The sequence below is a fragment of the Streptomyces erythrochromogenes genome, assembly GCF_036170895.1.
GTDB lineage: Bacteria > Actinomycetota > Actinomycetes > Streptomycetales > Streptomycetaceae > Streptomyces > Streptomyces erythrochromogenes.
This window is the reverse complement of record NZ_CP108036.1, coordinates 1810873-1868543: the sequence shown is the minus strand read 5'-3', so window position 1 is coordinate 1868543 and position 57671 is coordinate 1810873. Positions and strand designations below refer to the sequence as shown.

The 57671-nt window shown below is 70.8% G+C and carries 47 protein-coding genes and 1 pseudogene (2 of these 48 only partly in view); 28 read left to right on the top strand and 20 right to left on the bottom strand.

What is annotated here, in order from left to right; translation table 11 throughout:
• The 5 genes in view from hypB to hypE are tightly spaced (each overlapping or abutting the next) and all read left to right on the top strand, a layout consistent with a single transcriptional unit that may run on beyond the window.
• Positions 1–829 carry the 3' portion of a hydrogenase nickel incorporation protein HypB gene (hypB, locus tag OHA91_RS08690; RefSeq protein WP_328738972.1) on the top strand. Its footprint begins 80 nt before the window's first position, so 829 of the gene's 909 nt are visible here — the last part of the coding sequence; its start codon lies beyond the left edge, outside the window; its stop codon occupies positions 827–829.
• A complete protein-coding gene (gene hypF / locus OHA91_RS08685; protein WP_328738971.1) occupies positions 829–3240 on the top strand; it encodes a carbamoyltransferase HypF in 2412 nt (803 codons plus the stop codon). Before hypB ends, hypF begins: the two co-directional genes overlap by 1 nt.
• Positions 3209–3568, top strand: a complete 360-nt coding sequence (locus tag OHA91_RS08680; protein WP_051893244.1) for a HypC/HybG/HupF family hydrogenase formation chaperone — start codon at positions 3209–3211, stop codon at positions 3566–3568. The genes hypF and OHA91_RS08680 overlap by 32 nt, the downstream gene beginning before the upstream one ends.
• Positions 3565–4707 (top strand): hydrogenase formation protein HypD, encoded by a 1143-nt coding sequence (gene hypD / locus OHA91_RS08675; RefSeq protein ID WP_031152170.1) that lies wholly within the window; start codon positions 3565–3567, stop codon positions 4705–4707. Before OHA91_RS08680 ends, hypD begins: the two co-directional genes overlap by 4 nt.
• Entirely contained in the window at positions 4700–5767 is a 1068-nt protein-coding gene (gene hypE, locus OHA91_RS08670; protein ID WP_408059158.1) for a hydrogenase expression/formation protein HypE, read from the top strand. The genes hypD and hypE overlap by 8 nt, the downstream gene beginning before the upstream one ends.
• Before the next feature lie 72 nt (positions 5768–5839).
• Here hypE and OHA91_RS08665 read toward each other — a convergent pair whose 3' ends face one another.
• The 3 genes from OHA91_RS08665 to OHA91_RS08655 all read right to left on the bottom strand — a co-directional run bounded on the left by OHA91_RS08665 (position 5840) and on the right by OHA91_RS08655 (position 8457).
• Positions 5840–6034, bottom strand: a complete 195-nt coding sequence (locus OHA91_RS08665; RefSeq protein ID WP_031152174.1) for a hypothetical protein — start codon at positions 6032–6034, stop codon at positions 5840–5842.
• A gap of 188 nt (positions 6035–6222) precedes the next feature.
• Entirely contained in the window at positions 6223–6606 is a 384-nt protein-coding gene (locus OHA91_RS08660; protein ID WP_051893245.1) for a hypothetical protein, read from the bottom strand.
• 150 nt (positions 6607–6756) lie between these two features.
• Entirely contained in the window at positions 6757–8457 is a 1701-nt protein-coding gene (locus OHA91_RS08655) for a M4 family metallopeptidase (RefSeq protein WP_031152178.1), read from the bottom strand.
• Between the two features lie 347 nt (positions 8458–8804).
• Between OHA91_RS08655 and OHA91_RS08650 the strand changes: the two genes are divergently transcribed.
• Positions 8805–10754, top strand: a complete 1950-nt coding sequence (locus OHA91_RS08650) for a M20/M25/M40 family metallo-hydrolase (protein ID WP_266493201.1) — start codon at positions 8805–8807, stop codon at positions 10752–10754.
• A 104-nt stretch (positions 10755–10858) separates the two neighbouring features.
• Here OHA91_RS08650 and OHA91_RS08645 read toward each other — a convergent pair.
• Both OHA91_RS08645 and OHA91_RS08640 read right to left on the bottom strand, forming a co-directional pair.
• Positions 10859–11047: pseudogene (locus OHA91_RS08645) on the bottom strand (CorA family divalent cation transporter); the annotation flags it as partial.
• Positions 11048–11188: 141 nt separating this feature from the next.
• Positions 11189–13786 carry an AMP-binding protein gene (locus tag OHA91_RS08640; protein WP_328738970.1) on the bottom strand — a complete coding sequence of 866 codons (2598 nt, stop codon included), beginning with the start codon at positions 13784–13786 and terminating at the stop codon, positions 11189–11191.
• A 216-nt stretch (positions 13787–14002) separates the two neighbouring features.
• Between OHA91_RS08640 and OHA91_RS08635 the strand changes: the two genes are divergently transcribed.
• Genes OHA91_RS08635 through OHA91_RS08625 form a run of 3 tightly spaced genes read left to right on the top strand, consistent with a single transcriptional unit; the run spans position 14003 to position 17669 of the window.
• Positions 14003–15022, top strand: coding sequence for an iron ABC transporter substrate-binding protein (locus OHA91_RS08635; RefSeq protein WP_031152189.1), 1020 nt, complete (start codon positions 14003–14005; stop codon positions 15020–15022).
• Between the two features lie 5 nt (positions 15023–15027).
• On the top strand, positions 15028–16623 hold the full coding sequence (locus OHA91_RS08630) for an ABC transporter permease (RefSeq protein ID WP_031149165.1): 1596 nt from the start codon (positions 15028–15030) through the stop codon (positions 16621–16623).
• Positions 16620–17669 (top strand): ABC transporter ATP-binding protein, encoded by a 1050-nt coding sequence (locus OHA91_RS08625; protein WP_328738969.1) that lies wholly within the window; start codon positions 16620–16622, stop codon positions 17667–17669. Before OHA91_RS08630 ends, OHA91_RS08625 begins: the two co-directional genes overlap by 4 nt.
• Before the next feature lie 843 nt (positions 17670–18512).
• On the opposite strand, the gene OHA91_RS08620 is transcribed toward OHA91_RS08625, so the two are convergent.
• Positions 18513–18746 carry a CorA family divalent cation transporter gene (locus OHA91_RS08620; RefSeq protein ID WP_408059231.1) on the bottom strand — a complete coding sequence of 78 codons (234 nt, stop codon included), beginning with the start codon at positions 18744–18746 and terminating at the stop codon, positions 18513–18515.
• A 372-nt stretch (positions 18747–19118) separates the two neighbouring features.
• On the opposite strand from OHA91_RS08620, the gene OHA91_RS08615 reads away from it, so the two are divergent.
• A complete protein-coding gene (locus OHA91_RS08615; RefSeq protein ID WP_328738968.1) occupies positions 19119–22565 on the top strand; it encodes a CHAT domain-containing protein in 3447 nt (1148 codons plus the stop codon).
• A complete protein-coding gene (locus tag OHA91_RS08610) occupies positions 22562–23230 on the top strand; it encodes a hypothetical protein (protein WP_031152203.1) in 669 nt (222 codons plus the stop codon). The genes OHA91_RS08615 and OHA91_RS08610 overlap by 4 nt, the downstream gene beginning before the upstream one ends.
• A 114-nt stretch (positions 23231–23344) precedes the next feature.
• Here the strand turns inward: OHA91_RS08610 and OHA91_RS08605 are convergent, their stop codons facing one another.
• The gene (locus OHA91_RS08605) at positions 23345–24061 is read right to left on the bottom strand and encodes a hypothetical protein (protein ID WP_328738967.1); all 717 of its coding nucleotides are present in this window, start codon (positions 24059–24061) and stop codon (positions 23345–23347) included.
• Positions 24062–24175: 114 nt separating this feature from the next.
• Here OHA91_RS08605 and OHA91_RS08600 point away from each other — a divergent pair, with 114 nt between their 5' ends.
• Positions 24176–24862 (top strand): site-specific integrase, encoded by a 687-nt coding sequence (locus tag OHA91_RS08600; protein WP_328738966.1) that lies wholly within the window; start codon positions 24176–24178, stop codon positions 24860–24862.
• On the opposite strand, the gene OHA91_RS08595 is transcribed toward OHA91_RS08600, so the two are convergent.
• The gene (locus tag OHA91_RS08595) at positions 24847–25431 is read right to left on the bottom strand and encodes a hypothetical protein (RefSeq protein ID WP_051893247.1); all 585 of its coding nucleotides are present in this window, start codon (positions 25429–25431) and stop codon (positions 24847–24849) included. The genes OHA91_RS08600 and OHA91_RS08595 overlap by 16 nt on opposite strands.
• 344 nt (positions 25432–25775) lie before the next feature.
• Here OHA91_RS08595 and OHA91_RS08590 point away from each other — a divergent pair, with 344 nt between their 5' ends.
• Positions 25776–26921, top strand: a complete 1146-nt coding sequence (locus OHA91_RS08590) for an SMI1/KNR4 family protein (protein ID WP_328738965.1) — start codon at positions 25776–25778, stop codon at positions 26919–26921.
• Between the two features lie 73 nt (positions 26922–26994).
• Here OHA91_RS08590 and OHA91_RS08585 read toward each other — a convergent pair whose 3' ends face one another.
• The 3 genes from OHA91_RS08585 to OHA91_RS08575 form a co-directional block, all read right to left on the bottom strand.
• On the bottom strand, positions 26995–27741 hold the full coding sequence (locus OHA91_RS08585; protein WP_328741103.1) for a transposase family protein: 747 nt from the start codon (positions 27739–27741) through the stop codon (positions 26995–26997).
• A 151-nt stretch (positions 27742–27892) separates the two neighbouring features.
• Entirely contained in the window at positions 27893–28423 is a 531-nt protein-coding gene (locus OHA91_RS08580) for a hypothetical protein (RefSeq protein WP_031152215.1), read from the bottom strand.
• 329 nt (positions 28424–28752) lie between these two features.
• The gene (locus OHA91_RS08575) at positions 28753–29922 is read right to left on the bottom strand and encodes a magnesium and cobalt transport protein CorA (protein WP_031152217.1); all 1170 of its coding nucleotides are present in this window, start codon (positions 29920–29922) and stop codon (positions 28753–28755) included.
• A 153-nt stretch (positions 29923–30075) separates the two neighbouring features.
• Between OHA91_RS08575 and OHA91_RS08570 the strand changes: the two genes are divergently transcribed.
• Together OHA91_RS08570 and OHA91_RS08565 are read left to right on the top strand one after the other, a co-directional pair.
• Positions 30076–31194, top strand: a complete 1119-nt coding sequence (locus OHA91_RS08570) for a winged helix DNA-binding domain-containing protein (protein WP_051893248.1) — start codon at positions 30076–30078, stop codon at positions 31192–31194.
• Between the two features lie 86 nt (positions 31195–31280).
• Positions 31281–33002 (top strand): AMP-binding protein, encoded by a 1722-nt coding sequence (locus OHA91_RS08565; protein WP_328738963.1) that lies wholly within the window; start codon positions 31281–31283, stop codon positions 33000–33002.
• Between the two features lie 133 nt (positions 33003–33135).
• Here the strand turns inward: OHA91_RS08565 and OHA91_RS08560 are convergent, their stop codons facing one another.
• Together OHA91_RS08560 and OHA91_RS08555 are read right to left on the bottom strand one after the other, a co-directional pair.
• Positions 33136–33624, bottom strand: a complete 489-nt coding sequence (locus tag OHA91_RS08560) for a glutathione peroxidase (protein WP_031152224.1) — start codon at positions 33622–33624, stop codon at positions 33136–33138.
• Positions 33625–33678: 54 nt separating this feature from the next.
• Positions 33679–34581 (bottom strand): hypothetical protein, encoded by a 903-nt coding sequence (locus OHA91_RS08555; RefSeq protein ID WP_328738962.1) that lies wholly within the window; start codon positions 34579–34581, stop codon positions 33679–33681.
• 266 nt (positions 34582–34847) lie between these two features.
• Between OHA91_RS08555 and gcl the strand changes: the two genes are divergently transcribed.
• Positions 34848–36635: a glyoxylate carboligase gene (gcl, locus tag OHA91_RS08550; protein WP_031152229.1), complete on the top strand. Its 1788-nt coding sequence runs from the start codon at positions 34848–34850 to the stop codon at positions 36633–36635.
• A gap of 87 nt (positions 36636–36722) precedes the next feature.
• Positions 36723–37409 carry a hypothetical protein gene (locus OHA91_RS08545; RefSeq protein ID WP_328738961.1) on the top strand — a complete coding sequence of 229 codons (687 nt, stop codon included), beginning with the start codon at positions 36723–36725 and terminating at the stop codon, positions 37407–37409.
• A 401-nt stretch (positions 37410–37810) separates the two neighbouring features.
• On the opposite strand, the gene OHA91_RS08540 is transcribed toward OHA91_RS08545, so the two are convergent.
• The 3 genes from OHA91_RS08540 to OHA91_RS08530 form a co-directional block, all read right to left on the bottom strand.
• A complete protein-coding gene (locus OHA91_RS08540) occupies positions 37811–39268 on the bottom strand; it encodes a catalase (RefSeq protein WP_031152233.1) in 1458 nt (485 codons plus the stop codon).
• 238 nt (positions 39269–39506) lie between these two features.
• Positions 39507–40397, bottom strand: coding sequence for a 2-hydroxy-3-oxopropionate reductase (locus OHA91_RS08535; protein ID WP_031152235.1), 891 nt, complete (start codon positions 40395–40397; stop codon positions 39507–39509).
• A gap of 75 nt (positions 40398–40472) precedes the next feature.
• Positions 40473–41306, bottom strand: a complete 834-nt coding sequence (locus OHA91_RS08530) for a TIM barrel protein (protein ID WP_031152238.1) — start codon at positions 41304–41306, stop codon at positions 40473–40475.
• 126 nt (positions 41307–41432) lie between these two features.
• Between OHA91_RS08530 and OHA91_RS08525 the strand changes: the two genes are divergently transcribed.
• The 7 genes from OHA91_RS08525 to OHA91_RS08495 all read left to right on the top strand — a co-directional run bounded on the left by OHA91_RS08525 (position 41433) and on the right by OHA91_RS08495 (position 47346).
• On the top strand, positions 41433–41684 hold the full coding sequence (locus tag OHA91_RS08525; RefSeq protein WP_078959365.1) for a hypothetical protein: 252 nt from the start codon (positions 41433–41435) through the stop codon (positions 41682–41684).
• Positions 41681–42064 carry a helix-turn-helix domain-containing protein gene (locus OHA91_RS08520; RefSeq protein ID WP_031152242.1) on the top strand — a complete coding sequence of 128 codons (384 nt, stop codon included), beginning with the start codon at positions 41681–41683 and terminating at the stop codon, positions 42062–42064. The genes OHA91_RS08525 and OHA91_RS08520 overlap by 4 nt, the downstream gene beginning before the upstream one ends.
• 154 nt (positions 42065–42218) lie before the next feature.
• A complete protein-coding gene (gene uraD, locus OHA91_RS08515; RefSeq protein ID WP_031152244.1) occupies positions 42219–42725 on the top strand; it encodes a 2-oxo-4-hydroxy-4-carboxy-5-ureidoimidazoline decarboxylase in 507 nt (168 codons plus the stop codon).
• A gap of 8 nt (positions 42726–42733) precedes the next feature.
• Positions 42734–43123 (top strand): hydroxyisourate hydrolase, encoded by a 390-nt coding sequence (gene uraH, locus OHA91_RS08510; RefSeq protein ID WP_031152247.1) that lies wholly within the window; start codon positions 42734–42736, stop codon positions 43121–43123.
• 1 nt (position 43124) lies between these two features.
• A complete protein-coding gene (pucL, locus tag OHA91_RS08505; RefSeq protein WP_031152249.1) occupies positions 43125–44048 on the top strand; it encodes a factor-independent urate hydroxylase in 924 nt (307 codons plus the stop codon).
• 191 nt (positions 44049–44239) lie between these two features.
• The gene (locus OHA91_RS08500) at positions 44240–45640 is read left to right on the top strand and encodes an 8-oxoguanine deaminase (protein ID WP_328738960.1); all 1401 of its coding nucleotides are present in this window, start codon (positions 44240–44242) and stop codon (positions 45638–45640) included.
• Positions 45641–45954: 314 nt separating this feature from the next.
• Positions 45955–47346, top strand: coding sequence for a nucleobase:cation symporter-2 family protein (locus tag OHA91_RS08495; RefSeq protein ID WP_078959366.1), 1392 nt, complete (start codon positions 45955–45957; stop codon positions 47344–47346).
• A 116-nt stretch (positions 47347–47462) separates the two neighbouring features.
• Here the strand turns inward: OHA91_RS08495 and OHA91_RS08490 are convergent, their stop codons facing one another.
• Both OHA91_RS08490 and OHA91_RS08485 read right to left on the bottom strand, forming a co-directional pair.
• The gene (locus OHA91_RS08490) at positions 47463–48050 is read right to left on the bottom strand and encodes a 3'-5' exonuclease (protein ID WP_037632704.1); all 588 of its coding nucleotides are present in this window, start codon (positions 48048–48050) and stop codon (positions 47463–47465) included.
• A gap of 50 nt (positions 48051–48100) precedes the next feature.
• Positions 48101–49291, bottom strand: a complete 1191-nt coding sequence (locus tag OHA91_RS08485) for a GDSL-type esterase/lipase family protein (protein ID WP_245240138.1) — start codon at positions 49289–49291, stop codon at positions 48101–48103.
• 313 nt (positions 49292–49604) lie between these two features.
• Between OHA91_RS08485 and OHA91_RS08480 the strand changes: the two genes are divergently transcribed.
• From OHA91_RS08480 to OHA91_RS08470, 3 genes are all read left to right on the top strand, one after another.
• A complete protein-coding gene (locus tag OHA91_RS08480) occupies positions 49605–51341 on the top strand; it encodes an Hsp70 family protein (protein WP_328738959.1) in 1737 nt (578 codons plus the stop codon).
• Between the two features lie 117 nt (positions 51342–51458).
• Complete coding sequence (locus OHA91_RS08475) at positions 51459–52145, top strand: hypothetical protein (protein ID WP_031152260.1); 687 nt, start codon at positions 51459–51461, stop codon at positions 52143–52145.
• Positions 52146–52147: 2 nt separating this feature from the next.
• Positions 52148–53737 (top strand): serine/threonine-protein kinase, encoded by a 1590-nt coding sequence (locus tag OHA91_RS08470; protein ID WP_266496811.1) that lies wholly within the window; start codon positions 52148–52150, stop codon positions 53735–53737.
• Between the two features lie 95 nt (positions 53738–53832).
• On the opposite strand, the gene aceB is transcribed toward OHA91_RS08470, so the two are convergent.
• Together aceB and OHA91_RS08460 are read right to left on the bottom strand one after the other, a co-directional pair.
• The gene (aceB, locus tag OHA91_RS08465) at positions 53833–55452 is read right to left on the bottom strand and encodes a malate synthase A (RefSeq protein WP_031152265.1); all 1620 of its coding nucleotides are present in this window, start codon (positions 55450–55452) and stop codon (positions 53833–53835) included.
• 251 nt (positions 55453–55703) lie between these two features.
• The gene (locus OHA91_RS08460) at positions 55704–56315 is read right to left on the bottom strand and encodes a nucleotidyltransferase family protein (protein ID WP_328738958.1); all 612 of its coding nucleotides are present in this window, start codon (positions 56313–56315) and stop codon (positions 55704–55706) included.
• A gap of 237 nt (positions 56316–56552) precedes the next feature.
• Between OHA91_RS08460 and yczR the strand changes: the two genes are divergently transcribed.
• Positions 56553–57671 carry the 5' portion of a MocR-like transcription factor YczR gene (gene yczR, locus OHA91_RS08455; RefSeq protein ID WP_031152269.1) on the top strand. Its footprint extends 369 nt past the window's final position, so the window shows 1119 of its 1488 coding nt (coding positions 1–1119); its start codon is at positions 56553–56555; the stop codon falls past the right edge of the window.

The following is a 57671-nucleotide window of genomic DNA, read 5'->3' as shown; positions in this document are numbered from 1 at the left end:
CGCCCGCGGTACGACGGTGGTCAACCTGCTCTCCAGCCCCGGCAGCGGCAAGACGGCGCTCCTGGAGCGCGAACTGCTCCTGGCGCGTGAACGATCGGTGCCGGTCGCCGCACTCACCGCGGACCTGGCCACCGAGAACGACGCGCTGCGGCTGGCCCGTTCGGGCGTACCGGTCAAGCAGGTCCTCACGGACGGGCTGTGCCACCTGGAGGCCGGGATGCTCGGCCGGCACCTGGACGGCTGGCTGCCCGAGGACACTCGGATCCTCTTCGTGGAGAACGTGGGGAACCTGGTCTGCCCGGCGAGTTACGACCTGGGGGAGTCGCTGCGGGTGGTGCTCGCCTCGGTGACCGAGGGCGAGGACAAGCCGCTGAAGTACCCGACCGCCTTCGGGCTGGCGCAGCTGGTGGTCGTCACCAAGACCGACATCGCGCACGCCGTCGAATTCGACGAGGCCGCCTTCCGCGCCAACGTCGAACGCGTCAACCCCGGTGTGGAGATCATCATGACCTCGGCCCGCAGGGGCGAGGGCCTCGGGCTCCTGCTCGACCGGGCGCTGGCGGCCGGGGACGGGACCGGGACGCACACCCCGGTGATGGCCGGCCGACAGCAGGCGCAGGGCCACGACCACGGCCACCTGCACGGGCACGACCACGGACACCTGCACGGGCACGGGCACGGTCATGACCACGGGGCCGACGACCATCACCACCACCACGGCCCCGGCCACTCCCACGGCCCGGACCACCTTCCCGGCCCCGATCACGACCACGACCACGATCACGCGCACCCGCACCCGCACGTCCGGCCCGCCGCGCAGCCCCGCTGATGGAGGCGGTCCAGCGCCGCCGCGTCACCGTCCGCGGCGTGGTCCAGGGCGTCGGCTTCCGCCCCTACCTCTACACGCGCGCGACCGGGCTCGGCCTCGCCGGGCACGTCACCAACACCCCCGAGGGCGTCGTCGCCGAGGTCGAGGGCGCCCCGGCCGCCGTCTCGCGGTTCTGCGAGCACCTCGCGGCGGACGCGCCCCCGCTGGCGGTCGTGGACGCCGTCGACCACCACGAGGTCCCCGTCGCGGGCGGCGCCGGATTCACCATCATCGCCTCCCGCACCGGTGGCCCCGCGCGCACGCTCGTCTCCCCGGACGTCGCCACCTGCGCCGACTGCCTCGCCGAGCTCGCCGACCCGGCCGACCGGCGCCACCGGCACCCCTTCATCACCTGCACCCACTGCGGGCCGCGGTTCACCATCGTCACCGGGCTGCCCTACGACCGCGCCCACACCACCATGGCCCGCTTCCCCATGTGCCCCGACTGCGCCCGCGAGTACGGCGATCCCGCCGACCGCCGGTTCCACGCCCAGCCGGTCGCCTGCCCGGCCTGCGGCCCCCGGCTGACCCTGCTCACCGGGCGGACCGGGCGGCCCCCCTGCGAGACCCCGGACGAGGACCCGATCGCCGGGGCCCGCCGACTCCTGGCGGCCGGGGCGATCCTCGCCGTCAAGGGCCTCGGCGGCTACCACCTCGCCTGCGACGCCACCCACCCGGGAGCCGTGGCCGAGCTGCGCCGCCGCAAGGCCCGCGGCGACAAGCCCTTCGCCCTCATGGCCCGGGACATCCGCGACGCCGAACGGTACGCCTACATCGGCCCCGAGGAGCGCGCCCTGCTGGAGGGCGGCGTACGGCCCGTCGTGCTGCTGCGCCGCCGCGCCGGCGCGGACCCCGGGGGCCCGGCGGGCGCACTCGCCGAAGGGGTCGCCCCGCGCTGTCCCGACCTCGGCGTGATGCTCCCGTACACCCCGGTCCACCACCTGCTGCTCGGCCTGCCCGGTGACCCGCCCGGCCCCCGCCTGCTCGTCATGACCAGCGGGAACCTCGCCGGGGAGCCCATCGTCACCGACGACGACGAGGCCCTGGAACGGCTCGCCGGCCTCGCCGACGCCTGGCTCACCCACGACCGCCCCATCCACGTGCCGTGCGACGACTCCGTGGTGCGGGTCTGCGACGGCGAGACGCTGACCGTACGGCGCGCCCGCGGCTACGCCCCGCTCCCGATGACACTGCCGCTGCCGGTCCCCGCGACCCTCGCCGCCGGCGGCGACCTGAAGAACACCTTCTGCCTCGGCGAGGGACGCCGCGCCTGGCTGTCCGCCCACATCGGCGACATGGACGACCTCGCCACCCAGTACGCCCTCGAACGCGCCGAGCGGCAGCTGGAGTCCATCACCGGCGTCCGCCCCGTACTCCTCGCGGCGGACCGGCACCCGGGCTACCGCTCCGCCCAGTGGGCGCGGCGCACCACGGGATCCCGCCCGCTCGTCCGCGTGCAGCACCACCACGCGCACATCGCCTCCGCCCTCGCGGAACACGGCCTCGACGGCGAACACCCGGTGATCGGCGTCGCCTTCGACGGCACCGGCTACGGCGACGACGGCGCCGTGTGGGGCGGCGAGGTCCTCCTCGCCGACTACGCCGGCTACACCCGCTTCGCCCACCTCGGCTACGTGCCGCTGCCCGGCGGTGACGCGGCGGTGCACCGCCCGTACCGGATGGCCCTGGCCCATCTGCGGGCCGCAGGCCTGGCCCGCACCCCGGACCTCCCCTGCGTCGCCGCCTGCCCGCCCGACGAACTGCACGTACTGGAACGCCAGTTGGAGCGCGGCCTGAACTGCGTCCCGACCTCCAGCATGGGGCGGCTCTTCGACGCCGTCTCCTCGCTGGCCGGCGTTTGCCACCACGCCGGCTACGAGGCACAGGCCGCGATCGAGCTGGAGGCCGCGGCCCTGGAGGCCTCTGCCGCCGGCCCCGGCTACGCCTTCGGGCTGCGCGTCCCGGAGCGCCCCGGCGCCGGCCCGGTGGTCGCCGACCCGGCGCCGCTGCTGACGGCCGTGGTGGCCGACGTACGCGCGGGCCGGGAACCGGGGCTGATCGCCGCCGGCTTCCACGCCGGCGTCACCGCCCTCGTCGCCGAGCTCTGCGCACTCGCGCGCGAGCGGCACGGCCTGGACACCGTCGCGCTGACCGGCGGCGTCTTCGCCAACACCCTGCTGTCCTCCGCGTGCGCCCGCACCCTGCGGGCCTCCGGGTTCACCGTCCTGCGCCACGGCCGGGTCCCCCCGAACGACGGCGGGCTGTCCCTCGGCCAGCTCATGGTGGCGGCGGCCGCCGCCCCGGAGCAGTACCCGCACCACCCACAGCAAGGAGAAGCCCATGTGCCTGGCGGTACCCGGCAGAGTGCTTGACATCGGGGAGAAGGACGGCACCCGCATGGCTACCGTCGACTTCGGCGGCGTGCAGAAGGAGGTGTGCCTGGAGTACCTGCCGGACCTTCAGGTGGGCGAGTACGCCATCGTCCACGTCGGCTTCGCCCTCCAGCGCCTCGACGAGGAGTCGGCCCGGCAGACCCTCGCGCTCTTCGAGGAACTCGGCATGCTCCAGGAGGAGTTCGGCGACCCGTGGGAGCAGGCGGCCGCCCAGGCCGGCGCCGACTCCCCCTGGCCCTTCGCCGACGGCCCGTTCGGGGGAGAGGCCACCGCACCCCAGCACGTCCAGGAAGAAGGCCGGCCGTGAAGTACATCGAAGAGTTCCAGGACCCCGCCCTCGCGCGCCGGCTGCTCGACGACATCCACGCCACCGTGACCCGCCCCTGGGCCCTCATGGAGGTCTGCGGCGGCCAGACCCACACCATCATCCGGCACGGCATCGACCAACTCCTGCCCGAGCAGGTCGAGTTGATCCACGGCCCGGGCTGTCCGGTGTGCGTCACCCCGCTCGAGGTCATCGACAAGGCACTGGAGATCGCCTCCCGCCCCGACGTGATCTTCTGTTCCTTCGGGGACATGCTCCGGGTGCCCGGCACCGGCCGCGACCTGTTCCAGGTGCGCAGCGAGGGCGGCGACGTACGCGTCGTCTACTCTCCGCTCGACGCCCTGCGCGTCGCCCAGGAGAACCCGCAGCGCCAGGTGGTGTTCTTCGGCATCGGCTTCGAGACCACCGCCCCGCCCAACGCCATGACCGTCCACCAGGCGAAGAAGCTCGGCATCCACAACTTCAGCCTGCTGGTGTCCCACGTCCGGGTGCCCCCGGCGATCGAGGCGATCATGCAGTCGCCGAGCTGCCGCGTCCAGGGCTTCCTGGCCGCCGGGCACGTGTGCAGCGTGATGGGTGTGAGCGAGTACCCCGAGCTGGCCGCGCGCCACCGCGTACCCATCGTGGTGACGGGCTTCGAGCCGCTGGACATCCTGGAGGGCGTGCGCCGGGCCGTGCGGCAGCTGGAACGCGGCGAGCACACCGTCGACAACGCCTACGCGCGCGCCGTCCGCCCGGAGGGCAACCCGGCGGCCCTCGCCATGCTGGAGGACGTCTTCGAGGTCACCGACCGGGCCTGGCGCGGCATCGGCGTGATCCCGGACAGCGGGTGGCGGCTGTCCGCCCGCTACCGCGACTTCGACGCCGAACACCGCTTCTCGGTCAGCGGCATCAACACCCGGGAGCCGGCCGAGTGCCGCAGCGGCGAGGTGCTCCAGGGGCTGCTGAAACCGCACGAGTGCGAGGCGTTCGGCACCCTGTGCACCCCGCGCAGCCCGCTCGGCGCCACGATGGTCTCCAGCGAGGGCGCCTGCGCCGCGTACTACCTCTACCGGCGGCTCGAACTGGGGACCGTTCCCGCCGCCGCGACCACCCCGCAGGAGGCGAGCCCCGTTGTCTGACGCCGGTACCACCCTCGACATCACGGGCTGGACCTGCCCGGCCCCGCTGCGCGACCGTCCGCGCGTGGTGATGGGCCACGGCGGCGGTGGCGCACTCTCCGCCGAGCTGGTCGAGCACCTCTTCGCCCCCGCCTTCGGCGGTGACGTGCTGGCCCAGCTGGGAGACTCGGCGGCCGTCTCCCTCGGGGGCGTCCGGCTGGCGTTCTCGACCGACTCCTACGTGGTGCGGCCGCTGTTCTTCCCGGGCGGCGGCATCGGCGACCTCGCGGTCAACGGCACGGTGAACGACCTGGCCATGAGCGGAGCGCGCGCGGCGTACCTGTCCTGCGGGTTCATCCTGGAGGAGGGCATCGAGATGTCGGTGGTGGCGCGCGTGGCCGAGGCCATGGGCGCCGCCGCACGGACGGCGGGCGTGGAGATCGCCACCGGCGACACCAAGGTCGTCGAGGCGGGCCACGGCGACGGCGTCTACATCAACACCGCGGGCATCGGGATCATCCCCGACGGGGTGGACCTGCGTCCGCAGCGTGTCGTACCGGGCGACGTCGTGATCGTCAGCGGAGAGATCGGCCTCCACGGGGTGGCGATCATGAGTGTCCGGGAGGGCCTGGAGTTCGGCGTGGACGTCGAGAGCGACTGCGCCGCCCTCGGCGGTCTCGTCCAGAGCATGCTCGCCGTCACCCCCGACCTGCACGTCCTGCGCGACCCCACCCGGGGCGGCCTCGCCGCCTCCCTGAACGAGATCGCGGCCGCCTCGGGCACCGGGGTCGTGATCCGGGAGCGCAGCGTCCCGGTCCCCGCGGCCGTCGCCAACGCGTGCGCGATCCTCGGCCTCGACCCGCTGTACGTGGCGAACGAGGGCAAGCTGGTGGCCTTCGTGCCGCGCGAGCACGCCGAGGCCGTAATGGACGCGATGCGCGCCCATCCGCTCGGGCGGGCGGCGACGGTCATCGGCGAGGCCGTGGACGCCCACCCGGGCCTGGTCGTGGCCCGTACCGCCCTCGGCGGCACGCGTGTGGTCGACCTCCCGATCGGTGAGCAGCTGCCGCGCATCTGCTGACGCCCGGCCCGGGGCCGCTCCGTCCGGGCGGCGGCGAGCGGGGCGGGTCGGGTGGGCGGCGGGCGGGTCCGGTCAGCGGTCGTCCCGCATGTCGTCCAGGTCCCGCTCGCCCAGGTCCCGCATCACGTCCCGCATCGTCGCGTCCTCCCGGCCCCGCTCGTGCGCGACCTCGTCCGGGGTGCGCGGCCGGCCGCCCGTCTTCATCCGGTCCGGATCCGGCGACCGCCCGCGGATCCGCTCCTCCTTCTTGCCCGTCTCGCCACCCATGACCGTTCACACTCCTTCCGTGCGTACCGGTCCCTGCCCTGCGGCTACCCGTCCGGCGCTGCCCAAACCAGGGGCCCAGCCGGTCGGGTCGTGTCCCTCGGCGGCCGGCGCAGCAGGGCCTGACGGCAATTCCAGGTGACCGGGAAAGGGCCGGGCACACCCTCTGACCTGCCATGATGGATGTGACATCACTCTCCGCGCGAGCGGCCGCCGGCATCCCCGGACGCCATGGCCGCGCGCACCTCTCGTTCGGCCCGCTCCGGATCGTCGACGGAGACGGCGACCCGGCTGAAGGGCGCCCCTTCGGCCAGCTCCAGACAGAGGACGGTGCTCTCGGCCTTCACCGCGACGAAGTCCTCCCCGGCCGGCCTGTCCCGGACCCCGCTGCACCGCCCCGGGGACCACCTCCCCGAACCGGGCCGGCCGCGCAGTACGCGCCACCAGCTCCTCTCGACGCGCACCTCGCGCAGCGCCGACACGGGTACGCGCACCTGCCGCCGCCGCGCCGCCAGGCCCTCGCGCACCCCCAGCCGCACCACGACCTCGCCCCCCTCCACCTCCACCCGCGCCATGACCGCTCACCGCCTTCCCGCGGTGCGCCTCCCCAGGAACGCCCCACCCACACCTGTCAGCGCACGGCGGCCGGGTCGGCGCGCCCAGGACACCGTCATCATCGGATGAGCGGACGTGCCGACCCGGCCCAGGGGCTCAGGCGGGGAGGCTCAGGCGGGGAGGCCCACCTTCTCGTACGCCTCGTCGATCGCAGCCCGGGCGGCGGACTGCAGCGCGGTGTTGCCGAAGAGGTACGTGCCGGTGACGTCCCGCAGGGCGCGTCGCATGTCCGAGAAGTCAGACGTGCTCAGCAGCCGCACCAGGGCGAGGTAGATCAGCAGCGCCCACTCCTCGACCTTGAGGACCGGCCGGCCCGCCGCGTCCACCGAGGTGAGCAGGTTGAACATCGCCTTGTTGTGGATGTTGCTGTTGGTGTGCACCCCGCCGCTGTCGTGCGTCGTGTTCAGATAGTCGTCCATGTGGTCGGGATCGCCGGTCCGGGTGGGATCGCTCAGGTCGCGCAGGGGTTTCCCGTTGCCGCCCATCCCGGCCCCGAGCTCCCAGCTCCAGGTGCCGACGTCGTGGCGGTCCGGGGCCTGGTACCAGTTGGAGATGATGATGCCCATCGTGTCCGACAGCGACTCGTTCAGGGCGCCGGACTGGTCCTGGTAGATCAGGTTGCTGGAGGTCTCGATCACCCCGTGGGTCATCTCGTGCGCGATGATGTCGAGATGCCGGGCCAGGCTGACCAGCCGGCCTCCCTCGGACACCTGGCCGTACCACATCCGCCCCTTGAACCAGACGGCGTTGAACCACTCGGGTCCCGGTCCGTCCTCGTGGTAGGTGCAGTTGACCAGGGAGACCAGGTCCATGTCGGCGTCGTCGATGCCGTTGCGGAAGAGCTGGTCGCGGTAGTACTTCTCCACCCGCTCGGCATTGACGTGCGCGGAGACCCCGGCCCGGTGGCCGACACCGAAGTCGGCCTGCGGCGAGCCGATCGCCGCGGTCGGCGGCGGGGCGGTGTCGATGTCCGCGAAGCCCATGTCGTAGGTGGCGATCTGCCGCCACTGGTCGTGCAGGAGGAAGGAGCCGTTCTGCCGGCTGCCGTGGAACCGCTGCCGGGCGCTGACCTCGTCCTCGCCCTCCAGCCTGATCGGTACGGTGATCGTGGGGGACATCCCGTACGACTTGAGGATCTCGCCGGAGTGCGCGTCGACGAGGTATCCGGTGAGCGGGAATGCCTCGCGCGGCGACGCGCCGAGGCCGTGGCCGCGCCGGCCTGCCTCACGGCGGTTCTCGGGCAGTTGGGCCGGCACCTCGCGCAGGTGCCAGGCCAGGTGCCACTGATCGTTGCGGCTGATGTACGTCAAGGTGGGCGGTGGCAGCTCCGCGGCGTCGACCGTGCTCCCGGTCGCCGACTTGACCCGCTCCAGGGCCTCCGTACCCGACAGCTCCGGCACGGGGGTGACGCCCGCCACCTCGCCGAGCCTGCCGTCCATCGACACCAGCCGCTGGTCCTCGTCGATCTCGACCAGCACCTCGGCGCCGAAGACGGGGATCTCCTGCTGGGTCTGCTCGAAGCGGACCAGAGTGGTGCCCGTACCGGCCTGACGGCGCTCCATGCTCAGGACGAGATCGGGCACCCGCTCGGGCCGGTCCTCGCGGACGGCCTCCCGCAGCGCCGGTGACTCCTCCACGGCGAGCTTCTCCGCCAGGTAGAACCGTGCGGCCGATTCGGCCGAGTTGAAACCGCGGGACCCTTCGACGCCCTCCGGGGCGCCCACCCCGCGCACCGACTCGGGCCCTGGAGGCCCGCCGTCCGCCTGCGGGTCGTCGGTGAAGTGATAGCGGAAGCTTTCGAGCTGTGACATGACTGATGACACGACCCTTCGTGACGCTCCTGGTGGGGTCCCCCGCTCCTGCTTCCCCTCCCCTTCGCGCGCGTCCCCTTCGCGGCCTCCCCTTCAAACGTCACATCAGGTGACACCGGCGGCAACCGGGCAGCCCGTAGGGATGCACTGTGCTCCTGCTCCCACAGCCGTGTCCCGTTCAACTGTGCCCCGTTCAACGGCATCCGCCGTGGATGCGGGGATGCGGGGGTGCCACCGCAAGACGACGATGGAGGGGTCGGGAGCCTGTTCTCGGAGCAGCGTGCCCGGCCGTTGGCCGGGCACGTGGCCGTCGGCCCCCCGGGCTCCCGGGTCACGGAGGACTTCAGATGCCTGTGTTCTTCTTCGACATAGGGGGCACCCTGGCCGATGCCCTGCTGGCGGCCGACGACTCGCTGACCCTCCGGCCCCGGCCGCGTGTCATGGCCGTCCTCGACTCCCTCGGCGAGGCTCCGAAGGGCATCCTCTCCGACCCCGGAACGCTTCCACCGGCCACCGTGGCGGCGGCCCTGCACGAGGCGTTCCCCGGCCGCTTCACGGACGACGCCCTCGTGCGCTGGGGGCCGAAGGGCAGCCGGAGCCCCTTCGACGAGGCGGTCGCGAGCGTCCAGCCGCCCGGCTCGGCTCCCGTCGCGTGCGTCTTCGTCGGCGAGGACCCCCAGGAGCGCGCGTTCGCCCGGGAAGCGGGGATGCGCACCGCGGCCCACCCCGTGTTCGCCCGCGCGGCCATGGAGAACCGTCCCGTCCTCTGGACGCGGATCGAGCTGCCGGAGGGGCGGGAGCTGTCCGACCTGGCGGTGATCGCGAACGCCGCGGAGGTCGTTCCGGTGCATGTCGCCTCCGCGCGGCTCGTGCTCGCCATGGCGAGCACGAGCGGTGTCACCGCGCTCCAACAGGCCGGATTCACAACCGACTTGCGCGGGAGCGTGGAGGACACGGTGGCCTTCCTCCTCCGCGACAACCGCCCGCTCCCGGCCGTCGAAGCCTTCGAGGCGTTCGCCGGCGCCCCGCCCGGATCCCGGCCGGACGTCGAGGCGGCGCTGCGCGCCACGGCCGTCTTCGGCTACGTCGCCGACGAGCTGGCGGCGACCTCGGCCCCGCCGGTCGCCTCGCTGGGGCCCGCGCCCGGCGGCGTCTATCTCGCCGCGCCCGCCGGGGCCCCGGTGGAGGAGGTGCACCTGCCGGGTGCGAAGCCGGGACACACCGAACGGCTGCTACCGGACCCGGCGCTCCTCGACTTCCGCACCGAGGCCCCGCCCGGACGCCTCGCGGCGGCGTTCGGGGACGGCCTCCCCTCCCCGGAGACGATCGCCGCGGTCCGCGCGGCCGTGACGTCGGAGGTGCTCAGCAGGCACGTGGCGCGCATCTCCGGCATCGAGCCGCTGGTGGAGGGCGGACCGCTGAAGGTGCGCAGCCGGGACGCGTCGGCCGAGGACAACGCACGGGTCGTCGAGGCGCTGGCGCGCCGGTTCGAGGACCTCGGCCTGACCGTCCGGCTGCACCCGTTCCGGTGGCGCGAGCACCGGCTGCTGAACGTGGAGGCCGAGCACAGCGTCCCCGGCGCGGACTCGACCGTACTCATCACCGCCCACATGGACTCCACTGCGGCGAACGGCGACTTCGTCGACGCTGACGGCGATCCGCGCCCCTACGATCCGGCGGTCGACCCCGCGCCGGGAGCCGACGACGACGGCAGCGGGACAGCAGCCGTCATGGCCGCGGCGGAGTGTCTGAGAGGCTTGCTCGACGACGGCAGGGAGCCCACCCGGAACGTGCGCTTCGTACTGTTCAACGCCGAGGAACAGGGCCTGGTCGGGAGCAAGTTCTACGCACGGGCCGCCGCTGCGGCGGGTGACCGCATCGCCGGGGTCTTCCAGATGGACATGATCGCGGGCAGGCAGCAGGGGAGCAGCCCCGTCGTCGAGATCCACGCAGGGTCCCTGGTGGCGGGCCCGGTCGTGAGCGCGTCCGACGCGCTGGGCGAACGGGTCGCCCGTACCGTGCCGGTCATCGACTCCGCGGTGACGGTGCAGCAGCTCACCGGTCCCGCCGACCCGGCGGCGGGGCGCAGCGACCACGCGAGCTTCCACGAGCGGGGCTGGGCCGCCGTCGCCGTCTCCGAGGACCTGTTCTCCACGCCCGACGGAGACCCCGGCACCGGGACGCGGCAGTACCACACCCCGGGCGACACCCTCCTCGACCAGGACCACAACCCGGAGTTCGCGGCGACCGTGGCCCGCTCGGTCATCGCGACGGCCCTGACCTTCGCCGGCCTGTGACGGCGGTGAGGGCCCCTGACGGCCGGGCCGAGGGCTGCTGCGTCGTTCGGTACGAGGTGGCTCGGGTGCAACAGACGAGTAGATCAACGGAGTTGATGGCCCGATTACAGCCAGTCGCGCTTCTTGAAGATGACGTACAGGCTGACGCAGACGACCGCCATCAGCAGGATCGTGAAGGGGTAGCCGGCTGCCCACTTGAGTTCGGGCATGTCCTCGAAGTTCATGCCGCAGATGGTTCCCACCAGGGTGGGGGTGAAGAGGATGGCGGCCCAGGAGGAGATCTTCTTGAAGTCGGCACCCTTACACCGCTGACCTGCGTAAATCGGCTGCACGGGTGGTCTGACCTGGAGCGATCGACGTTTCCGAGTCTTTCATCCTGCTGCCCGTTTATGCAGCCGATTCTCCCCAGCCGCCCCGACCAGTCGCTCCGCGGGTCAGGAATCCGCCGAGGCGCGAGCCCCTCTGCGTGCCGACAGTCCTCGCATCAGGCGGGCGGCGCCGGCCGCGTAGGCGATGCCGAAGAGGAGCGAGGCCAAGAACGCCAGGTGCCGGGAGAACCCGTCGATGAGCGGGAAGATTTGCCAGTGGGTCAGGTAGATGTACAGGGAGCTGGTCGCGAGGAGGCCGGCCAGTTGGTTCAGGCGCTCCCAGCTGGGGAGGCTGGGCACCCACACCAGGAGCACGAATCCGGCGACGATAATCGCCTCGCGCCCGGGGTCGCCGGGGAAGAAGCCCGGCACGGTGGCCAGGGCCGCGAGGGTGACCAGGAGGCGCTGTCGCACGGTGGCGGCCTTGGCGGCGGCCCAGCCGAGGGCGAACAGCCAGAAGACGGTGACGGCGTCGGGGATGTGCTCGCGCTCCGGCAGGCCGACGAGGTCGTACCGGGTGAGGAGTCCCAGGCCGGCGAGGGCCAGGGGCAGGGCGTACGGGAACCGGCGCTCCGCCCGGTCGGCTGCGGGCAGGCCCAGGAGGCCGACGGCGGCGATCAGGATGTAGACGAGGGCCTCGATGAACCAGAAGTGCATACCGGTCTTGAGGTCGGCGGGGCCCATGACGCTGTCGAGCAGGAAGAGATTGGCGAGCGTGTAGTCGTCGTTGAGGAGCAGGATCAGGCCGATCCAGGCCATGCTCGGCAGCGCGACGCGGGCGAGGCTGGTCCAGCCCCGGCGTACGCGTACGCGCCGTTCGGCAGAAGTGAGCTGGAAGCGGGCGAAGTTGTATCCGGCGACCGCGAGCAGGATGTGCGCCCCGCCCTTGATGCCGAACACCTGGATGTGCGAGCCGACGATGCAGAAGATGGCCAGGGCGCGGAGCGCGACGCTCGTCTCCAGGGTCCGCCTGCGGGAGGTGTCCGCGTGCTCGGGCGGCCTGAGGTCCCGGATCGGTGTCGTGTGCCAGCCGGCCGGCAGGTGACCGAGCCGCTCTTCGAGCTGGATCGACATCTCCACGTACGAGAGCGAATCGCCGCCCAGGCTGACGAAGGAGCTGTCGTCCGTCACGTCCGAGCGGTCGAGGACCCGTGCGTAGAGCAGGTGTAGGGGTTCGGGGGCGCCGTCCGGCGTGGCCGCGGGGCGGGTGGTGGTGTCAGTGGTGCTGTCGGGCGCCTGACGGGTCAGGTTGCGCACGGCCCGGTAGTCGGGCTTGCCCGAGGGGAGGCGGGGGAGGGTGGCCAGGACGCGGACATGCACGGCGCGGGCCGGCAGACTGCAGTCGCGGGCCACGCGCCGGGCTATCCGGCGGGCGTCCCGGTCGTGGCCGCCGACGGCCGCGATGCGCAGTGCCTCGTCGTCGCCGGTGCACAGGGCGCTGACGCCGTGCCGGGCGAGCATCGCCTCGACCTGCCCGGGGTCGATGCGCAGGCCGAGGATCTTCGCGAACCGGCTGCTCCGGCCGACGATCTCGTACAGCCCGTCGGGCGAGCGGCGCGCGATGTCGCCGGTGCGGAGTTCGTGCACGGTCCGGCCCAGCGCGAGGTCGCCCGGGGAACGGGCATAGCCGAGCATGACGTTGGGGCCCGAGTAGACCAGCTCGCCGGTGTCGTCGTCGGTGCCATGGGTGCAGTCAGGGCCGTCGGCGCTGTCGGGTAGCGGCCGAAGGCGGAAGGAGCCGCCGGGGATGGGGATCCCTGCCGCCTCGGGGCGGGATTCCGCGAGGTGCGGCGGCAGGTAGGCCATGCGGGCCGTCGCCTCGGTCTGGCCGTACATCACGAAGAGCTTCCAGCCGGCTGCGCGGCCGAGTGCGGCGTAGCGGCGGACCTGGTCGGGCGCCAGGCGCCCGCCCGCCTGGGTGACGTAGCGCAGGTGGGGCAGTTCCATGGCGGCGAAGCCGACCCGGTCGAGCAGGTCGAAGGTGTAGGGAACCCCGGCGAGGGCCGTCCCCCGCGCGGCTTTGAAGAGCTCCCAGAAGCAGGTGTCGGCGACCGACAGGTCGGTCAGGATCAGTCCGGCGCCGCGCAGGAGGTGGCTGTGCACGACGGACAGGCCGTAGCAGTAGTGCAGGGGCAGGGTGGTCGCGGCGCGGTCGGTGTCCCGGATGTCCAGGTACTGGGCGATGGACTCCGCGTTGGTCTGGAGGTTCTCGTGCGACAGCCGGACGAGCTTCGGTGATCCGGTCGAGCCCGAGGTGCTGAGCAGCAGGGCGAGGTCCGGGTGCAGGTCGTGTGCCGAGACCTCGCGCCGCTCGTCGAGCAGCATGTCCTCGCCCTCGCGGCGGGCCACGACGTCCGGGTCGTACGCGTCGATCAAGGACTGGACGGCTTCGGGGTGGTCGCCCGGTACCAGGAGGACGGGGTGCCCGGCCGCGAGGGCGGCGAGGTGGACGACGAGGGCGTCGACGGTGTTGGTACCGACCAGCAGGACCAGGCGGCGTTCCCGGCCGAGGCGGCGGGCCGTCCTGTCCACGCGTACGGCCAACTCGGCATAGCTGACCGTGCCGTCGGCCGTGATGATGGCGGTCCGGTCGCCGTGGGCGGCGAGGCCGAGGGCGAACGGGACGGACGCGGTGCCTGGGAGTAGGCCGGGAAGGACTGTCACGGGCGCATCTTAGGAATGCCTTACCTCGCCCGATAGTCACAGGAAAGTCACAGATGGCTCATGGAAGATCCATTGAAAAATAAGCGGTAGGGTCGGCTCCGCCGATGGGTGGGCGCGGTCGAACTGTTGCGTGTATCACCCTTGACCTTTAGGTTAGCTTTACCTTACTTATGGGGCGATACCCGGTTCTCCGCTGCCCTTGTAGGAAGGCTTCCCATGCGACGCCCCTTGGTCCGACGCCTGACCGCGCTCTTCGCGGCGGCACTCCTCCTCCCCGCCGTCGCAGGCTGCGGCGTCGACGAGGACGACGCAGGGCTCGTCATCTACTCGGGCCGCAACGAGAAGCTGGTCAAGCCGCTCCTGGACGATCTGGAGAAGGCCGTCGGCACCACGGTCGCCGTCCGCTACGGCGAGAGCGCCGAACTCGCCGCCCAGATCCAGGAAGAGGGCGGCAAGACCAAGGCCGGGCTGTTCTTCTCCCAGGACGCCGGCGCCCTCGGGGCCCTGTCCACCAAGGGCATGCTGGAGAAGCTTCCGCAGGCGTCCCTCGACAAGGTGGACCCCGGCTTCCGCGGCGGCGCGGGCGACTGGGTGGGCACCTCCGGGCGGGTCCGCGTCCTCGCGTACAACCCGGGACAGGTCTCCAAGGTCCCGGACACCGTTCACGATCTGGTCAAGCCGGAGTGGAAGGGGAAGGTCGGTTACGTCCCGACGAACGCCTCCTTCCAGGCCTTCGTCACCGGCATGCGCGTCCTGGAGGGCGACGACGCCACCCGCACCTGGCTGAAGGGCCTGAAGGCCAACGAGCCGAAGGTGTACGACAACAACCTCAAGGTGCTGGAGGCGGTCGGCAAGGGCGAGGTCTCGCTCGGGCTGGTCAACCACTACTACTGGTACGAGCAGGTCGCCGAGAAGGGCGAGGCGAAGGTCAAGGCGAAGATCCACTTCCTCCCCGGTGGTGACGCGGGTGGCCTCGTCAACACCGCCGGTGTCGCCGTCGTCAAGGGAACCGACCAGGCACCGGTCGCCCAGAAGGCCGTCGACTTCCTGCTCTCGGAGAAGGCGCAGAAGTACTTCGCCGAGGACACCAAGGAGTACCCGCTGGCCTCGGGCGTGACCAGCACGGTCAAGGGCCTTCCGCCGCTGGCCTCCCTGGACGCACCGAAGATCGACCTCGGGAAGCTGGAATCGCTTCAGGAGACCCTGAAGATGCTCCAAGAAGCCGGGATGGTCTGACCCTCATGCCCTCCACGGATCCCGTCACGCCGACGGATCCCGCCACTGCCCACCGCCCGGACGGCGCCACCGCGCGGAGCGGGCGGTGGCGTGCCGGCCGTCGGCCACCCGCCATCCTGCTCGTTCCCGCGGCCGTCGCCGCGGTGTTCGCCCTGCTGCCCCTCGGATACCTCGCCGTCCGCTCCCTGGAGCGCGGCCCGGCCTTCGCCTGGGACGTCATCGCCGACGAGCGCACCGCCCAACTGCTAGGCCGCAGCCTCGGACTGGCCGTCGTGGTCGTCTCGGCCTGCCTGGTCCTGGGCGTCTCCCTGGCTTGGCTGACCGTACGCACCGACCTGCCCGGCGCCCGGGCCTGGTCCGTGCTGGTGACCCTGCCGCTGGCCGTGCCGAGCTACGTCGCCGCCTTCGCCTGGCTGTCCGCCTTCCCGGAGCTGGCCGGCTTCACCGGGTCGGCCCTCGCGCTGACGTTGGTGAGCTTCCCGTACGTCTACCTGCCCGTCACCGCCGCCCTGCGCGGCACCGACCCGGCGCAGGGGGAGGTAGCCCGCTCCCTCGGGCACGGCCCGCTCAAGACGTTCCTGCGGGTGACGCTGCCGCAGGTGCGGCCCGCCGCCGCCGGCGGGGCGGTCCTCGTGGCGCTGTACGTGTTCTCCGACTTCGGCGCCGTGTCGCTGATGCGGTACGACACCTTCACGCGCGGCATCTACACCTCCTACCGGGCCAGCTTCGACCGCACCCCGGCCGCCGCCCTCAGCATCGTCCTCGTGGTGATGACGATCGCCCTGGTCGCCGCCGAGGCGCGGACCCGCGGCCGGGCCGGCCACGCGAGAACGGGCGGCGGCACCGCCCGCCCCGCCGTTCCCGCCGCGCTGGGCCGCTGGCGGGTGCCCGCGCTGGCCTGGTGCGCGGCGGTCACCGGCATCGCCGTCCTCACCCCGCTGGCGACGCTCGGGTACTGGCTGGCCGTCGGCAACTCCGCGACCTGGGACCCGGCCACGCTCCTCGACACCGCCGCCACCACCCTCGGCGTCGCCGCCGCGGGAGCCGCGCTCACCACCCTGCTCGCCCTCCCGGTCGGAGTGATCGCCGCGCGGTACCGCGGCCGGACTGCCCGACTGCTGGAGCAGTCGGCCTACGCCGGGCACGCGCTTCCGGGCATCACGGTGGCCCTGTCCCTGGTCTTCTTCGCGGTCCGCTACGCCGAACCGGTCTACCAGGAACTCCCGCTGCTGGTCTGCGCGTACGCCGTGCTCTTCCTGCCCGTCGCCGTCGCGGGGACCCGCGCGGCCGTGCTCCAGTCCCCGCCCGTCCTGGAGGACGTGGCCCGCTCGCTGGGCCGCTCCCCGCTGCGCGTGCTGCGCGAGGTGACCGTGCCGCTGGCCGCCCCCGGGGTCGCCGCCGGAGCCGCGCTCACCTTCGTCGTGTGCATGAAGGAACTCCCCGCCACCCTCCTGCTGCGCCCCACGGGAATGGACACCCTGGCCACCCGCCTGTGGACGGAGACCGGCACCGGATCCTTCGCCGCCGCCGCGCCCTACGCCGCTGCGCTGATCCTGCTGGCCGCCATCCCGTCTTATCTCCTCGGAAGGCACCGCACATGACCGACCTGCAGATCGCCGGACTGGCCAAGGCGTACGGCCCCGGTGCGGCGCCGGTCCTCGACGGCCTCGACCTCACGGTCCCCGGCGGCGCGCTGACCGCGGTCCTCGGTCCCTCGGGCTGCGGCAAGACCACGCTGCTGCGCATCATCGCGGGCTTCCTGCGCGCCGACGCAGGCACCGTCACCCTCGACGGACGCGCGCTCAGCGGCCCCGGGGTCCACCTTCCGCCCGAACGCCGCCGCATCGGCATCGTGCCCCAGGAGGGCGCGCTCTTCCCACACCTGAGCGTGGCCCGCAACGTCGCCTTCGGCCTGACCACCCTCGACCGGTCCACCCGGCACCGGCGCACGGAAGAGATGCTCGAACTCGTCGGACTGGCCGGCTACGGCGACCGCATGCCGCACGAGCTGTCCGGCGGCCAGCAGCAGCGCATCGCCCTGGCCCGGGCTCTGGCACCGCAGCCCGCCCTGGTCCTCCTCGACGAGCCGTTCAACGCCCTCGACGCCGCCCTGCGCGCCGGCGTACGGGCCGACGTGCGCGCAGCCCTGCGCGCCACCGGAGCCACCGCCCTGCTCGTCACCCACGACCAGCAGGAAGCCCTCTCCACGGCCGACCTCGTCGCCGTCGTCCGGGACGGCCGCGTGGCCCAGTGCGCCACGCCGCACGAGGTGTACAGCCGTCCCGAGGACCCTTGGGTGGCCGCATTCGTCGGTGACGCGGTCCTCGTCACCGGCACCGCGGACCAAGGCGTGGCGGCCACCGCGCTCGGCCGTATCCCGCTGACGGATCGGTCCCGCGGGGTCCGCGACGGCGTGGTGCTGCTCCGGCCCGAGCAGCTCCGACTGACCGACCCGGATGGGGCCGAAGCCCGTGGCACGGTGACTGACGTCCGCTTCTACGGCCACGACGCCATGGTCACGGTTGCGGTGGACGGCCTTGACCAGCCCATCGACGTCCGAGTCCCCACCCCTGCCGCCGCACGCCCCGGCGAGCGCACAGGGATCGGGGTAGTGGGGAAGGCGACTCTGCACTCCGCCGCCGTGTGACGTGCCCGTATCCGATGTGTACATCGTGACTGGTATGCGGACCTACAGCCACGAGGCGCATCACCAGGTCCGGCTCCGCTTGGAGGATTCCAGGTCGGGGCCAGCGGGGCACCTCGGTGAGGTAGCCGAGAAGGCTTCGGGGCCCCGCCGTAGAGCACGGCCCTGCACAGGTGCCGCGGCTCTGAAACGTCGGACTCAAGCACTGCGCCTGCTGTGCTCCGGGCAGTACGTCTGGCATCCCATACTCCGTCCTGGGCGGGACCCCCGGAGGCACACTCACGGCCCGGGTCCTCGTCCAGCGGGCGGCCGGAAATCCGCGAGGCCCGCCACCCGGAGCACCCCTGCGGCACCTGGAGACAGACTCGGGCCAATTCGGAGCCACTCTGCCCGCCACCGGTCGGCGGGCAGAGTGGCGGCCGACAAGGAGGGGGCCGAGAGCATGGTGTCTGCAGGACGATGAGGCGCCCCGACCGCGAGACCTTGATCGAGGCGAGCGGCGTACGGGGGTCGTGGCTGACTGCGGCGATTGCTTTCAGTCCTGCCGTCGCCTCTGTCTGGTCCGGGCCGTGCTCGGCCGCCTGCAGTTCCCGGCCGCAGCCACACGCACTCGGGCGGGCCCGTTGCGGCGGACGCGAGGCACCAGCCGGCTGCCAGTCGATTCTCCCCAAATTCCCCCCAGGGCCTGTCAATGTCACAAAAGGCCTGTTCAGGGGCCGGTCTGAGGCAAGGTGAGGAGATCACCCGCATGTATTCTCCCCAGGGACCCCCACGGCCGCTTCTGGGCCGTTCTGTGAGTGTCGCGAGAGCGAAGTGCGAAGGACGACTGAGCGGGATACGAGGGGCTCAGAGCCAGTCCCGCCGCTTGAAAATCACGTACAAACTGATGCAAACCATCCCCATGAGGCAGATCGCAAGGGGGTATCCGAAGCTCCAACCCAACTCAGGCATGGACTCGAAGTTCATGCCGTAGATCGTGCCGACCAGGGTGGGGGCGAAGAGGATGGCGGCCCATGAGGAGATCTTCTTGACGTCGTCACCCACACGCCGCTGACCTGCGGAAACCGACTGTGTGGGCAGTCCGACCTGCGGCGATCGATCTTTCCGACCCTTTCACCGTGCTGCCCGCTTGTACGGCCGATCCTCCCCAGCCGCTCCCCAACGGGCCTTCATTCTCCCCGGATTCTCCCAGTCGCGACTGCCGGAGAGGGCAGATCAGAGCTGGCTAGGAGTCCGATCCAGGTGCAGGAACGGGCTACGCAAAGTAGTGGAAGCGAGTCGGAGTAGCGGTGGCGTTGCCCTTCGTGGGCGAAGCTTCCATGAACGAATCGGAACAGCCGCGCAAGGGCGGGCGCACAGCGGGGCGCGCACGTTGTCGCCCTTGAGATCAACGTCCCGTGCGCGGGAAGCGGGCTGGTCCGGCCCTTGTCTGTGCCACCGTTGAACCTGTCGATGACCGGCGGCGCGAAGGGGGATGGCGTGCGACTGTCACGGGAGGTCACCGGGTGGGCGTTCCTCGCCGATGTGGAGGGTGTCCGGCATGCCGGCCTGGCCGTCGGTCTGGCCAGCATCAGCCCGTTCACCACTGGTGGCGGGGCGGGAGGCAGCCTGTTCACCCGCGCGTACGCGCGGGGCCTCCCAGCGCTCCTCTCACTGGACGAATTGCCGTTCAGTCACCCTCTCGCCCCCCGGTGGTGTGTCACGCAGGACGAAGAAGGTGTGCTGTCCGTTCTCGGCCCTGATGGTGCGTACTTCGTGCACGAGCTCGACCTGGAAAGGCCGCCAGGGTGGCGGGAGGCGGCGGACGTCTCGGGCTCGGTCATGCTGGTCGTGTCCCACGTGCTGCCTGCCACAGATGATCCGCTCGGCGCGCTGGTCTTCGAAACGCGGCGGGGGAAGGTGTGCGCCGGCTCTGTGCGCTTCGGTGAGCCTGCTTACGAGACGGACGGCAAGCCGACAGTCACCTTCGTCATCGACCCCGTCGGCGTGCTCATGGAGCTGGCGCAGTACGTGTGCGATCGGATCATGTCGCTGGACGAGGCGAAGCGACGGGCGCGCGAAGTAGTGGAGATGCGACAGGCCCTGGCGGAGCACGGTGCGATGCCCGCCGCGGCGATGGTGGATCTGCTGTTCCGGGACGAGTTCCTCGATCACCGCGGCCTGGTGGAGTTCATGTACGTCTACTGGCGACTGGTCGCCGAGGTCGCCGACGCCTGCGCGATGGAGGCTGCCTGGCGGGTCGCGGCCTTCCAAACCGTCGAGGCGGGCGTCCACCTGGTGGCGGACCGGTGCGACCGCGCGGTGTTCGAGGAGTCGGAAGCCTTGGCGGCTCGGCTGATCGACAAACTGAGCGACTCCGCCGACTTGGAAGCCGCGCTGCTGGCTGCCGCTCGGTTACGGATGGCGACCCGGGGACCGGAGGACTTGGCCGCCGACGACTACGCTCGCGAGCCGCTGCTGACCACATGGTCCGCTCGGCTGACCGCGGACCTGTACCGCACGTGGTTCACCGAAGAGGAGCCCTTCCAGACGGAGTCCCACCGGCTGGTGGCGGAAGCGGGACACCTGGTGGTGCGCGCGCTGGAGCTGGACGGTGGGTTGAAGAGGCCCCGGCTGCTGGCGGTACTGGCTCAGATTCTCGCGGACGAGGAGGGAGTGCACCGTGATGCTGCCCGCGCTGCGCTGTCGGCATGGCGCGACTCGTCCGCTGCCGACGAGCCGGACCTCGCGCTGTTCCTCCTCAGGACGGTGGACGGGGTGTCCCCGGAGACGACCGACGGGGTGCTCGCGGGGGTGTTCGGGACGCCACCGGCCGATTTCGTCGCCGCCCACGGCAGTACGGTGACCGCGAAGGTGATCAGCCAGGGCGTCAACCTGGCCCGGGAACGCGCCGACCGGCTGCTGCTGCGCACCGTGTTGGATTGGGCGGGGCAGCTCGACATCCAGCGGCCCTCTGCCCACCGCAGGCAGCTGATCGAGGCCCGGCTCCACGCCTTGCCCGACGACCCGACCGAGTGCCCGCGCCCCGACCAGGTGCTCCCGGTGTCGTTCCCGGAGTCCTGGACACCGGCGCAGCGATCTGCGGCTCTGCTGCATGCGGCCGCACACGCCCGCGACCGGCGGCAGCCGGCGTTGGGGCTCACCCTCCTGCGGCAGGCGGGCGACAGTAGGAACGAGGAGATCCGGCTGCTCACGGCGGATCTGTACTACCAGTCGGCGGAGGCAGGCGAGCCGGTCTCCAGCCCTGTCCCGTTCCCATGGGGCTACTACACGTACGCGGCGCTCGCCTACGCCTCGCTCGGCTTCGAGGAATTGGCGCAGGCGAGCCTGGTGCCGCTTGTGCAGCAGCTGGACAACCTCCGCGGCGACGAACTCAGGAATGCGCTGTACGCGATCATCGTGGATGCGCCGAACTTTGACACGAGCGGCACGCCCGAACTCGGCGCGATACTGCGCGACCTCGTGCACTCGGCGATATGGCAGCTCACCGCGGAAAGCGAGACGCTGCCAATGGGGCTGATACTCGGCCTGCATCAAGCGGGCAAGGGTTCGGAGCTGGGCGCGTGGTGGCGCATCGAAGGCCCGCTCGTGCTGCCTGCGCACATCCAGCACTTCCTCGGCAAGCTGCGCGACTGGGAGGATCCCGCCGCCGCCGGCAGCGCCTTGCCGAACCTGCTGAACGTGGTGGACGCCGACCATCGTCCTGGCGGCCACGACAACACGCAGATCGCCCGGAATCTGCGGTGGCGAATCTCGTCGTTCATCGACGACGAGCTGCGTCGGCGTTCGGCACCGCTCATCGACGACCAGCGCATCTGGGCCAAGGTGCATGATCTGCTGGACGATCGAACGGTGCTGTTGACGTGGTTCCTGCCCGCGGCGGTGAGCGGCGCGGCCGTGCTGCTCGCGGTCACCAGGCAGGGCCGGGAGCTCGTGGTGCACCTCGGCGAGGGCGAGGGCGCGGACGAGAACGGCGACCGGCACCCGGATGCGGACCGGGTCGAGGCGATCCGGACGGAGATCGAACGCGACCCGCTGTTCGGCGACGTGACACCGGAGGGCAGTCGGCTGCTGGAGTCGGCCGGCCTGCCGGTCGGCGGCAGCGAACGGTGGGACAAGTGGCGCGCCCAGGGCAAGGACCGAATCCTGGCCTGGCCGCACGACGCTCTGCACTTCCTGCCCCTACCGCTTTGCCGCAGGGGCGGCCGTCTGATCGTCGACGACTGGACGGTCACCACGATCGCCGGTCTCGAAGCCCTGGCACCCGTCGAAGTGCCTGCGCGTGAGGGCCGGACCGTTGTACTGGCCTCCGCTGCCGGGGGTGTTCCCTTCGGTCTGCATGCCGAACCGGCGCTGGAGGAGCACGCGCGGAAGGTTGCCGAGGCGGTGGGCGCTGAGGCCCTCACCGGTCGTGCGGCCACTCGCGACAGGCTGCGCGCAGAGATGTCCACGGCGGACGTCGTCCACATTGCCGTACACGGGACGCTGGACGAGGACGCGCCGTGGATGCACTGCCTCTACCTCACGCCGGACGGCGACGACGACGGCCGCGTATTCGCGTACGACTTCCTGGATGTCGACCTGCGCGGCGTCCGTCTTGTCACACTCGCCGCTTGTGAGTCGGCGCTCGGCCGATTCGACCGCGGAGACAACATTCGCGGCATCCCTTCGGCACTGATCACCGCCGGAGCGCAGGCCGTCGTCGGGTGCCTGTGGCCCGTGCGCCCGGCGCCGGCCACGTATTTCTACCACCACCTGTACCACGGAGTCGCGCGCGGCGCGGACCCGGAACAGGCCTTCCGCGGTGCCCAACTCGCCACGCGCGCCACGTATCCCCACTACCGTGACTGGGGAGCGTTCACTTATGTGCACGGTAGGAACAAGGGAGCCGCCGCATGATCGAGATTCGGCTGCACGACGTCGAACTCGTGCCGGAGCGTACGCTCGGCAGCCCAGCGGATGACGCACCGCTGCGCGGCAGGCTCACTTTCGGCTGGGACCTACTGCCTGCCGCCCACGCGAGCGTGCCGGCCGACTGGCTGTCCTATCTCAGTGCCACACCCGACCGGGAGTTCCGGCAACTGCTCATGGTGTGCTCGTTTCGCCCTGAGACACCGGAGAGCAAAGGCGTATTCCGCCACGCCTCCCTGGGCGTCGCACTGTCCACACCGGAGTGTGAGGTACAGCCGATCGCACGCCTGATCGACCCCGGTGAGCGCACCCGCCCGGTCCCCGGCCTCGGGACGGGCGTGAGTTTCACGGTCACGACAGGCGTGCTGGATGTAGGGGTGGAGAAGCCGCCAGGAGCCGGACCAACGAGGGAGGAGTGGATCGTCCGGGGCCACGGCGCTTCTCAGCCGAACCCGCAGTGGGAGTTCCGGCGAGTCAAGGGATTCCCGCTGGTCGGCGATCACCCGGTGGCCGCGCTGGTGGAGCTCGTGCCCGACCGTATGAACACGGCCGAGGTGCTGGTCGCGGCGGAGCTGGAGCACCGCAGCTGGGGCGTCCGCCGCTACCGCGCGCAGCTCGCGCCGACACCGCACACCATCGTGCTGGCGGAGTGACCCGGTGCTGGGGGGCGAGCCCGCCTCATGCACGGCGGGGCCTCTGGCTCAGGATTGGTCGGGGTCTCGGTGCCTTTCCGGGCGGCTGTGAATTCTGGCGCTCTCGGGTCAGCGTCAGCGGCGCGCTTGACGCTGACCCGGCAGCAGCCGGCTAGCGAGTACGGATCCGTCGGCATGTACGGAGACGGGGCCGCCCCACTTCTCGTCCCAGGCGAGCAGGGGCCGGGTGTGGCGGGTTGCGTGCACGATGGCGCGGTACTCTTCGGCGCTCCCCTCGGAGAGAAGCCTGAAGAGGCTCGCGTCCACGCCGGAGAACGCCTCGACCCGGGGGCCGTTCAAGCGGAAGACGTGATCCGTGCCGGCGTACGTGTTTCCGAGTAGCTCGTGGCTGATGTCCTGGACGCTGGTGCTGGCAGCATGCTCGAAGCCGTCGAAGCGCTTGTAGCCCTGCCGGTCGGTCAGGTGACGGGCGGTGGCTTTGCCGGAGCCGGTGAAGGCCATGAGCCCGGCAGCCGCGGTGTGACCGAGAGTCTCTTGGAACCAGGTGTAGTACTTGGGTGTGACATGGAAGCCGGCTATGGGCTCGGGTATCAGGTCGCCCTCGGGAGGCGGCTGGATGCCCGGTATGACGTTCTCCTGTACGGGCCCGGAGTCCAGATTCGCTTTCGTTTCTCCGGAAGGGCCAGCCAGCCAGCCGCCTTGGCCCGGGGCCTGGAGCGTGTGGACGGTCACGGTGCCGTCGGTCGGCAGCTCCGTGCTGAACAGCAGGCTCGGGGTTTCGTTCCAATCGCCGATGTGCACCGCCTCGGCGTGGGCTGAGGTGGATGCCAACTGGCCTGCCGACGTCGCGGCGTTGCCGTGGTTGCCTTTGCACGCGATGGGGATGACGAGAGACGGCTCACCGGGGCGCCAGACCTCAGCGAAGTACTGCGGACGACGCAGAGAGTGCGGGACGAGATCAATCCTCGCTACCGGATCGCGGTCGTCGTCGCGCTGGGGTGTGGGCTGCGCCAGGGCGAGGTGTTCGGGCTGTCGCCGAGGGACATCGACTTCGAACGCTGCGTCATCCGAGTGCGCAGGCAGGTGCAACTCCTCTCAGGGCGCCTCTACTTCGCCCTGCCCAAGGGTGGCAAGACGCGCATCGTCGACATGCCCCGCTCGGTGGCCACGGAACTGGCCGCGTACTTCCTCGACCATCCGGCGGTCGACGTCGAGCTCCCCTGGGGCGGACCGGAGCCCGACCGGGAGAAGCAGAGCTTCCCGCTCGTCCTCACGACGACGTACGGCAACGCCATCCGCGCCAACATCTTCAACGATGAGGCCTGGAAGCCGGCTCTCGCAGCGGCAGGAGTCATTCCGGTACGGGAGAAGGGGGCACGGTGGAAGGCCTCCCGCAAGGACGGCTTCCACGTACTCCGACACACTTACGCCTCGGTCCTCCTCGAAGCGGGCGAGTCCATCGTCACGCTCGCCAGGTGGCTCGGTCACTCAAGTCCGACCATCACCCTGGACCACTGTGCCCACTTCATGCCCGAGGCCGGCGGCAAGGGTCGCGCGGCCATCGACGCACTGCTCGGCACGGTGCCCGAGTACGCACCTGAGGCCCTGGTCTCCTCTCACGGCCGCATCTGAGATCCCGTACCGAAGCAGGTCGCCTGCGCCCGGGAATGTTCCAACCCCGCCGTCATCTCTGCCTGGTCCGAGCCGTCCTCGGCCGCCAGTAGTTCCCCGGCCGTAACCATGGCCGCCCAGAACTCGGGAGGTGAGCCCTGCCCGTCCCGGAACCGGGTCTGCGCGAAGAGGAGGAAGATCTTCGTGAGCTCCCCGGTGCGAAACCAGGGGATCATGCTGCCAGGAAAGCCTCCGCGGGCGCAGGCGGCAGTCCACAACAGGTCACGGATCCGCTCACCGCGACCGTCCAGAACCCGGTCCACGACGAACACGTGCCCACAGGCGAGAAGCATGGCGACGAGGTCTTCCTCTCCCACCTCGAACTCGTCGAAGAGGGGCCGAGCCTCGCGGATTCGGGCTTCGGCGTCCGTCCGGGGCACTCCGAGGGCCAGACACACAGCCAACGCGGAGGCGCCCCAGTCGCTGGTGCGCGCGGCCAGTTCGGCGAAGACCTCCTCCTCGTCCCGTCCGGTGGCCAGCATTTCGCGGGCCTCCAGGACCAGGTTGTCCTCGCCTTCCCCATGGCTCATGGCCAGAGGCTACAGCGATGCTCGAACGCGACAGAGGCGCGTGGTGACTTGAGTGAACGGCCCCATCCCCCTGCCGTGGGGACCTTGCCGAAGCGGCGAGTTCGGCGGTGATCACTTGCGTCCGATCGAGGGTTTGTCCAGTGAGCTTCTTCGAGTTGGCCACCGATCGGGTGACTGCGACTGAGCGCTTCAGTGTCGAGTGGGCAGCTGCAGCGTCCGGTGCCAGCAGCTTGGTGAGCCGGGCCAAGGGGCCGCTCGAGCTTGCCGGCCTGAACGCCAACCGGCGGCAAGGCCGGTGAGCGACGATCAAGCTGTTGTCAGCCGCTGGTTCTAAGGTCGGCCCCATGACATCAGACCTGGTCCAGGACTCATGGACTCGCATCGACGCGTGGCTGCGCGAGCACGCGCCCCGCACGTTTGCCACGCTTCGGCCGCCTGCAGGCGGCGGGGAGATCGCAGCAGCGCAACAGGAACTGGGGGTCACCTTTCCTCCGGACCTGGTCGCTTCACTCCTCCGGCACAACGGGGCGCTGGAGGGACCTGAGGCTTTCCGCTTCAGCACGGGCGACCGGCTGCTCGGAGTGAGCGGAATCCTCGGGGACACCGCGTTCATGCGTGGCATCGACCAGGGCCTCGACCGGGAGACCGAGGGCTACTGGCTTTACGATTACGTAAAGTTCGGTTCTTACGACGTGACGTCGGACGGTCTTCTGATGGATTGCCGTACCGGGCGGGACTCCTTCGGTGTGATCGGACGGTTCTTCGACGAGACCGGCACCAGTTTCGGGCAGGCCAACTCGCTGGGGGAGTATCTGGCCGAACTGGCCGGCACGCTTGAGCGCGGCCAGGACGCTGGTGTCGTCACCTTCAACGGCCGGCTGTTCTGGGAGGCGCGTCCGCCTGCCAGGCCGCAGTACAGTGCCGACGAGCCCCTTCCCGCACCGTATGAGCAGCTGCCAGAGCTGGACCTGTCCTACAGTCCCACCGACCTCCTCCACGTGAGCCACCTGGACGGGCATGAGGAACTCGGTGCGCTGATCGCAGTCCTGCCGTATGAGCAGGTGGTCGACGCCGCGCGGAAGCAGCTACGCAGACTGGCGGTCGAAACGGGTCTGAACAACTACCCGGAGGTCAAGACAGCCCTGGACGCGTGGGAGTGCGGTGTGGCCCTGCCGCAGCCTGACCAGACCGGCCCGCTCGCCTTGCGACTCCGCGCGGTGCTCGCACAGGCCGACACCGGCCGAGACCACACGCGCAGGTGGGCCGCGGAGAAGATAGCCCTCGGGATCTGGGGGTCCCCGTACAGGTCCGTGTGCGAGAGCGCGGAGACCCGGAGCCACTTCACTCTCGACTGGCGTGCGGATCTGCATGCGGACCTGGGCAATCAGCCCCTGCCGCCGATACCTGACGACCGATTCTGGGGGACGCTGCGCAACCCCGCCATCGACTCCAGTTGGTACGCGGCCCAGTACAGCCAAGATCAGGACTGACCCCAGGGGTTTCGGTTCCGCGTGAGCGCTTCATGTGGCGGTTATCGCCAGACGAAGCGCTCACTAAGGATCTTCAGCGCTGCCGCTCCAGCGTGAGGATGGCCTTGACGATTGACGTCATGCGGTTGGGGCTGCACCGGGACCTGCGGAAGATCCGCCAGGACTTCAGGCTCGCGACACCGCGTTCAACGGGCGCTCGTGCTGCGGCCAGCGCCCGGTTGAGGGTCTTCTCGGTGGGAGTGAGTTCCTGGAGTGGCTTGCGTTTGATGCCGGTCGTCAGCCACGGTCCTGCGCCTTGGTAGGCGAGATCGGCCAGGATGGGAACGCCCTGGCGCTCGCAGATCCGGATGATCCGGTGGGTGCGGGCGGCGGTCAGGTCGTGTGTGCGGCCCGGCAGGGCGGGCGAGAGCCACAGCCGGCCGCCCGGGTCGGTGACGACCTGCACGTTCACTCCGTGGCGCCGGTGTTTGTGGGAGTAGTCGGCCCGGCCGTCGCCGACCCGGTCGCACTCGGCGAGGGTGCCGTCGAGCAGGATGAAGTCGGGATCGTGCTCGCGCAGCGTCTTGAGCAGACCCGGTGCTCGTTCGGCGAGCAGGTCGACGACCGTGCGGGTGTAGGCGTGGGCGGCGGACTCGCTGATCCCGAACCCGGCGGCGATCTTCGCCAGAGTGGTGTGCTCTCGTAGGTACACCAGTGCCACCATCGCCCGTTGGGACGGACGGAGCTTGCAGCGCCGGGCGCCCTCACGAGTGACAACCAGCATGGCGACCCACTCCACGAGCGCATGCGGCAGGTCAAGTGCGCCAGGATGGATGACCAACGAGGCCCCGAGCAACGTGATTGAGACGTCAGACATCTCGATCAACAGCTCGGGGGCCTCGTTCGTTGCGCTTCACGACCATCACCCGATCGGTGGCCAACTCGAAGAAGCTCAGTGATTCCGGCTGGTCGTTCAGGTGGCGAGGCTGGGTTCAGCGGCAGAGCTCCATGATGGTGTCGTCGAAGTCGGGGAACTCCTGGGCCGCCAGCTCGATCACGGTTGCCGCCGACCGGCGCTGGTTCGGTGCGAATCCTTCGGCGATGGCTGCCAACTCCGGATTGGCGCGCGCGTTCCAGTCGGGTTCGTACGAGGTGGCGGCTTCCCAGGGGCCGAAGCCGTCGGCCAGTAGCCACAGGAAGTCGCCCAGGTCGCGGGCTACGACACCGGTCTCGCCCTCGGAGCCGAGGAAGACGACGGGCTGCTCGGCCAGTGGCCGGCTCGGGCGGATGAGCCAGATCGCCGCGTACCCGCCCGTGCCGTCCTGTCCGAACACGCGGAAGTCGTTGCCGTCCAGTTCACTGTTCCCGGTCCATGCCTGGAACCAGTCGGTGGTCTCGGCAGCGGACAGGAAGGCCGGGAAGGGTTCGAAGTCGACCCCGGTCTTCCCGTCGGCGTAGTCGAATCGAACGGCCATCGCGGTGGCGAGCGCGGCGGGGAACTGGCGGTCATCGGTGGGCTTCACGGAGACAGGCTAGACAGGGGGGCGGACATCGACGCCCCACGGGCAAGGTCGTTGGACGACTGCTGGCTTGTGGTCGTCGGGGGGAGACAGGGCAGGCCTGGTCGCGACAACGGGTGGCACGGCATCTGCTGTGCCACCCGTTGTCGTTACCCTCCGCAATCGCGTGCCGTCGAAGGTGGTCGGCGGTGCGGGAGGGCTGGCCCCAAAGTGCGGGGGAGCGTCCGGCATGGGCGGGCTGCGGATTCTCCCCAGGTTCTCCCCAGGGGGTCCTGCGGGGCACTTCTTAGCGTTCGCAGGAGCTAAGTTGATCAGTGGTGCTGCTGTGTGGTCTACAGCCAGTCGCGCTTCTTGAAGATGACGTACAGGCTCACGCAGACCACTGCCATCAGCAGGATCGCGAAGGGGTAGCCGCCTGCCCACTTCAGTTCCGGCATGTCTTCGAAGTTCATGCCGTAGATGGTTCCCACGAGTGTGGGTGCAAACAGAATCGCCGCCCACGAGGAGATCTTCTTGATCTCCTCGTTCTGTTCGAAGCCGGCTTCGGCCAGGGCGCGCATTTCCGCGTTCTGCTGCTGGGAGACCAGGGTGGCGTTCACCGTGAGGATCTCGGTCAGGGCCTGGCGGAAGCCGTCGACGCGTTCGCTCGTGTGCGTGACGTGGTCCGCCACGTCGCGGAGGTAGCGCTGGAGTTCCTCGTCCGTGCCGTACTTCGCGAAGCCCGCCATCAGGCCGTGGAGCATGCCGACCAGGGGGCGGGTCGCGCGCTGGAACTCGACCATCTCGCGGGAGAGTTCGTAGATGCGGCGGGAGACCGCCGGGTCGCCGCGGAAGACTTCCGTCTCGATCTCGTCGATGTCCGTCTGGACGCCCTCCACGACCGGGGCGTAGCCGTCGACCACCGCGTCGAGGATGGCGTACAGCGCGGCCTCCGGGCCCAGGGCGAGGAGGTCCGGGTTCGCCTCCATGCGGCGGCGCACCGCCGAGAGGTCGGGGGCACTGCCGTGGCGGACCGTGATCAGGAAGTCCGGGCCGACGAAGATGTGGAGCTCGGCGAAATCGACCTCCTCCTGGGCGTCGAGGTAGCGGGCGGCGCGCAGGACGACGAAGAGGGTGTCGCCGTAGCGCTCCAGCTTGGGGCGCTGATGGGCTTCGAGGGCGTCTTCGACGGCGAGTTCGTGGAGGTTGAACTCGGCTGCGAGTGAGTGCAGTTCGGGTTCCGTCGGCCGGTGCAGGCCGATCCAGGCCATGCCGTCGGGCTCCTCGCGCAGCTGCCGGAAGGTCTCGGCCAGGGTGGCGGGGGACGCGACCCGGTGGCCGTCGCGGTAGACGGCGGAGTCGATCACGCTGCGGTGGTCCGGGGGAGTCGGGGCGGCCGGAGCCGCCGGCGGTGCGGACGCCGGTAGGGAGGGCGGCGCCGCGGCCGGGGAGGCGGGGCGCCGCCATCCCGAGCGCTTCGCGGCGGACGGCGGTTGGGGGCGGCGGTCAGGACGCTCCGGCATCGCAGGTCAGCTCCCGGTCGAACGTGTGTTTAGGGGCAAGGGGCAGGATATAGGGGGAAAAGGAGTCGGGTGCGGGCGCAGGCGGGATTCCGGCCGACCCCCGATGCCGAGTTGCGGACAGAAGGTGTCCGCAAGGACGGATAGCTTGCTGTCATGGCTTCCAGGACGACACATCCCGTACTCGACACCCGTGCGCTGAACCGTGCCACGCTCGCCCGCCAACTGCTGCTGAGCCGCGCCGAGATGTCCGCGCGGGACGCCGTCGCCCACCTCCTCGGGCTGCAGGCGCAGAACGTCAAGCCGCCCTACTTCCAGCTGCACGCCCGGCTCGCCGGTTTCGACCCCGCCGAACTGGCCGGCCTCATGGAGTCCCGCGAGGTGGTCCGGATGGTCACCATGCGCTCCACCATCCACACCCACACCGCGCACGACGCCCTCACCCTGCGCCCCCTCGTCCAGCCCGCCCGCGACCGCGAGGTCGACTACTTCCGCAAGGGGCTCGTGGGAGTGGACCTGGACCGGCTGGCCGACCGGGCCCGCGCCCTCGTCGACAGTGCGCCGCGCACCATGGCCGAGATCCGCGAGGACCTGCTGGAGGAGTGGCCCGACGCCGACCCGCAGTCCCTGTCCGTCGCGGCGCGCTGCCGGCTGCCACTGGTCCAGGTCACGCCCCGCGGGGTGTGGGGCCGCAGCGGACAGGTGCGGCTCACCACCGTCGAGAACTGGCTCGGCGAGCCCGCCGGCGCGGCGCAGCCCGTGGACGACGTCGTACTGCGCTACCTCGCCGCGTTCGGGCCCGCCTCCGTCAAGGACATGCAGACCTGGGCCGGGCTGACCCGGCTGCGCGAGGCCTTCGAGCGGCTGCGGCCCGGGCTGCTCGCCTTCCGCGACGAGAACGGCGTGGAGCTCTTCGACCTGCCCGACGCGCCCCGTCCCGACGCCGCCACCCCGGCGCCGCCGCGCTTCCTCCCGGAGTTCGACAACCTCCTGCTGTCGCACGCCGACCGGACCCGGGTGGTCGCCCCCGAGGTCAAGGGGCGCAGCTGGACCGGGAACCAGGCCCACTGCACCCTGCTCGTCGACGGGTTCCTCGCCGGCCTGTGGAAGCTGGAGGGCGCGGTGCTCACCGTCGAACTGTTCGACCGGGTGTCGAAAGCGGCCGAGGAGGAGATCGTCGCCGAGGGGGAGAAGCTGATCGCCGAGATGGGCGGTCCGCTCGACGGGAGCGAAGGGCCCGCCCCGTCCGTACGGTTCGCGCCGATCCGCCCCTGAGCCGCCCGCCGAGGCGCAGCAAACGGTCAACTCACGGCTGACGCCGCCCTGGTGGTCCGTACACCGGAGGCGGCACGATACCTGCCATGACGACCGAAAGTGCCCGGAACAGCGCCGTTGCCCAGTTCCTCGCCGCGCGGGACTTCCTGCTGGAGCGGCGCGGCGACTACGAAGCCGCCCACACCGGATTCACCTGGCCCCGCCCCCACCGCTTCAACTGGGCCCTCGACTGGTTCGACCACATGGCCGCCGGCAACGACGCCGACGCCCTGCGCATCGTCGAGGAGGACGGCTCCAGCGAGGTCCTCTCCTTCGCACAGCTCTCCGCACGGTCCGACGCGACCGCCAACTGGCTGCGCGCCCGGGGCGTCGCGCCCGGCGACCGGATCCTCGTCATGCTCGGCAACCAGCGCGAGCTGTGGGAGGTGATGCTCGGCGCGATGAAACTGCGCGCCGTCGTCATCCCCGCCACCCCCCTCCTCGGCCCGGCCGACCTGCGCGACCGGGTCGAGCGGGGCCACGTGCGGCACGTCGTGGCCCGCGCCGAGGACACGGCCAAGTTCGACGAGGTCCCGGGCGGCTACACCCGGATCGCCGCCGGCGGCGAGGAGCAGGTCCCCGCCGGCTGGCTGCGGCTCGCCGATGCCGCCGCCGGCGCCGCCGCCGACGCACCGGACGCCGAGGGCGGCTTCACCCCCGACGGGGAGACCCTCGCCACCGACCCCCTGATGCTCTACTTCACCTCCGGTACCACCGACCGCCCCAAGCTCGTCGAGCACACCCACGCCTCGTACCCCATCGGGCACCTCTCCACCATGTACTGGCTCGGACTGCGCCCCGGCGACGTGCACCTCAACATCGCCTCGCCCGGCTGGGCCAAGCACGCCTGGTCCAACCTCTTCGCCCCCTGGAACGCCGGCGCGACCGTCTTCGTCCACAACTACGCCCGCTTCGACGCCGAACGCCTGATGGCCGAGATGGACCGGCACGGCGTGACCACCTTCTGCGCCCCGCCCACCGTGTGGCGGATGCTGATCCAGTCCGACCTCACCCGGCTGGCCAGGCCCCCGCGCGAGGCCGTCGCCGCCGGCGAGCCGCTCAACCCCGAGGTCATCGAGAAGGTCCGTGAGGCCTGGGGCGTCACCATCCGCGACGGCTTCGGCCAGACCGAGACCACCCTCCAGGTCGGCAACTTCCCCGGGGTCCCCGTCAAGCCCGGCTCCATGGGCCGTCCGGCGCCCGGCTACGAGATCGTCCTGCTGGACCCGGTCACCGGCAAGGAGTCCCCGGACGAGGGCGAGCTGTGCGTGGACCTGCGCGTACGGCCCGCCGGGGTGATGACCGGCTACCGGGACGACCCGGCGCGCACCGCCGAGGCGATGGCGGACGGGCTCTACCGGACCGGCGACATCGCCGCCCGCGACGCCGACGGGTACCTCACCTACGTCGGGCGCTCCGACGACGTCTTCAAGGCCTCCGACTACAAGATCAGCCCGTTCGAGCTGGAGAGCGCCCTGCTGGAGCACGAGGCCGTCGCCGAGGCCGCCGTCGTCCCCGCCCCGGACGAGTTGCGGCTGGCGGTCCCGAAGGCGTACGTCACCCTCGCGGGCGGGTGGGAGCCCGGGCCGGAGACCGCCCGGGTGCTGTTCGAGCACTCCCGCGCCGTGCTGTCCCCGTACAAGAGGATCCGGTGCATCGAGTTCGGCGAACTGCCGAAGACCGTGTCCGGCAAGATCCGGCGGGTGGAGCTGCGCGAGCTCACGGAGGCCGGCTCGGCGGCGGAGTACCGCGAGGCCGACCTGGGCTGACCTGGGCTGACCTGGGCGGCCTGGGTGAGCCGGGATGCCTGGGCCGGGCCCGGGCCCGGGCCCGGGTCCTGGATCCGGCTCCGCGGGGCGGTGCGGCGCCCAGGCCCGTACGCGGGCGCCCGTACGTGCGTGCCTACGCGGGCAGGTGCGCCTCGATCGCGGCGATGACCTCGGGGGCCTCCGGCTCGGTACGCGGGCGGAAGCGCGCCACGACCTCACCGGCGGGGGAGATCAGGAACTTCTCGAAGTTCCACTGGATGTCCCCCGCCTCGCCGTCCGCGTCGGGGGTCTTCACCAGCTCCTGGTAGAGGGGGTGCCGGTTCTCGCCGTTGACCTCGGACTTCTCCAGCATCGGGAAGGTGACGCCGAAGCCGGCCGCGCAGAACGTCTGGATGTCCTCGGCGTTGCCGGGCTCCTGCCCGCCGAACTGGTTGCAGGGCACGCCGATGACCGTGAAGCCCTTCTCCTCGTACGCGAACTGCAGGCGGGCCAGTCCCGAGTACTGCGGGGTGAGACCGCACTGCGACGCGGTGTTCACCAGGAGGATCGCCTTGCCCTTGTGCGCGGCCAGGCTGGTGGGCTCGTCGGACAGGGTGGTCAGCGGGATGTCGTACAGGCTCACGGGACTCTCCTCGGACAGTCGGCAGGTAATGCCCCGAGCCTAAGGGGTCGGCCGCTACGCCCCCGATCCGACCAGCGCGTCCGCCGGGTCGTTGACCGGCTGCGGCATGCCCGTGAGGTCCATGACGAACAGCGGTATCCCGAGGTCGTCCGCGCGGCTGCGGGCGTCCTCCGTGTACCCGGCGAGCGAGAAGTAGACGCTGGTCGCCGAAGCCGTGAGCCCGTTCAGCCAGACGCACTCCACCGCCCGCAGCCCGGCCGGCGCGGTGGTCGGGTCCACCTGGGCCACCAGCCCCGGAGCCCGCAGGTCCACCGCCGCCGAGGGGATGGGGCGCCCGTCGGGCTGCCGTACGTCCTGGAAGCCGAGCCAGCGCAGGTACAGCGCGGCGGTGGCCACCGCGTCCCGGGCCGTACGGATGGTCACCGGCCGGAACGCGGGCCGCGGGACGGCAGCCGTCGGCGGCAGGGGCATGTGCGCCGGGTCCGCGGCGGGCGGCGGCGCCGGGGCGCCGGCCGCAGCGGCACCCGCGGCCTCCCCCGAAGCGTCGCCGCGCTGATCCGCCGGCCCGCCCGCGCGTCCCGGGCCCGCAGGACCCGCCGAACCCACGGCACCCGCCGAAGCCGCCGCCCCCGCCGTGGCCCCCGGCCCCGCACCCGGCCCCGCACCCCGACCCGTCCCGGCCTCCGGCTGCTCCAGCGGGTGCACGGGAAGGCGCACCACCGTGCCGCACGATCCGCACCCCACCTCGGGATGCGGCCACTCGCTCTCCCGCCCGCACGACGTGCAGCGCACCGTCACCCAGCTGTCCGACCAGGTGCGGTGCGTCAGCAGCAGCGGTGGCGCGGACAGGTCCAGCGGGGGATTGACCGGGCTCCCGCAGGCGCAGGGGAAGACCGGCGCGGTGTAGCCGTTCTCGCGCAGGCATGCCGGGCAGCGCACCGGTACCGCTTCCGCCATGACACCTGGCCCCCTCCGTCGCCGTGCGTAGGTCCATGCTCCACCACCGGCGACCGCCGGGGCGAGCTTGCGCGCCATTTCCGGCCCGTTCCCGCCGGCGGATCGGTGATTTGTACAAGTCGCCGAGCGAGATGCGGCTTTTGGTGGTTTCCGGGGTCCCCTACCGCCTTGACGCCGAAGAAGACGCCGCTTAGCTTGTTCCGTATAGCAGAACAAAACTTCCGGATTACGGAAAAGCCTGACCGCCAGACCCGCAGGAGAACCTGATGCCTCGTATGACAGCCGCCGCTGCTGCAGTTGAGATCCTCAAGCTCGAGGGTGTCGAACAAGCGTTCGGTGTCCCCGGTGCTGCGATCAACCCCTTCTACCGCGAGCTCAAGAACGTGGGCGGCATCAACCACACGCTCGCCCGCCACGTCGAGGGCGCCTCGCACATGGCGGAGGGGTACACGCGCGCCAAGGCGGGCAACATCGGCGTCTGCATCGGTACCTCGGGCCCGGCCGGCACCGACATGATCACCGGCCTGTACTCCGCCATCGCGGACTCCATCCCGATCCTGTGCATCACCGGTCAGGCTCCGGTCTCGAAGCTCCACAAGGAGGACTTCCAGGCCGTCGACATCGCCTCGATCGCCAAGCCGGTCACCAAGGCCGCCACGACGGTCCTGGAGGCCGCGCAGGTCCCCGGCGTCTTCCAGCAGGCGTTCCACCTCATGCGTTCCGGCCGTCCCGGCCCGGTCCTCATCGACCTGCCGATCGACGTCCAGCTGACCGAGATCGAGTTCGACCCGGCCACCTACCAGCCGCTGCCGGTCTACAAGCCGCAGGCCAGCCGCGCCCAGGCCGAGAAGGCCCTGAGCTTCCTGCTGGAGTCCGAGCGCCCGCTGATCGTCGCCGGCGGCGGCATCATCAACGCCGACGCCTCCGACCTGCTGGTCGAGTTCGCCGAGCTGACCAACATCCCGGTCATCTCCACCCTCATGGGCTGGGGCGTCATCCCGGACGACCACGAGCTGGCGGCCGGCATGGTCGGCGTCCAGACCTCGCACCGCTACGGCAACGCGACCTTCCTGGAGTCGGACGTCGTCCTCGGTATCGGCAACCGCTGGGCCAACCGCCACACCGGTTACAACCTGGACGCGTACCTCGGCGACCGCAAGTTCGTCCACGTCGACATCGAGCCCACCCAGATCGGCAAGATCTTCGCTCCGGACTTCGGCATCGCCTCCGACGCCAAGGCCGCGCTGGAGCTCTTCATCGAGGTCGCCAAGGAGCTCAAGGCAGAGGGCAAGCTGCCGGACTTCTCCGCCTGGGCCGCCTCCGCCCAGGAGCGCAAGGCCACCCTGCAGCGCCGCACGCACTTCGACAACATCCCCATGAAGCCGCAGCGCGTCTACGAGGAGATGAACAAGGCGTTCGGTCCCGAGACCCGCTACGTCACCACCATCGGCCTCTCCCAGATCGCCGGCGCGCAGATGCTGCACGTCTACAAGCCGCGCCACTGGATCAACTGCGGCCAGGCCGGCCCGCTCGGCTGGACCATCCCGGCCGCCATCGGTGCCGCCACCGCGGACCCGGAGACCCCGATCGTCGCGCTCTCGGGCGACTACGACTTCCAGTTCATGATCGAGGAGCTGGCGGTCGCCGCCCAGCACAAGGTCCCCTACGTCCACGTCCTCGTGAACAACGCCTACCTGGGCCTGATCCGTCAGGCGCAGGGCGGTCTCGGCATCAACTTCGAGGTCAACCTCGAATTCGAGAACATCAACACCCCGGAGCTCGGCGTCTACGGCGTCGACCACGTCAAGGTCGCCGAGGGCCTGGGCGTCAAGGCCATCCGCGTCACCGACCCGAACGAGTTGGGCGCCGCCTTCGAGCAGGCCAAGAAGCTGGCCCAGGAGTTCCAGGTCCCGGTCGTCGTCGAGGCCATCCTGGAGCGCGTCACCAACATCTCGATGAGCAAGACCGTCGACATGAGCGACGTCACCGAGTTCGAGGAGCTCGCAACCGAGCCCGGTCACGCCCCGACCGCGATCAAGGCCCTGAAGGTCTGATCCCCGGCTCCGGCCGTACGCCGCGACCCCCGCGCCTCCACGAGGAGGGCGGGGGTCGCTGCGCGTGCGGCCATCGCGTCCGGGCCGGTGGGGATCCGGCTCCGGCCGCTCGCCGCGGTGGGGCAGCCCCTGGTGGCGCTGGTGGTCGCCCGGTCCGCGGCCCGCATCCCGCTCAGCGGCCCCTCGTACCAGTGGGCGTTCGCCCGGGCAGCCCCGGACCGGCCGGTGATCCTGTTCGTCCAGGCCGTCCCCGCCATCGCCCGTGCGATCCTGATCGGGCTGCGGCCCGGCCGGGCCGCAGCCCGATCAGGGGGAGAGATGGCCGAGCTCGGACACCCGCGCGCCTGCGAGGAAGTCCTCACCGTCCGCAGGGAGCTGGCCGGGCAGGTCGTCCGGGCCCTGCAGGACGCCGGCCTGCCCGCCCTCCGCGCGGACGCTCCCGACGCCCCGGGCCGGCCGGGTCCGGTGGTCATGGTCGACGCCGACGCCGAGATGGGGTCGGCGGCCGTCTCCGTGAGCTGGACGCCCGGTCCCGGCATGGCCCGGGCGGCGGCGGAGGCCTTCCTCGCCGGCGATGTCGAGGCGCTGGCCGTCCGGCGTTTCGCAACGGCGAGTACCCGTATGCAGGGCGAGCTGATCAGGATCCTGCTCGCGGCGGGGTTCCTCGCGACGTGGGAGAACGACGACATGGATCCGGACCACGTCCAGGTGTTCGGGCGGAAGTCCGACCTGCCGCCCGCGCTGCGGCCCACCTTCGTGCCACCGGCACGCTGAGGTCCGGGGTACGACAAAGCGCCGAGCCACGGGACCGTCCGTGACTCGGCGCTCTGGTTGTTACCGCCCGACGGTGCGAGGCTGGCGCGACAGGACGTTCGCACCGCCGGGCGGAGTATGTGGGGAGGAGTCCTCCTCTTCCTGCAGGGCGCTCTGTGCGCAGCCCCTGTAAGAAGAAGAGGAGTGGCTGGGACCGTGGCGGGCGGGCGACGAGAACTCCGGCACCGTCTCCCTCAGGTCAAGAGACGGGCCTCGGAACCCATTACCACCGCACTGGCTCGCACGCTCGCCACGGTCCTCGTCCTGCCCTCGCCGCGTACCACCCCTCATCCGGGTCCACGGGTCGGGCTCAGCACCCGGAGCCTGACCTCCCGTCAGGCCCCCGGTACATCCATATCGGCTCAGGCGTCGCGCAGGGCGCGCACGGCCTCCTCGACGCGACGGCCGTAGTCGGCGTCGGCGGCGTGGAAGTGAGCCAGGTTCTTCTCGATGACGTCCTCGAGGGTGACCTGGGAGAGGCCGCCGGCGATGTTCGCCACCAGGCGCTGCTTCTCGGCCTCCGACATCAGGCGGTAGAGCTCACCGGCCTGGAAGAAGTCGTCGTCCTTGGTGTGGGCCGGGGCCTCGTGGGTGCCCGTGTAGCCGGAGACGGCCTTCGGGGCGCCGAGGGCGAGACCGGTCTCGGCCGGGCCCTGGTACGAGTTGGGCTCGTAGTTCTTGTCGTGGCGCGAGCCGTTGCGCAGCGCCATGACGCCGTCGCGGCCGTAGTTGTCGGCCTTCGTCGCCTTCGGTGCGTTGACCGGCAGCACGGTGTGGTTCACGCCGAGGCGGTAGCGCTGGGCGTCGGCGTAGGCGAACAGGCGGCCCTGGAGCATCTTGTCCGGCGAGGCGGTGATGCCCGGGACGAAGTTGTTCGGGGAGAAGGCGGACTGCTCGACCTCGGCGAAGACGTTGTCCGGGTTGCGGTCGAGGACCAGGCGGCCCACGCGCTGCAGCGGGTAGTCGCTGTGCGGCCACACCTTGGTGAGGTCGAACGGGTTGAAGCGGTAGTCCGCGGCCTCGGCGGCCGGCATGATCTGGACGTAGAGGGTCCAGCTCGGGTTCACGCCGCGCTCGATCGCCTGCAGCAGGTCGGTCTGGTGCGAGTTCGCGTCCTTGCCGACGAGCTCGGCGGCCTGCTCCCCGGAGAGGCAGCGGATGCCCTGGTTCGTCTTGAAGTGGTACTTGACGAAGAAGGCCTCGCCCTGCTCGTTCGTCCACTGGTAGGTGTGGGAGCCGTAGCCGTTCATGTGGCGGTACGACGCCGGGATGCCGCGGTCGCCCATCAGCCAGGTGATCTGGTGCGTGGCCTCGGGGGCGTGCGCCCAGAAGTCCCAGACGTTGTCCGGCTCCTGCTTGCCCGTGAAGGGGTCGCGCTTCTGGGAGTGGATGAAGTCGGGGAACTTGATCGGGTCCTTGATGAAGAACACCGGGGTGTTGTTGCCGACGAGGTCGTAGTTGCCCTCTTCGGTGTAGAACTTCAGGGCGAAACCGCGGGGGTCGCGCACCGCGTCCGCGCCACCGAGGGAGTCGGCGACGGTGGAGAAGCGCAGGAAGGTCTCGGTCTTCTTGCCGACCGTGTTCAGGAAGGCGGCGCTGGTGTAGGCGGTGACGTCGTCGGTCACCTCGAAGTAGCCGTACGCGGCCGAGCCGCGGGCGTGCACCACACGCTCCGGGATGCGCTCACGGTTGAAGCGGGCGAGCTTCTCAAGGAGCTGCTGGTCCTGGATCAGGAGCGGGCCACCGACGCCGGCGGTGGCGGAGTTCTGATTGTCGGCGACCGGGGCGCCGGACTCGGTCGTCAGCGTGCGCTTCGACATGGTGACCTTCCGTACGGGTAACTGCTGACGGAAAGCGTCTTCCGTCATGCGGAACAGCCTAAATTCGGCGAGAACTAAACGTCAACAGTTTGTTGAACGAAGTTGTGGGGTGAGGTGACCCGGACGGTGCCGGCGCTTGGGCGCGACAGGACAGGTGTCAGCACCGGCACCATCCGGAGACTCGGCGCCCCCTGCGTGAGGGGGCGGTCCGGGCCCCGTGGGGGCCCGGCGGGGGACCTCAGACCTGGGCGCCGGAGAGGCGCTCGACGGCGCGCAGCAGGGCCGAGTGGTCCAGGCCGCCGTCACCCTGGGCGCGCAGCGAGGCGACCAGCTGGGCGACGACCGCGCCGACCGGGAGGGCCGCACCGACGTTGCGGGCGGCGTCGGTGACGATGCCCATGTCCTTGTGGTGCAGGTCGATCCGGAACCCGGGCTTGAAGTCGCGGTTCAGGAAGTTGTCCTTCTTGCGGGTCAGCACCGTGGAGCCGGCGAGGCCGCCGTTGAGGACGTCCAGGGCGGCGGTGAGGTTCACGCCCGACTTCTCGAGGAAGACGACGGCCTCGGCGCACGCCTGGATGTTCACCGCGACGATGAGCTGGTTGGCGGCCTTCACCGTCTGGCCGGAGCCGTGCGGCCCGCACAGGACGATGGTCTTGCCGAGGGCCTCGAGGACCGGCAGGGCCTCGTCGAAGTCGGCCTGCTCGCCACCCACCATGATCGACAGGACGGCCTCGATGGCGCCGGCCTCGCCGCCGGACACCGGGGCGTCGATGACGCGGATGCCCTTCTCGGCGGCGTTCTTCGCCAGGTCCACGGAGGTCTGCGGGGTGATCGAGGACATGTCGACGATCAGCGCGCCCGACCTGGCGTTCTCGAGGATGCCCTCGGGGCCGTAGTTGATGGCCTCGACCTGCGGGGAGGCGGGCACCATCGTGATGATCACGTCGGCGTCCTTGACGGCCTCGGCGATCGAGCCGGCCGCGGTGCCGCCGGCGGCGGCCAGGCGCTCCAGCTTGTCCTGCTCCAGCGTGAAGCCGGTGACCGAGTAGCCGGCCTTCAGCAGGTTCTCGGACATGGGGGAGCCCATGATTCCGAGACCGATCCAGGCGATCTTGGGGAGGTTGCTCATGATGAGGGTCCTTCTCTTAATGCTTTGTACGAAAAGTGCGTGAGGTGCCTGGCTGATCGCCCGGACTTCGTCCTCCTACTTGGCGGCGCGGGCCTCGGCCGGCAGCCATGCGAAGGAGGCGGCAGCGTCTGCGGCCTTGTACTCGAGGCCTACGTAGCCCTCGTATCCGGCCTTCTTCAGCTGGTCGAGCAGCTCCTCGAGGGGCAGCTCGCCGGTGCCCGGAGCCCCTCGTCCCGGCTTGTCCGCGATCTGGACGTGCCCGGTCTTGGCGGCGTACTTTTCGATGACCTCGGAGAGGTCCTCATCGTTCATCGCCAGGTGGTACAGGTCGAGCAGGAACTTGGCGTTGCCGAGGCCGGTGGCCTCGTTCACCTTGTCCACCACCTCGATGCCGGCCGGGGCGCTCACCAGCGGGTAGAGCGGCGACTCGGGCTTGTTGAGGGTCTCGATCAGGAGGATCGCCCCCACGCGGTCCGCGGCCTGCGCCGCCACGACCAGGTTCTTGAGGGCCAGCTCGTCCTGGACGGCCGGGTCCACGCCTTCGACGCGGTTGCCGTACAGGGCGTTCAGCGCCTTGCAGCCGACCGAGGCGGCGAAGTCCGCCGCCACGTTGATGTTGGCGTTGAAGCGGTCCGACTCCTCGCCGGGTACCGAGACCGCGCCGCGGTCCGGGCCCGGCAGTTGGCCGGCGTAGAAGTTCAGGCCCACCAGCTGGGTGCCGGCTTCCTCAAGAGCCTTCTTGAGGGCGTCGAGCTCCTCCTGAGCGGGGGTGGGGGTCTCGATCCAGGGCCACCACAGCTCGACCGCCGTGAAGCCCGCCGCGGCGGCAGCCGCAGGGCGCTCCAGGAGCGGGAGTTCCGTGAAGAGGATCGACAGGTTCACATCGAAGCGCTGGTCCGTGTATCCCATGAGGGGTGTGCGCTCCTTCCGTATTGCGGAAGTTATTTTCTGCTTGATGGAAGACTGCATGGGGTTCCGCGCGGATGTCAAGTGCGGACTCCCGAAAAATCGAGACAGCGCGGTAGCTTGAGCCGCGTGCGATTGAGAGTGGAGTTCACGACCGAGCCCTTCGATCTCGAAGAGGCCCCCGACCACGCCGTGGCGGCCCGCGAGGTCATCCAGAAGGCCCAGCTGGAGGCGGTGGACGTCGGCCCGTTCGGCAACACTGCGGAAGGCGAGGCCGACCGGGTGCTGTCCGCGGTGACCGCGCTGCTGCGCGATTCCTTGGGGGCCGGTGCCACGCGCGTCACCCTCCAGGTCAACGTGATCGGCGAGGAGACGCCATGACCGAGCCCCGCGACCACCCCTTCGTCACGGCGGTCAAGCCGCTGGTGGACGCGATGGGCGGCGAGCTGATGGACCCGGCCCAGGCCACGCCCGACGACGTCGTGCTCACCTGGGAGGGTCAGGAGCTGCTCGCCGTGCGCCTGCCCCAGCTCTCGGACTCGCTGGACCACATCCTGGCCGCGCTGGAGCGCCGGCACGGCGTACCGTTGTCCCAGCTCGACCGGAAGTCCAAGCAGGACGTCGTGCGGATACTGGAGGCGCGGGGCGCCTTCTCCGTGCGGCACGGTGTGGAAACGGTCGCGGGCGCGCTGGGCGTAAGCCGCTTCACGGTCTACAACTACTTGAACAGGGAAAACCCCAGTAAGAACACCCCAGCGTGAACAAATTCTGACTCACGGTGACGAGCCGCCGCCCAATTCACCCGGGCGGCGGCTTTTGTGTACGGGAAGTTTCAACAAAGTGTTGACGCCGTGTGGTGGAGAGCGTTAGCTATGCGCAGCCCGTCAAAGCAACAACAGGCCACGGAGGCCTACCGTGACTTCGAGTCCGACCCCGGGTCTCACCCGGATCAACACCTTGGACGACAGCGCGGCCACGGCCGAGCTGCACGAGGTGTGCGCCAGCTCGGCGTGGGGGAGCAAGATGCTCGCCCAGCGCCCCTTCGCCACCGCCGAGTCGCTGTTCGCCGCGAACGAGGCCGCCATGGCGGAGCTCACCGCGGAGGACCTGGCCGAGGCGATGGGAGGCCACGCGCCGATCGGCCGGCCGAAGCCGGGAGACCCGACCTCCGCCCGCGAGCAGCGCGGCATGGCCGGTGCCTCGGAGGAGCTCAAGAACGAACTCCTCGAACTGAACCTGGCCTACCAGGAGAAGTTCGGCCACGTCTTCCTCATCTGCGCCACCGGTGCGACCGGTGAGTTCATGCGGGACGCGGTCAAGGTCCGGATCGACAACTCGCCGGAGCAGGAGCGGGAAATCGCCCGCGGCGAGCTCGTCAAGATCAACAAGATCCGCCTGACCCGCCTCGTAGAAGGAGAGTGAGACCGACCATGAGCACCGAGACCACCGCGTCGGTGTCCACGCACATCCTGGACACCAGCATCGGCAAGCCCGCCGAGGGCGTCGCCATCTCCCTGTCGGCCCGTACGGGACTCGACGGCGAGTGGGTGGCCCTGGGCGGATCCGCCACCGATGCGGACGGGCGCTGCAAGGACCTGCCGGCGCTGCCGGAGGGCACCACCCACGTACGTCTGGACTTCGAGACCGAGACGTACTTCTCAAAGAAGCAAGCCGAGGCGCAGCAGGACGCCCCCCGCGTAAGGGACAGCGCTACGTTCTTCCCCGAGGTCACCATCACGTTCGCGGTGAACCCGGGCGAGCACTACCACGTACCGCTGCTGCTCAACCCGTTCGGCTACTCCGTTTACCGAGGGAGCTAGCATGGCCACGATTCTGGGCCAGAACCAGTACGGCAAAGCAGAGAACCGCGTCGTCAAGATCACGCGGGACGGCGACACGCACCACATCAAGGATCTGAACGTCTCGGTCGCCCTCTCCGGCGACATGGACGACGTCCACTACTCCGGCTCGAACGCCAACGTCCTGCCGACGGACACCACCAAGAACACGGTGTACGCGTTCGCCAAGGAGTACGGCATCGAGTCCGCCGAGCAGTTCGGCATCCACCTGGCCCGCTGGTTCGTGAACAGCCAGGAGCCGATCCAGCGCGCGCGCATCCGGATCGAGGAGTACGCCTGGGACCGGATCGCCACGTCCGACGCCAACTCCAAGTTCATCGGCGCCGACGAGGTGAACCACTCCTTCGTCCGCCAGGGCATGGAGACCCGCGTCACCCAGATCACGTACGACGGCCAGAACTGGGAGGTCATCTCCGGCCTCAAGGACCTGGTCGTCATGAACTCCACGAACTCCGAGTTCTGGGGTTACGTGAAGGACAAGTACACGACGCTGCAGGAGGCGTACGACCGCATCCTGGCCACCCAGGTGTCGAGCCGCTGGCGCTTCAACTGGTCGGACGACGAGCAGCGGATGCCCAACTGGGAGAAGTCCTACGCCGAGACCCGCAAGCACATGCTGCAGGCCTTCGCGGAGACCTACTCCCTCTCGCTGCAGCAGACCCTCTACCAGATGGGTTCGCGCATCATCAACCACCGTTCGGAGATCGACGAGGTCCGCTTCTCGCTCCCGAACAAGCACCACTTCCTCGTCGACCTGGAGCCCTTCGGCCTCAAGAACGACAACGAGGTGTACTTCGCCGCGGACCGTCCCTACGGTCTGATCGAGGCCACGATCCTGCGGGACGGCGCCGACGCGCGCATCCCGGTGGACATGACCAACCTCTAGAGCGCGGCACGCGCGTCCCGGGGCTCCGCAGTGGCCCCGGGACCGCGCGACACGACCCAACTTCCTGAATCGGCACCCGGACGCACCACACGGGGCGGCAGTACTGTCAGCTGCCAAGGCCCCGGCTCCGGCACTCAAATCCCCTGGGTCCTGCCGTGCCCGCACCGCCACTGAAAGCACGAGGAAGTCCCATGGCAGCATCGGCAGCCCATGACAGCGCCACCCGGCGCATCGTCATCGAGAACTGTGCGATCGCGACCGTCGACGCCAATGACACCGAGTACGCCTCGGGCCACATCGTCGTCGCAGGCAACAGGATCGAATTCATCGGTGCGGGCAAGGCCCCCGAGAACCTCGAGAACGTAGTCCGCCGCATCGACGGTACCGGGCACCTCGTGACCCCCGGTCTGGTCAACACGCACCACCACTTCTACCAGTGGATCACGCGTGGCCTGGCCACCGACCACAACCTCTTCAACTGGCTCGTCGCGCTGTACCCGACGTGGGCGCGCATCGACGAGCAGATGACGTACACGGCCGCGCAGGGCTCCCTCGCCGCGATGGCCAAGGGCGGTGTCACCACCGCGATGGACCACCACTACGTCTTCCCCAAGGGCTCCGGCGACCTGTCCGGCTCGATCATCCGGGCCGCGTCCGAGATGGGCGTCCGCTTCACCCTCGCCCGCGGCTCCATGGACCGCAGCGAGAAGGACGGCGGCCTGCCGCCGGACCACGCCGTCGAGACCCTCGAGGGCGCGCTGGCCGACACCGAGGCGACCGTCAAGAAGTTCCACGACGCGTCCTTCGACTCGATGACCCAGGTCGCCGTCGCCCCCTGCTCCCCCTTCTCGGTCTCCACCGAACTGCTCAAGCAGGGCGCCGAGCTGGCCCGCCGCCTCGGCGTGCGCATGCACACGCACGGCAGCGAGACCGTCGAGGAAGAGAAGTTCTGCCACGAGCTCTTCGGCATGGGCCCGACCGACTACTTCGAGTCGACCGGCTGGCTCGGCGAGGACGTGTGGATGGCGCACAGCGTCCACATGAACGACTCCGACATCGCCGCTTTCGCCCGTACCAAGACCGGTGTCGCGCACTGCCCGTCCTCCAACGCCCGTCTGGCCGCCGGCATCGCCCGCGTCCCGGACATGCTCGCCGCCGGCGTCCCGGTCGGCCTCGGCGTGGACGGCACCGCCTCCAACGAGTCCGGTGAGCTGCACACCGAGCTGCGCAACGCGCTGCTGATCAACCGCCTGAACCCGGTCCACCGCGAGCGCGCCCTGAACGCGCGCCAGGCCCTGCGCCTCGGTACCTACGGAGGCGCCCAGGTCCTCGGCCGTGCCGACAACATCGGTTCGCTGGAGGTCGGCAAGTGCGCCGACCTGGTCCTGTGGAACCTGAACACCTTCCTGCACTCCTCGATCGCCGACCCGGTGACCGCTCTGGTCTTCGGTGCGGCCGCCCCGGTGACGGCCTCGTTCGTCAACGGCAAGCAGATCGTCGAGAACAACCGACTGCTCTTCGCCGACGAGGACGCCATCGCGGTGTCCACGCGGGAAGAGGCCCAGCGCCTCGCGCGGATCGCGCAGGCCTGATCCCCCGGAGTCCGGCCGGGGGGGACGGCCCCCGGCCGGCCGCCGCGGACCCGAGCGGGGTCCGTGGGCAGCCGTTCCCGGGAGGCGCCCGAGGAAATCCGAAGGCGTCCCCGGGAGCGGTGACTCGTGCCACCAGCGCCATGGCGCATCGCGGGAGCGGCGATTGGGCGAATCGTTTCTGCACCCCTTGGGACCAAGAAGTGGCTCCACCGGCTCCACCCACAACTTCACACACGCGCTCGACTCGCACCGCTTTCGCACCACCTCCATGACACCCACGTCCCTGCCGACGTGTTACCCGACCGGAGGAAGCCGTGGCCCAACCGCCCAGGTTTCGCAAAGACGCAGTCGCAGTACCGGAGGAGAAGCACCCGGTCGACGAGACCCTGCCTCCGCTGAAAATGTTCACGAGCGGCCTGCAGCACGTGGCCGCCATGTACGCGGGTGTCGTGGCCCCGCCCATGATCGTCGGCCCCGCGGTCGGACTCTCCGCCTCCGAGACCGCCTTCCTGATGGGCGCCTCGCTCTTCACCGCCGGGCTCGCCACCCTCCTGCAGACCCTCGGTTTCTGGAAGATCGGCGCCAAACTCCCCTTCGTCAACGGCGTCTCCTTCGCCGGTGTGACCCCGATGATCGCCATAGGGAAGGGGGAGGGTGCGGACGCCCTCCCCGTCATCTTCGGCGCGATCATCGTCGCCGGAGCCATCGGCTTCCTCGCCGCCCCCTACTTCGGCAAGCTCGTCCGCTTCTTCCCGCCAGTCGTCACGGGCACGGTCATCACCCTGATCGGCGTCTCGCTCCTGCCCGTGGCCTTCAACTGGTCGCAGGGCGGCAACCGCACCGCCGCCGACTACGGCTCCATGAAGAACATCGGCATGGCCGCCGTCACCCTGGTGATCGTCCTGCTCATGCGCAAGTTCCTGCGCGGCTTCCTCCAGCAGATCTCCATCCTGCTCGGACTGGTCGCGGGCACCCTGATCGCGCTTCCGCTGGGGATGACCGGCTTCGACGCCGTCAGGAACGCCTCGGTGGTCGGCTTCCCCACGCCGTTCCACTTCGGCGCGCCGCAGTTCCAGGTCGCCGCGATCGTCTCGATGTGCATCGTCATGCTCGTCTGCATGACCGAGTCCACCGCCGACATCCTGGCCCTGGGCAAGATCGTCGGCCGGCCGGCGGACGAGAGGGCCATCGCGGGAGGCCTGCGCGCAGACACCCTCGGCAGCGCGATCAGCCCGCTCTTCAACGGGTTCATGTGCAGCGCCTTCGCCCAGAACATCGGCCTGGTCGCCATGACCAAGGTGCGCAGCCGCTTCGTCGTCGCCGCGGGCGGCGGCATCCTGATCCTGCTGGGCCTGTGTCCGATGGCCGCCTCCGTCATCGGAGTGGTCCCGCTGCCCGTCCTGGGCGGCGCCGGCATCGTCCTCTTCGGTTCGGTGGCCGCCAGCGGCATCCAGACCCTGGCCGGCGCGGCCATGGAGAAGGGCGAGAACGCCCTGATCGTCGCCGCGTCCGTCGGCATCGGCCTGATCCCGATCGCCGCGCCGGATTTCTACCACGCCTTCCCGAAGGACCTGCTGGTCGTCCTCGACTCCGGCATCAGCACCGGCTGCGTGGTGGCCATCGTGCTGAACCTGGCCTTCAACCACCTCGGTGCCAGGAAGGGTGCGGCCTCGGGGGCCGCACCCGAACCCGTGCCGATCCACTGACCGGCAAGGAAGCACGGCGGCGCGCTCGCCACCCACTGCGGGTGTGGCGAGCGCACCGCCGCGTCCGGTACGAGCGAACCGCCGTGCGCCCGTACGTGCGGTGACGGCGCGCCGGGTCAGGGCCGCCAGAGCATCAGGTTGCTCATCAGCTCGGCCTGCTCGATCGCGTCGTCGAGTGCGTGGTGCGTGTGGCGCCGCCGGGACAGCAGTTCGCGGGGCATCCGCCCCTTGACCGCGGCCCGCAGAGGCACCCGCGCCTTCGTCGCGTAGAGGGTCTTCATGTCGAGGCACCCGGAGTGTCCGAAGGGGCTGTCCCCGCCGAACCGCATCAGGTACCAGTACAGGAACGTCCAGTCGAAGGACGCCGGGTAGCCGCACATCACCGGTTGGGCGTCCACGGACACCTTCCGCACCCAGGCGCGGAACTCGGCCATCGCCGCCGCCGGATCGGCGCCCTCCCGGACCAGCCGGTCGCGGTCGAGCCCGCTGACGGCCAGCGCCTCGGGCACGAACGCGTCACTGATCGGCCGCAACTCCCGGTAGAAGGTGCGCCTTTGCGGATCTGCGGCCGTATACGCATCCCCCTCCTGCCGGCCGGCGACCGCGGCCCCGAAGCTGATCATCGAATACGGTCCCGGAATGGGTCCGTCGGCCTCGATGTCGACGGAGATGTAGAGACTGGGACGTGCGTTGCGGACTGCCATGCGCGAGAGCATGCCAGCCCGCACCGCTGTCGATCATCCGGTTTTCACCGCTACGGCGCCGGTGTCAGGAACATCCCGGTGTGATCGCTCCCCGCCGTGTTCTTGCAGCTGGTGGCCGAGGCCGCGGGCTGTGCCACCGCCAGGGCCAGGCACCGGCCGGCGGCCAGCTGGCCGTAGTAGTTGGGGTGCATGGACTCCTGGATCAGGCCCTGCGACTCGTTGTTGTCGATCCAGCGCGCCCACTCGCTCGTCCTGCCCGAGGCCGGCACCGTGGAGCTCACCGGCTTGCTCGCCTTGGCGCACACCTCGCGTCCCTGGAGCATGTCCCGAAGGTCCAGGAACTGCACGCCCTTGGCCGCGGCGACGCCCTTGATGCGGCCCGCGATCTGCGGCACGAGCGAGTCGCGCGCCCAGTCCGAGTCACGGTTCCAGAAGGGGCATCCGCCCGTGTTGAGCCGGCTCCAGTCGCTCTGGGTGTACCGGTTCTCCGCGCCGCGCGGGATCGGCGACGGGTAGGACTGGAGCACGATCCGGTAGGAGGAGTCGGCGTACCCGGCCGTACGCATGACGGCCCGGATCTCGTCGACCGACTTGCCGACGTCGGCCATGACCGCGTCGATCTTCTGGTCGACGCCGTACTGCTGGTCGTCGTAGCAGTACGAGTTCCAGATGACGAAGTCGAGGGCGCAGTCCTTGATGATGTCGGCGAATCCCAGGTCGTTGCCGCCGATGGACAGGGCGATGACCTTGACGTTGTTGCTCGCGGCCACCGCGGCCAGCTGATCGGCCTGGGGGGCTTCGCCCCTGTAGGAGACGCCGCCGTTGGAGGCGCGGAACACGTTCTGCGAGACGGCCCCGGAGCAGGCCAGGTTCACGGCGACGTCGGCGATCGCCCCGGCGCTGCGCACCTCCGCCGAGTCCGACCGGTGGCAGCCGCCGGCCGTGGTCCCGTACACCCTGGCGGGATCGTAGGTGCTGCCGCTGACCCAGCCCCGGTCCGTGCCGTTGCGGTTCCCGGTGTTGGTCAGGCTGTTGCCCTTCCAGCGCCCGGCCTCGCCGGAGATGTAGCTGTCGCCCATGGACACCACGGCCGTGGGCCCGGTCCCGGGGGCGGCCCCGGCGGTTCCGGCGCCGCCGGCCAGCAGCGCGCCGGCGGCGAGCGGCACGGTCACGGCGGCACAGGCCAGTCGTCGCACCCGACGGGGGACCCGGTCCTTGCTGACGTTGCGGAATCCGATCACTGCGGAACTCCTGCGCTAGGCCACGCCGAAGCCGGCAACGACTTCGTTGCCGTCTCGTGTGGCTGGGAAAGTGGGGGTACCGCCGGCCGGTGGCATCGGAAAGGTGACACGGGCCCGCTTGTTACCGCTAGGTACAGGGAAGTTACGAACCAGTAACGACCGATCGGTCGTTCGGTCTCCTGTGCCGTGCCGGCGGGGTCAACTCCCTTGCGGTGCAGGTGGGCTGACTGAGCGTCCGTGAAGTGTCCACCGTGTGTAACAATGTCCACCCTTCCGGCCGCGGGCACCGGTGAGGGCGAGGGGGACACCACGCATGACGTACAGGGTTGTGGCGGCCATCGACTTCGGGACGCACGGCTCCGGGTTCGCCTGGGCGGTGCTCCCGGCCGGCGCGGACGCACCCGGCGAGCGCCAGATCGACTATCCGGACCAGTGGGACGACGCCCCCCTCACCTATCCCAAGAACCTCTCCGCGCTCTTCCTCGACCCCGACGGCAACGACCGCCACTGGGGGTACTCCGCCCGGCGCGCGAGCGCCGCGGAGGAGGAGGGCCGCCTGGAGCACGGGTTCAAGATGTGGCTGAGGCGCGAGGGCCGGGACGCAGCCCGGGACCCCGGTGCGGGCCTCGTCGGCACCCCGGAACGAGCCGTACCGCTGATCGCGGCCTACCTGCGCAGACTCCGCGGCGCGGCCCTGGACCGGATCGTGGGCGGCGGCGGGTTCCTGGAGTCCGACATCCGCTGGTGCCTGACCGTCCCCGCCATCTGGGAGCCCGAGGAGCGCAACCTCATGCGCGAGGCCGCCCGCCAGGCCGGCTTCCCCGCACACGACCGCAACCGGCTGATCCTGGTGACCGAGCCCGAGGCCGCGACCGTGTACTGCGCCCAGGACGCCGCCGCCGGAATCGGCGGCCTCGGTTCCCTGGCCACGCTGGTCGTCGACTGCGGCGGCGGCACGGTGGACATCGCCGCCTACCGGTGCCGGCGCGACGGCTCCCTCGAACAGCTGCGCCCGCCCTCCGGCGGCAAACTGGGCTCCAACTTCATCAACCGCCGCTTCCAGGTCCAGGTGCTCCGCCCGCGGCTCGGACAGGCCGCGTTCAAGGCCCTCGAAGCCGCCCCCGCCCAGCTGATGGAGCTGATGGACGCCTTCGAACGGCTCAAGACCGGCTTCCGCGACGGGGACAGCGCCGTCCGCATCCCGATCTCCCTCAAGGCGAGCCGGATCATCGACCCCCACGGCGGATCCCAGCGCCTCGCCGCGGAACAGCAGGGCGTCGACGACCACATCGTCATCGAACCCGACGTGATGCGGGGCCTCTTCCAGGGCACCACCGAACCCCTCCAGAAGCTGGTGAGCACCCAGATCCGCGAACTGCTCGCCGACCCGGCCGTCGCCGCCGAGGGCCTGCGCGTGATCCTGGTCGGCGGATTCGCCCAGTCGCCCTACGTCCAGAGCCGGCTCGGCCAGCACATCGACAAGGAGTTCCCGGCCGGGGTCCAGCTGATGATCCCGCCGAACCCCTCCCGCGCGGTGCTCGGCGGCGCCGTGCACTACGCCTGCCGCCCCGAGGTCGTGCACTCCCGGCGCGCGTCCCACACGTACGCCGTCGAGGTCTCCACCCGCCGCAGGTTCGGCGGCGTGCTGCGCGAGTCGGGAGCCGTCCGCGCCCTCGGCATCACCCGGGTCAGGGGCCAGGGCGCCTTCCGCGACGGGGTCCTCGACCCCCTCGTCCTCATGGGCGAATCGGTCCGGGTCGGCAGCGAACGCACCCACTCCCTCCTCCCGCTGAGCAAGGAGCAGAGCGAACTGGAGGTCGCGCTGTACGCGGTACCCGCCGTGAAGGGCCTGACGGTCAAGACACCCGGCGCCCGTCTCCTGGGCACCGTCGTCGTCGACATCCGCGACTCGGTCGGCGAAGACGTCGAGGACCGCGTCGTGGACCTGCACTTCACCTTCGGCGGCACCGAGATCGGCGTGACCGTGGTGAACCGCCGCACCCAGGCCCGCCTCGACACCGTCGTCGAGTTCGCCGGAGTACCCGAGTAGCAGGCAGCAGGAGAAGGGGAACGCCACATGGATAGCTCAGAACCGGACCGGGGCCGGCCCGCGTCACCGGGACCGTGGCCCGGCGCCCGCCCGCCCGCGCCGTCCACACCGCCGCCCGTGCCCGCACAGCAGCCGCCCCACCCCGGCGCCCACGACCACGAGCCCGAACAGCAGGAGGACTCCCGCCGCATCCTCCCGTGGAAGGTCTTCCACGAGGTACGGGCCCTGCGCACGGAGGTCGAGTCCCTGCGCGCCGAACGCGAGGACCGGCAGGGCCGGCTCGACAAGCTCTACGAGGTGGTGCACAGCCTGCGCGCCGACCGGACCACGGAACTGGAGAGCGCCCACAACGAGACGGCCCGCGGCTACGTCGCCCTGCGCGACCAGATCGTCGGACGCTGCGCCGACGTGGCCGCCGCGATCCCGGACCGCTACGGCCGGCTGGAGACCCACGTACGGCTCGCCGCCGCCCTGTTCCGCACGGTCCTCGCGGAACACCCCGCCGCCGAGGAGGACTGGCACGGCGCGGCCGCCCGCGTGCTGGGCGGGGACGCGAGGCTGGGCACGGTGACGGACCTTCACCACCAGACCGCCGAGCTGCGCGCCGACATCGCCGAACTGGGCGGAGTCCACCGATGGAACTTCGAGCTGCACCTGGGCCGCACCCCCGACACCCACCTGTACGACCTGTGGCCCTGGGCCGAGGAGAGCGAACCCCTCACCCTGTGCGTCGCCCCCGCCTACCAGGTCGTCGGCCGCACCCCGCACGTCCGCGCCCTCGTCCACACCGCGATCGGCGGGTGACGATGGCCGGCCCCGCCCTGGACGGGATACTGCTCGACGGCCGCTACCGGCTGGACCGGCTCCTCGGCCGGGGCGGCATGGGCGAGGTCTGGCAGGCCACCGACACCGGGAGCGGCGACACCGTCGCCGTGAAGACGATCCTCGCGCAGTCCCTGGACTCCCCGGAGGCGCGGGCCCGCTTCCGGCACGAGGCGCGCGCCCTGGAACGCGTCGTGAGCCGCCACACCGTGCGCCTCTTCGGCGCCGGCTCCGACAGCGGCGTCGACTACCTGGCGATGGAGTACGTCGAGGGCCACAGCCTGCACCGGGAACTGGCGGAGCGGTTCATCGCCGACCGCACCCCGGCCTGGGCGCTGCCCGTCCTGCGCGAGATCGTCCAGGGCATCGTCGACGTGCACGGCGCCGAGATCGTGCACCGGGACATCAAGCCCTCCAACGTCCTCCTGACGTCCGGCGGCACGGTCAAGGTGTGCGACTTCGGCATCGCCAAGCTCGTCGGCGCCGAACCGGTCACCGAGCTCACCACCCCCGGCCAGGTCCTCGGCAGCGCCCCCTACATGCCGCCCGAGCAGTGGAGCGGGAGCCCGGTCACCTACCAGGGCGACCTCTACGCCTTCGGCTGCCTGGCCTTCGAACTCCTCACCGGAGTGCGCCCCTTCGGAACCTGCGAATCCCGCGAGGAATACCGCCGCGCCCACCTGGAGGAGCAGCCGCAAAGGCTGTCCGCCCTGCGGCCCGACCTGCCGCCCGCGCTGGACCTCCTGGTCTCCGCCCTGCTGGAGAAGCGCCCGGGGGACCGGCCGGCCTCCGCCGAACTAGCGTCCTACGTCCTCGACGTGCCGCCGCTGGAGGCCCACGGCCCGGTGTGGGCCAGGCAGCGGCTCGCCGCCCACGACGCGGAGACCGACCGGATGCTGCGCGACGCCGAGAACAACTGGCTGTCCAACCGGCCCGAGGCGGGGCTCGCCGCGAGCCGCGAGGTCGTCCGCCGCCGGGTGCTGGTGAACGGCCCGAACGCCGACGCGACCCTGCGGGCCCGCCGGGTGGAGGCCGACTGCCTGTGGACGCTGGGGGACCTGGACGAGGCGCTGCAGCTGAGCGAGGAACTCGCCGAGCAGCGCGTCGCGGTGCTCGGCCCGCACAACGACGAGGCGATCATGTCACTGCGGGCCTGGGCCAGCAGGCTCTGGCACCTGGGGCGGCTCAGCGAGGCCCTGGTCCCGCTGCGGCTGATAGCCGAGGCGCGCGAGGACACCCACGGGGACTACTCCCCGGAGTACCACCGGGCCTCCTACGACCTCGCCCTCTGCCTCTCCGCCTGCGGCCGCGGCGCGGAGGCCGTCCCGCTGCTGCGCAGCGTGGCCGCCGGGCGGGCGGACCTGCTCGGAGCGGACGCGCCGGAGACCCTGGAGAGCTGCCTGCTGCTGGGCGCCGTACTGCTGGAGGACGAGGACGGCGCGGTCGAGGCCTTCGCCCGGCTGGAGCCCCTCGAAGCCGCCCTGGACCGGGGCTGGATCCCGACGCAGCGGCCACCGGACCACGCGCGCGTGCTCATCGAGACCGCGCGGCAGCGCGTCAGGCGCCGGCGCTGACCGGGCGGCGGATACGCCTCCGCCCCCGCAGCCGTGGGCTGCGGGGGCGGAGGCGTAGGGTCCGGCCGCTGTGCGTTCCGGCCGGATCCGGGGTCTCAGCCGACCAGCTGGTCGTACGCGGGGAGCGTGAGGAAGTCGGCGTAGTCCGCGTCCAGGGAGACCTTGAGGAACAGGTCGTGGGCCTGCTGCCACTTGCCGGCCGCGAAGGCCTCCTCGCCGACCTCGGCGCGCAGAGCGGTCAGTTCCTCGGCCGCCAGCTCGCGGGTCAGCTCGGCGGTGGCCGTCCTGCCGTTCTCGAAGACGACTCCGGCGTTGATCCACTGCCAGACCTGCGAGCGGGAGATCTCGGCGGTGGCCGCGTCCTCCATCAGGCCGAAGATGCCGACGGCGCCGAGGCCGCGCAGCCAGGCCTCGATGTAGCGGATGCCGACCTGGACCGCGTTGCGCAGGCCCTCGTACGTCGGCTTCGCGTCGAGCGAGTCGATCGCGATGAGCTCGCCCGGGGCCACCGAGACGTCCTCGCGCAGCCGGTCCTTCTGGTTGGGCTTGTCGCCGAGGACGGCGTCGAAGGAGGCCATCGCGATCGGGACCAGGTCGGGGTGGGCGACCCAGGAGCCGTCGAAGCCGTCGCCCGCCTCACGGTCCTTGTCGGCCTTGACCTTCGCGAAGGCGATCTTGTTGACCTCGGCGTCCTTGCGGGACGGGATGAAGGCGGCCATGCCGCCGATGGCGTGCGCGCCGCGCTTGTGGCAGGTGCGGACGAGCAGTTCGGTGTACGCCCGCATGAACGGGGCGGTCATCGTCACCGCGTTGCGGTCCGGCAGGACGAACTTCTCGCCGCCGTCGCGGAAGTTCTTCACGATGGAGAAGAGGTAGTCCCAGCGGCCCGCGTTCAGGCCCGCCGCGTGGTCGCGCAGCTCGTAGAGGATCTCGTCCATCTCGTACGCGGCGGTGATCGTCTCGATCAGGACGGTCGCGCGGACCGTGCCCTGGGGGATGCCGACGTAGTCCTGGGAGAAGACGAAGATGTCGTTCCAGAGGCGGGCCTCGAGGTGCGACTCCGTCTTCGGCAGGTAGAAGTACGGGCCCTTGCCGAGGTCGATCAGACGCTTGGCGTTGTGGAAGAAGTACAGGCCGAAGTCGACGAGCGAGCCGGAGGCCGGGCCGCCCTCGAACTGCAGGTGGCGCTCCTCCAGGTGCCAGCCGCGCGGCCGCATGACGACGGTCGCCAGCTGCTCGGCGGGCTTGAGGTTGTAGGCCTTGCCCGTGCGGGCGTCGGTGAAGTCGATGCGGCGCTCGTAGGCGTCGATCAGGTTGAGCTGGCCGAGGACGACGTTCTCCCAGGTGGGAGCCGAGGCGTCCTCGAAGTCGGCGAGCCAGACCTTGGCGCCCGAGTTCAGGGCGTTGATGGTCATCTTGCGGTCCGTCGGACCGGTGATCTCCACACGGCGGTCGTTCAGCGCGGCCGGGGCCGGTGCCACCTTCCAGTCGCCCTCGCGGACCTGTGCGGTGTCCGGGAGGAAGTCGAGGGTGGAGGTCCGGGCGATCTCGGCACGGCGCTCACCGCGGCGGGCGAGGAGCTCGGCGCGGCGGGGGGCGAACCGCCGGTGGAGCTCGGCCACGAACGCGAGGGCCGCTTCGGTGAGCACTTCGTCCTGCCGCGGCAGGGGCTCGGCATCGACGATGGCCAGCGGGGACGGCGCTGGTGCGGACATAACTGTCACTCCTTCAGCGGCGGTGCCTGGCGGCCGCGGGGAATGCTCGCGCGAGACGGCACGCAGTGCCGTCGGGTGTGGAGAGTTCCGAAATACGGTCGCGGGCGCCGTCTGTGGGTTCAGGGCGCTTCTGACCAGTGGATAGTAATTTCCTCATGGTGGAAGTTCAATGGTTTGTTGATGTCGAGATTCTCTGAGTCGACAGATTCCACTTGCCGGTGGCCCTCAGTGCCACTGTCGTCACGCGGTGCTCAAAGGAGTCGTGCCAGGTCGGGCGGCGTGTCGATGTCGAAGGCCTCCGCGACGTCGGAGCACTCCACCAGCATGAGCTCTCCGGCGTGGCGCGCCAGATGGACCCGCGCGCCCCTGTCGCCCGTCGCCGTCGCCGCGATGTCCGCCCACCGGTCCGCGCCGAACAGCACGGGGTGCCCGCGCTCCCCGCCGTACGCCGCCGCCGCCAGGCTCGCGGGGGAGCGGTAGGCCTCCCGCACCCGGGCCACCGCCGCCGGGCCGATGCCCGGCTGGTCGACCAGCGAGACCAGGGCCGCGCGGGCGTCCGTACCGGCCAGGGAGGCCAGGCCCACCCGCAGCGAGGAACCCATCCCCTCCGCCCAGTCCGGGTTGTCCACGACCACGCAGCCGGACAGGTCGGCGCGCTCGCGGACCTCGGCCGCCGAGGCGCCGAGCACCACGTGCACCGGGCCGCAGCCCGCCTCCCGCAGCACCCGCACGGCGTTCTCCACCAGAGGCCGGCCGCGGTAGGGCAGCAGGGCCTTGGGGCGGCCGCCGAGCCGCCGGCCGCCGCCGGCGGCCAGGAGCAGTCCCGCGATCACGGGTGAATCGGAGTGCGTGTTGGCTGACATGCCACCGATTCTCGCCCCTGCGTGCGATCCTGCGGCCGCCGCGCGACAGCGCGCCGTACGGAGGCCAGCGCGGCCCCGATCCCCAGCGGACGGGAGATCCGGTTCTCGGCGGCGGCCAGCAGGGCACGTTCGTCACGGTCGGTCAGCATCTCGGCGTCTCCTTGCCAATCGGGGGCCAATACCGCGAGTCTGGACCTCGATTGGCCTGGCCGTCAGAGCCAATCAGGGGAGGTTGGCATGGCGAACGGGCGAGTGGTCCGGACAGCGGACAGAACCATCGGCAGCCGCCAGCTCGCGGCCCTGCTCCCCGCCGACGTACTCGCCCGCCCCGGCTACCGGTCGCTCGCCGAAGCCGTCCGCACGCTGATCCTCGACGGCCGCATCGCCCTGCACGTGCGCCTGCCCGCCGAACGCGAGCTCGCCGAAGCCGTCGGCGCCAGCCGGGCCACCGTCACCGGCGCCTACGACCTGCTGCGCGAGAGCGGCTACGTCCGCAGCCGGCGCGGCTCCGGCACCTGGACCGAGCTCCCCGACGGACACCGCCCCGTCGGCGCCCACGCCCTCGTCGGCGCCGGCGGCCACAGCGCCGACGGCGAGCCCGGCATCGACCTGGCCATCGCCGCCATGGGCGCCCCGGACGGCGCCCTCGCCGACGCCCTCGCCGGGGCCGCGCCCCGGCTGCCCGACGCCGCCCGCAGCCCCGGCTACCACCCCTTCGGCCTGCCCGACCTGCGCACGGCCGTCGCCGAACGCTTCACCCGGCGCGGCCTGCCCACCCGCCCCGAGCAGATCCTCGTCACCTCCGGCGCCCAGCAGGCCTTCACCCTCGTTGTCAGCCTGCTCTGCCGCGCCGGGGACCGGGTCGTCACCGAGAACCCCACCTACGCCAACGCCCTGGACGCCCTGCGCCACGCCCGGCTGCGCACCGGGTCCATCGCCGTCTCCGACACCGGCTGGGACATGGAGATCGCCGAGTCCACGCTGCGCCAGACCGTGCCGAGGCTGGCCTACACGATCCCCGACTTCCACAACCCGACGGGTGCGCTCATGCCCGCGGAGGAGCGGCTGCGGCTGCTCGCGGCGACCCGGCGCACCGGCACCTGGCTCGTGGTCGACGAGACCATCGCCGACATCGCCCTGGACGTGCCGGCCCCCGCGCCCCTGGCCTCACTGGCCCCGCGCGGCGGCGCGGACCACGTGGTGACCATCGGCTCGCTCAGCAAGACCCACTGGGGCGGCCTGCGCGTCGGCTGGGTCCGGGCCGGTGCGAAGATGATCACCGAGCTGACGGCCCTGCGGGTCTCCGCCGACATGACCGGCTCGGTCCTCGACCAGCTCGTCGCGCTCCCGCTGCTG

Coding starts and splice junctions, on each gene's coding strand:
- OHA91_RS08535 (WP_031152235.1), bottom strand. CDS start 40,397: ATGAGCAACCTCCCCAAGATCGCCTGGATCGGTCTCGGAATCATGGGC.
- OHA91_RS08565 (WP_328738963.1), top strand. CDS start 31,281: ATGACGACCGAAAGTGCCCGGAACAGCGCCGTTGCCCAGTTCCTCGCC.
- OHA91_RS08635 (WP_031152189.1), top strand. CDS start 14,003: ATGCGACGCCCCTTGGTCCGACGCCTGACCGCGCTCTTCGCGGCGGCA.
- OHA91_RS08650 (WP_266493201.1), top strand. CDS start 8,805: ATGCCTGTGTTCTTCTTCGACATAGGGGGCACCCTGGCCGATGCCCTG.
- OHA91_RS08460 (WP_328738958.1), bottom strand. CDS start 56,315: ATGTCAGCCAACACGCACTCCGATTCACCCGTGATCGCGGGACTGCTC.
- OHA91_RS08655 (WP_031152178.1), bottom strand. CDS start 8,457: ATGTCACAGCTCGAAAGCTTCCGCTATCACTTCACCGACGACCCGCAG.
- OHA91_RS08610 (WP_031152203.1), top strand. CDS start 22,562: ATGATCGAGATTCGGCTGCACGACGTCGAACTCGTGCCGGAGCGTACG.
- OHA91_RS08590 (WP_328738965.1), top strand. CDS start 25,776: ATGACATCAGACCTGGTCCAGGACTCATGGACTCGCATCGACGCGTGG.
- OHA91_RS08480 (WP_328738959.1), top strand. CDS start 49,605: ATGACGTACAGGGTTGTGGCGGCCATCGACTTCGGGACGCACGGCTCC.
- OHA91_RS08615 (WP_328738968.1), top strand. CDS start 19,119: ATGACCGGCGGCGCGAAGGGGGATGGCGTGCGACTGTCACGGGAGGTC.
- OHA91_RS08595 (WP_051893247.1), bottom strand. CDS start 25,431: ATGAGCCATGGGGAAGGCGAGGACAACCTGGTCCTGGAGGCCCGCGAA.
- uraH (WP_031152247.1), top strand. CDS start 42,734: ATGAGCACCGAGACCACCGCGTCGGTGTCCACGCACATCCTGGACACC.
- OHA91_RS08680 (WP_051893244.1), top strand. CDS start 3,209: ATGTGCCTGGCGGTACCCGGCAGAGTGCTTGACATCGGGGAGAAGGAC.
- OHA91_RS08570 (WP_051893248.1), top strand. CDS start 30,076: ATGGCTTCCAGGACGACACATCCCGTACTCGACACCCGTGCGCTGAAC.
- OHA91_RS08540 (WP_031152233.1), bottom strand. CDS start 39,268: ATGTCGAAGCGCACGCTGACGACCGAGTCCGGCGCCCCGGTCGCCGAC.
- OHA91_RS08520 (WP_031152242.1), top strand. CDS start 41,681: ATGACCGAGCCCCGCGACCACCCCTTCGTCACGGCGGTCAAGCCGCTG.
- OHA91_RS08665 (WP_031152174.1), bottom strand. CDS start 6,034: ATGGGTGGCGAGACGGGCAAGAAGGAGGAGCGGATCCGCGGGCGGTCG.
- hypF (WP_328738971.1), top strand. CDS start 829: ATGGAGGCGGTCCAGCGCCGCCGCGTCACCGTCCGCGGCGTGGTCCAG.
- OHA91_RS08555 (WP_328738962.1), bottom strand. CDS start 34,581: ATGGCGGAAGCGGTACCGGTGCGCTGCCCGGCATGCCTGCGCGAGAAC.
- OHA91_RS08660 (WP_051893245.1), bottom strand. CDS start 6,606: ATGGCGCGGGTGGAGGTGGAGGGGGGCGAGGTCGTGGTGCGGCTGGGG.
- OHA91_RS08625 (WP_328738969.1), top strand. CDS start 16,620: ATGACCGACCTGCAGATCGCCGGACTGGCCAAGGCGTACGGCCCCGGT.
- OHA91_RS08575 (WP_031152217.1), bottom strand. CDS start 29,922: ATGCCGGAGCGTCCTGACCGCCGCCCCCAACCGCCGTCCGCCGCGAAG.
- OHA91_RS08470 (WP_266496811.1), top strand. CDS start 52,148: ATGGCCGGCCCCGCCCTGGACGGGATACTGCTCGACGGCCGCTACCGG.
- pucL (WP_031152249.1), top strand. CDS start 43,125: ATGGCCACGATTCTGGGCCAGAACCAGTACGGCAAAGCAGAGAACCGC.
- aceB (WP_031152265.1), bottom strand. CDS start 55,452: ATGTCCGCACCAGCGCCGTCCCCGCTGGCCATCGTCGATGCCGAGCCC.
- OHA91_RS08490 (WP_037632704.1), bottom strand. CDS start 48,050: ATGGCAGTCCGCAACGCACGTCCCAGTCTCTACATCTCCGTCGACATC.
- OHA91_RS08630 (WP_031149165.1), top strand. CDS start 15,028: ATGCCCTCCACGGATCCCGTCACGCCGACGGATCCCGCCACTGCCCAC.
- gcl (WP_031152229.1), top strand. CDS start 34,848: ATGCCTCGTATGACAGCCGCCGCTGCTGCAGTTGAGATCCTCAAGCTC.
- OHA91_RS08530 (WP_031152238.1), bottom strand. CDS start 41,306: ATGGGATACACGGACCAGCGCTTCGATGTGAACCTGTCGATCCTCTTC.
- OHA91_RS08500 (WP_328738960.1), top strand. CDS start 44,240: ATGGCAGCATCGGCAGCCCATGACAGCGCCACCCGGCGCATCGTCATC.